We start from the raw sequence: 56,182 nt of genomic DNA on the forward strand, positions 1-56,182 counted from the left end.
TCTCGGGGGGGGTGGTGGGGTGTGTCCTGGGTCTAATAGCCCCACCCCTCGAGCTGCGGCGCCTACCCGGCGCCCCCCCCCCCCCCCGGCGGTCGTGCACAAGCCGGTCAGGTCGCCGGGGCCGACGACACCGGCGGCCCCGTTCCGGGCCTGTCCTAGGTGACGGGAAGCGCCCGTAGCGCGACGGTGCCGGTGTGGCGCGGCGGATGCGTGGGCGCGGGAGGGCGGACCAGGGTCTGGAGTTCGGGTGTGGGGCGGGCGTGCAGTTCGCGGGCGACGAGCACGGCGTAGGCGTCGAAGACCCGCCGTGCCTCCACGAGGTTGCCCTCGGCGAGGTGGGCCTCGATCAGCGAGCGCTGGGCACTCTCGCGCAGCGGCTCGGCACTCACCGCGATCATGGCGGCCTCGATGGCCTCGGCGAACAGCCCGGCCAGCACCAGCTGACGGCTCTGCGCCTCCAGAGCGTGCAACAGGCGCTGGCGCAGCCGTTCCCGTTCGATCAGCGCCCAGTCGTCGTACCAGCCGGGCAGCAGTTCCAGGGCGTCCAGGTTCCGGGGCGCGATGCTCAGGTCCGCGCGGGTGGCCCGGCCGGCGATGAGCCGCGATGCCCAGGCGTTGACCGTGTGCATGTCGATGAGGAGGTCCTCGCGGGCCCTGAGCCCGGTACCGTCGGCGATCAGGAGCGGTTCGCCGAGCCGGTTGAGCCGCCAGAGCGAGGAGCGGAGGTTGCCGGCGGCGCGCCCCTCGTCTCCGATCGGCCAGAGCGTCCCGGCGGCCTGGCGGCGGCACACCCGCCCCGAGCGCAGGGACACGAAGACCAGCAGCCGCTGGCTGCCCTCGGGAACATTGAGCCGTCGCGTGCCGACCGTGACGTACGGGCCGTTGAAGAGGTGCAGGACGGGGACGTCCTCAGGGGCCTCGCCGTCGACGAGTGACTGCGCGAATTCGGCGACCATGGCACTCCTCCTCCCCCGCTTGGTGCGCCACGCCGCGAGCGTAGAGACGCTCGCGTCACCACGCTGTCACGAGGATGCCGGTCCCAGCGGCGGATGCGTTTCGTCCGTTTTCTGCCGGTCAGCCTCGAAATCCTGGAGGAACGCGCGGACGGTCCGCACGGCGGACCCGATGTCCGAGGTGACGAATGTCTCGACCGTCGCGGACCGCTCGATGTCGGGTACGAGGCGCAGGGTGAGCAGTGTGTGGTCGGACTGCAGTTCGACGCGTACGAGACATATGCCTGTACGGCGTTCGGCGGAAGTCATTCGCTCACCGTGCCAGAGGGGCGTCACGGCAGCGTGGTGAGCGGCCGCGCCGCGCGCACCCCGGGGTGGGGCTGGCGTGGCGTGCCGCTGCCGAGGAAGGTATTGACCATGGACACGGTCCACGCATAACTTCATTATACGGATTGTTGATTCCGTATGACGGAAAACAGGAGGGTGTAGGAATGGGTCAGGGCCAGCAGGAGAAGGTGGCGACAAGCCTCGCGGGCGCCGTCAGCGAGGAGATCAGCGCCTCCCTCGCCCCGGTCGACGCCGAGCTGGAGCGCCGCTACCCCGGCGACCCCGGCACCCGTCAGCCCGTCCACACCGTGTACGTCCCCGGTGACGTCTTCGCCGCCGACACCCTCCGCTCCTGGGGCGACCAGGCCCTCGCGCTCCTCGACGAGCACGCCCCGGACGCCGCGTCCTTCGCCGCCGTCCTCGGCCTGTCCGACGAACTCGCCGAGCCCGTCCACGCGCGTGTGCGCGCCAAGCTGGAGCGCGAGCCCATCGAGGACCTGCGCGTCGACTTCGAGGACGGCTACCACGGCCGGGACGAGGACCAGGACGCCGCCCGCGCGGCGCGGCTGATCGCGGAGGCGTACGAGAACGGCACTGCGGCCCCGTACATGGGCATCCGGATGAAGTGCATGGAGGCGCCCGTCCGCGACCGGGGCATCCGCACCCTCGACATCTTCCTCAGCGGCCTGATGGAGGCCGGTGGCCTGCCCGACGGGCTGGTGCTCACGCTGCCCAAGGTGACCTACCCCGAGCAGGTCACCGCCATGGTGCGGCTGCTGGAGGCGTTCGAGAAGACACGTGGGCTTGAGCCCGGCCGGATCGGCTTCGAGATCCAGATCGAGACCAGCCAGTCCATCCTCGCCACCGACGGCACCGCCACCGTCGCCCGCATGATCCAGGCCGCCGAGGGCCGCGCCACGGGCCTGCACTACGGCACCTTCGACTACAGCGCCTGCCTCGGCGTCTCCGCCGCCTACCAGGCCAGCGACCACCCGGCCGCCGACCACGCCAAGGCGATCATGCAGGTCGCGGCGGCCGGCACCGGCGTACGCGTCTCGGACGGCTCGACGAACGTCCTGCCGGTCGGCCCGACCGCGAAGGTCCACGACGCCTGGCGACTGCACTACGGCCTCACCCGCCGGGCCCTCGCTCGCGCCTACTACCAGGGCTGGGACATGCACCCCGGCCACATCCCGACCCGGTACGCCGCCGTCTTCGCCTTCTACCGTGAAGGTTTTGAGCAGGCTGCGGCCCGCCTCGCCCGCTACGCCAACCGGGCCGGCGGCGACGTCATGGACGAGCCCGCCACCGCCAAGGCGCTCAGCGGCTATCTGCTGCGTGGCCTGGACTGCGGCGCCCTCGACATCGCCGAGGTCGCCCGGCTCACCGGCCTGACCCGCGCCGATCTGGAGGGATTCGCGGCGCCCCGGCGTGGCGATCTGACGGTCTCCGCCCAGTAGACGGGGCTCTTCACGGGCCCTCACAGGCGTCACCGCAGGCTGGCGCTGTCACCGCTGCCCCTTACTCTGTACGGACGCATTGGCATGTCACAGGAACGGGGCAGCGGTGTCATCGGGGGAGAACGGACAGACCGACGAGGCCGGACGCCTGCTGGCCGGGCGCTACCGCGTCCTCGCACAGCTCGGGCGTGGCGGCATGGGCGTGGTCTGGCGGGCTGTCGACGAGGTCCTCGGCCGTGAGGTCGCCGTCAAGGAACTGCGCACCTACAGCGACGCCGACGGCCCCGAACTGGCGGATCTGCGGCTGCGGATGCAGCGCGAGGCCCGTGCGGCGGCCCGGGTGCGGCATCCCGGCGTCGTGGCGGTGCACGACGTGGCCGAGGTCGACGGACGCCCGCTGATCGTGATGGAGCTGGTCGACGGCCCCTCCCTGGAAGCCGTACTGCGCGAGCGCGGCACCCTCGACCCGCGTGAGGCGGCCGCGATCGGCGCCAAGGTCATGGACGCGCTGGCCGCCGCCCACCGCGCGGGCGTCCTGCACCGTGACGTCAAGCCCGGCAACATCCTGCTGGAGACCTCCGGCCGCGTCCTGCTCACCGACTTCGGCATCGCGACGATGGAGGACCCGGGCGACGGCTCGGCCACCAATCTGACCCGCACCGGCCATCTCGTCGGCTCCCTGGACTACTTGGCCCCCGAGCGCGCCCAGGGCTCCGATCCGGGCCCCTCCTCGGACGTCTGGGCGCTGGGCGCCACGCTGTACGCGGCGGTGGAGGGCTCCGCGCCCTTCCGTCGTACGTCGACGTTCTCCACGCTCACCGCGATCGTCAGCGAGCCCCTCCCCGAGCCCGCGCACGCCGGCCCCCTCGGCCCCGTCCTCCAGCGACTGATGGACAAGCGGCCCGAGTCCCGCCCCGAGGCCGGCGAGGCACGCGAACTCCTCCAGGCGGTGGCGGACTCGGACGGCACGGACGCCCCGACGGCGGCCCTGCGCGGACCGGAGGGCGCCGGCCCCGGCGAGACGGAGCGCAGCGTCCCGTCGGTACCGCCCGCCGTCGGACCGACAGCGGCCACGAGCCCCGACGGACAGGCGCAGCCCGGCCCGGCGGCACCCGCGGGACAGGCGTACGGCGGCCGGCCGCAGGGCGCGCCGGGAGCGCAGGGCAACGACACTCCCGTACAGGGCGTACCCGCCTCCGACCTCCCCGGGGCGCCTCGCTTCGCGGCCGCGGGACAGGGCGCGCAGGGCCCCGCGACTCCCGGCCAGGGCACACCGCCGGTACAGGGCTTCGGCGCGGCCGGGCAGTCCGGCCCGGGCGTACCGGGACACGGCGTCCCCGGTCAGCCGCCCGCGTCGCCGTTCGGCAGCGCACCGGGGCAGCCCGGCCAACCGCAGCCCGGCCACCCGCAGTTCGGCGGGCCGCAGTCCGCCCAGCCGTACTCCGGTCACCCGCAGTCCGGCTTCGGCGGCCCCACCCCGCAGTCGCCGGCCCAGGCCCCCACCGGCCCGATGGTCACCTCCTCCTCGGCCCCGCCCACCAGGCGCAAGGGTCGCGTGCTGCTCGCCGCCGTGGCTGTCGTCGTCGTCCTCGCGGCGGCCGGGGTCACGGTCGCCCTGGTGAACAACACGGGCGGCACCAAGGACAAGGCGCAGACCAACGTCTCCGCCACCTCCCCGGGCGCGTCCGAGGAGGGGAGCGGCAGCCCCGGCGCCGACGACTCGGGCGAGGCCGGACTGACCGACAAGGACGACAAGAAGTCGCCCGGCGCCACGAAGTCCCCGAGCCGATCGGCGGGAAGCGAGCCGACCGGAGGGCCCACCGCCTCCTCCCCGACCAAGACCTCGGGCTCCGGCTCCGGCGGGGGCGGCACCGACGGCGGCACCACGGGCGGCGACGGCGGAACGACGGGCGGTGGAGGCAGCACCGGCGGTGGCGGCACCACGGGCGGCGGGGGAACCACCGGCGGGGGCGGCAGCACACCGGCCCCGGCCTGCACTGACATCGGCGGCGGCAAGTACAACTGCCAGGTCTGGCGGACCGCCAAGTCCTACACCGCCTCCGGCACCGAGGTCGGCACCCTCAACGCGGGCACCAACTACTTCTACTGCCAGCAGAACCTGGGCCGCCGCGAGACCTACGGCGAGTGGACCAATGTCTGGTGGGCCAAGACGGACGACGACAACGGCAACACCGGCGTCTTCATCAGCGACGTCTACCTCAAGGGCGGCAACAACGACGAGCCGGTGCCCGGACTCCCGGTCTGCTGAGCCCAGCGCCTGCGCACAAGGGCTCTCAGCGCCGCCCGGGCCGGAGGTGGCCCTCCAGTCCGGAGGCCGTCACCAGCTTCTCCTCCGCGAACAGCAGGGTGCCCCGCTCGCACAGCCCGGCGTCGGCCCGCGCCCGCGCCGAGAACTCCTCGGGAGTGACGCCGAAGAGCTCCCTCAACCGGGCGGAGCCCACCAGGAGTTCGGTGAGCAGCGCACGCTGGCCGGGGTGGGTGCGCGGCGCGCCGGTGCCGTCGTGCAGGACGCCATGGCGGTTGACGTAGGCGAAGACGCCCGGGAGCGCGGTGCCGTCCGCCAGGTCGGCCCGCACCTCGGACGCCTCAAGCCAGGCGCGGCCGTAGTTGCCGTGCGGCGCGGGCACGCCCTCGCTCGCGTCGACCACCGCGAGCTGCTCGGCGTCGAGCCAGGTGACGAACAACTCCCGTACCTGGCCCGGCGCGTGGAACGGCGACGCGGACACGTACCCCATGCGGCTCACATGCGCGGAGACACCCACCTCGATGCCGGTCACCCGGACCTTCACCATGGGGAGGGGTGAGACGATGCCGAACTCGTTCATCTTGTGGCGGAGTTGGCCGGGGCAGGCGTTGGAGCCGACCGCGAGGACGGGCACGCGGCTGTCGTGCACCAGGCGGTCCAGGGGGAGTAGCCGGTTCCCGACGAGGAGCGCGGAGTCCGACGGCCAGGCGCCCGGGTAGAGCAGCGGATGATCGCGCGGCGCCTCGGCCAGGCCGAGCGCCTCCAGAGTGCGGCCGCCTTCAGGCAGCCACGACCCGCTCGTGCGGTCGTTCATGGCCGGTTCAGTCCGCCGGCGGCAGCTCGCCGGAGCCGCGGGTGATGAGCCGCGTCGGCAGCTCGATGCGTTCGGGGGTGACGAGGGTGCCGTCCAGCTGGCGGAACAGCCGCTCGGCGGCGGTACGGCCGATCGCCGCCGCGTCCTGCGCGACGACCGTGACGCCGGGCTGCAGCAGGTCGGCGAGTTCGATGTCGTCGAAGCCGACGAGGGCGACCCGGCGGGTCTGTTCGGCGAGGACCCGGATCACGGTGACCGTCACCCGGTTGTTGCCCGCGAAGACCGCGGTGACGGGGGAGGGCCCGGAGAGCATCTCCTCGGCCGCCCGGCGCACCCGCTGCGGGTCGGTGACACCCAGGGACATCCAGGAGTCCTCCACCGGTATGCCCGCGTCCTCCATCGCGGCCCGGTAGCCGCGCAGCCGCTCTGCGGCCGTGTGGATGCGGGGCATGTCACCGATGAAACCGATCCGGCGGTGGCCGTGGGCGATGAGATGGGCGACGCCGCCCCGGGCGCCGCCGTAGTTGTCGGACAGGACGCAGTCGGCGTCGATCTGCCCGGCCGGGCGGTCGACGAAGACGGTGGCGACGCCCGCCTTGAGCTCGGGCTCCATGTACCGGTGGTCGTCACCGGCCGGAATGATCACCAGCCCGTCCACCCGCCGCGCGCACAGCGCGAGCGCAAGCTCCTGCTCGCGGTCCGGGTCCTCGGCGCTGGAGCCGTTGATGAGCAGGGCGCCGTGTGCCCGGGCGACCTCCTCCACCGCCCGGCTCAGCGGGCCGTAGAAAGGGTCCGCCAGATCCTCCAGGACCAGACCGATGCTCGCCGTACGGCCCTTGCGCAGCACCCGCGCGCTGTCGTTGCGGCGAAAGCCCAGCGCGTCGATGGCCTCCTGGACACGGCGCTCCGTCTCCGGGGTGACCCCCGGCTCCCCGTTGACCACGCGCGAGACGGTCTTCAGACCGACTCCGGCACGCGCCGCGACGTCCTTCATGGTCGGACGATTGCCGTAGCGGGCTCCGGAGAGACGGTCGGCGGGGCGGTCGGATCGGCGGATGGCCTCGGGCACGATGCGGTGTCCTGTCCTGTCGTCGTCCACGCGGATGTGTCGGTTCATGGGGGTACGTCGCTCCGCGCGGATGCGTCGGTCCATGGGGGGTGCGTCGGCCCATGGGTTTGTATGAGGATGTGGCGTCGAGCATAGAGCCTGGACAACGTTGTCAGATCCGGGAGACACTGTCCACCGCAATCTCCGGCCTGCGCCCCCACCGCGAGACCGGCTCGTCCAATTCCCGTGGCCCGCGGGGAGTTCCGAATGGTTGACCGGGAGAACTGACACAGATGCACACCGACCTCGTGGCTGCGCTCGACATCGGCGGTACCAAGATCGCCGGAGCGCTGGTGGACGGTCACGGCACGATCGTGGCCCGGGCTCAGCGCGCGACGCCGGCCCGGGAGGACGGCGAGACGGTGATGCGGGCCGTCGAGGAGGTCGTCGGCGAGCTCACCGCGTCGCCGCTGTGGGAGCGGGCCGCGGCCCTCGGCATCGGCAGCGCGGGCCCGGTGGACGCCTCGGCGGGCACGGTGAGCCCGGTGAACGTGCCCGGCTGGCGTGAGTATCCGCTGGTCCGGCGGGTCCGCGAGGCGGCCGGCGGGCTGCCCGTGGAGCTGATCGGCGACGGGGTGGCCATCACCGCGGCCGAGCACTGGCAGGGCGCGGCCCGGGGTCATGACAACGCCCTGTGCATGGTCGTCTCCACGGGCGTCGGCGGCGGCCTGGTGCTCAACGGCCGGCTGCACCCGGGCCCCACCGGCAACGCCGGCCACATCGGCCACATCAGTGTCGACCTGGACGGCGACGAGTGCCCCTGCGGTTCACGTGGCTGCGTGGAGCGCATCGCCAGCGGCCCCAACATCGCCCGGCGGGCCCTGGAGAACGGCTGGCGGCCGGGCCCGGACGGCGACACGTCCGCCGCCGCGGTGGCCGCCGCCGCGCGTACGGGCGACCCGGTCGCCGTGGCCTCCTTCGAGCGGGCGGCGCAGGCCCTGGCGGCCGGGATCGCGGCCACCGCGACCCTCGTGGAGATCGACATCGCCGTGATCGGCGGGGGCGTCGGCAAGGCGGGCGACGTCCTCTTCACGCCGCTGCGCAAAGCGCTGACCGACTACGCCACGCTGTCCTTCGTCCAGCGACTGGTGATCACACCGGCCCAGATGGGCACGGACGCGGGGCTGGTGGGGGCCGCGGCGGCGGCGCTCGCCAAGGGGGCGCATACGGCCACGGTCTGACGGCCCCCGGCAGGAACGTTCCCCCAGCTGCCGAGCCCCCGTCACCGGCTCGGCAGCCGAGGCCCGCTCATCTGCTCCGGAGCGAACCGCCGGACCCGGGCCGGCTCAACAGCTGAGCCGCGCCTGCGCCCAGTCCCCGTGGTCCGACGTGATGCCGTCCCCGCCGTCCGTGACGACGAGCCGCACCACCTGGGCACCGCTCACGTCGGCCGTGACCGGCTGGGCCGGCATCGCGTTGGTGAGGACGCCGGTCGAGGCGGCCTTGCCGCCGTCCGCCCAGATCTCGAAGGCGACGGTGCCGTCCGCGCCCTCCTCGTCGTCGACCCCGACCTGCGCGGTGACCGTCTCGCAGGCGCCGCCGGCGTAGTACTCGACGGCACTCTCGGCATGCACGCCGAGCCCCGTGCCGTACACCACGCCGCCGATGGTGATCGGATGGCCGTCACCCGCGCCGCTCTCCCCATTGCTGGTGTTGCGCTCGACCGGCCCCCAGCCATTGGTGGCCGACAGCCAGGGCAGGTCACCCAGCCCGGACGTCCCCGAGGGCGGCGGTGCCACCACGTTCGCGGTCAGCGGCAGCGTGTTGTCCACACGGACACCGGTCGGAGAGCGGTAGCTCGCCTTGAGGGTGAGGCCGTACGACCCCGTGGGCGTCCCCTCCGGCGCGGTGACCGCCCATGCCGTACGCAGGGAGCGGCCCGTCGGCAGTGCGGGCGAGCTGGTCGGTGACGTCGCCCGGACGGTCCACCCCTCGGGGCCGGTCAGCGCGACGGACACGCGCTGGGCCGGCGTACGCCCGAGGTCGGTGACCGTCGACGTCAGTGTCGCCGTCCGGCCCGCCTCGACGAACGGGCCGCCGTCCAGGCCGAGTTCGACGGCGGGCGGGTACTGGGCCCACTTGGGGTCGGCCCAGGCGCGCAGGAGGACCGTGCCGTGCGCCGGGACGGTCGCGGAGATCGTGCCCGCGGTGTTGTGGCTGCGGTGCTGCCACAGGTCGCGCAGCGTGTACGCGTCCGCGGCGGGCAGGCCGACCGCCGCGGCGCTGGTGGAGATGCGCTGGGCGGTGCCGGACTCGTTGAACAGGGCCACCGCGCGGCTGCCGTCCCGCATCTCCTTGGCGACGACCCAGCGCCCGCCCTGCGAGGAGATCACCGTGCCCTGCTTGCCCAGCGGGTCCTGGTCGACCGCGATGACCTCGCGGTTGCCGAGGATGTCGAAGGTGGCCGGGGAGGCCGACCGCAGGTCGGAGCCGATGAGCAGCGGCGCGGCCATGATCGACCACATCGAGAAGTGCGAGCGGTACTCGGTGTCCGTCATACCGCCGTTGCCGACCTCCAGCATGTCGGGGTCGTTCCAGTGCCCGGGTCCGGCGTGCGGTGCGAGCGGCAGGTTCCGCTTCAGGATCGCCAGCATCGAGCCCCAGTTGTCGCTGATGTCACCGGTGGTGCGCCACAGATGGCCGACGTCGGCGGCCCATTCCCAGGGCTTGTTCTCGCCCCACTCGCAGATGCTGTAGACGATCGGGCGGCCGGTGGCCCTGAGCGCGTCGCGCATGGTCGTGTAGCGCTGCTTGGCGTCCACGCCCTGGTTGTTGCAGTTGTCGTACTTGAGGTAGTCCACGCCCCAGTCCGCGAACTGCCGGGCGTCGCTGTACTCATGGCCGAGGGCGCCGGGGAAACCGGCGGTGTTGCAGGTCTTCGTGCCCGCGCTGGTGTAGATGCCGAGCTTGAGGCCCTTGGCGTGGACGTAGTCCGCGACCGCCTTGATCCCGCCCGGGAAGCGGACCGGGTCGGGCACCAGCTTGCCGTTCGCGTCCCTGGTGGGCAGGGCCCAGCAGTCGTCCAGGTTGACGTACTCGTATCCGGCGTCTTTGAGGCCCTTCTCGACGAAGAGGTCCGCGATCCCCTTGACCATGGACTCGTTGAACTCGGCTCGGCAGTGCGTGGAGTTCCAGTTGTTGAAGCCCATGGGCGGGGTGAGGGCGAGCCCGTCGTCCAGAGCGGGCGCGACGGGGGCCGCGGCGGCCGTGGGGACGGCGAGCCCCGCCGCGCACAGCAGACCTGCGGCCAGTGCTCCGACGAGTCTTGTGCGGGTTGTGCGGGTGGGAAGGTGACGCATCGTTACGTTCCTCCGAACCAGCAAAGGTGGGATGACGGCATGCACGCGTCATGGCGGGGTTCACGTTAGAAGCTGTCGGAGCGTGTTGGAAGTCGCGCGGCGGGGTGTGGATTCCTGAGGTTCTCGGAGTGGCCGACACGCCAATGTTTTGAACGTGTTCAACTTCTGCGTTAGGCTTGTGCCACACGAGATGGGGGAGTCGATGAAGATAGTGATCCCCGGGGGAACCGGGCAGGTGGGCACCGTCCTGAACCGCGCGCTGACCGCCGCGGGCCACGACGTCGTGGTCCTGACCAGACGGCCCACCCATGACCGGCAGGTCCGCTGGGACGGCGAGACATTGGGTCACTGGGCCACGGTGATCGACGGCAGCGACATCGTGATCAACCTGGCCGGCCGCAGTGTCAGCTGCCGCTACACCGCGCCCAATCTGCAGGCCATGATGGATTCGCGGGTCCACTCCACCCAGGTCGTCGGCGAGGCGATCGCGCGGGCCGCCCGGCCGCCCCGGGTCTGGCTGCAGATGAGCACCGCCACCGTCTACGCCCACCGCTTCGACGCGCCCAACGACGAGGCGACGGGTGTCATCGGCGGCGGCGAGCCCGGCGTGCCGGACTACTGGGCGTACAGCGTCGAGATCGCCCGGGCCTGGGAGCGGGCGCAGGAGGAGGCCGACACCCCGCACACCCGGAAGGTCGCCCTGCGCTCCGCCATGGTGATGAGCCCCGACCGGGGCGGCGTGTTCGACGTCCTGCTGGGGCTGGCGCGCCTGGGCCTCGGCGGCCCCGTCGCGGGCGGCGGACAGTACGTCTCCTGGATCCACGACCGCGACTTCGTCCGTGCCGTCGACTTCCTGGTCGACCGGGACGATCTCACCGGACCGGTGAACCTCGCCGCCCCCGAACCACTGCCGCAGCGTGCGTTCATGCGGGCGCTGCGCTCCGCGTGGGGTGTCCCGGTGGGCCTGCCCGCGACCAGGTGGATGGCGGAGCTCGGCGCGTTCGCGCTGCGCTCGGACACCGAGCTCCTGCTCAAGAGCCGGCGCGTCGTCCCCGGCCGGCTGCTCGACGCGGGGTTCGCCTTCGAGCACTCCCGCTGGCCGGAGGCGGCCGACGATCTCGTCCAGCGCGTGCGGCTGCGCCGGGTCGCCCGGCGGCCCGGGTCCGGGGTTCCCGCGCTGTCCTGATTGTCCCGAGGTGGGGCGTGACCCCCGGTCCGGTTTCGCCGTTGAACCGGCCATGAAGAAGCGCAGCATGCTCGCCATCGCCTCCCTGGCCACCGGATGCGTCGTCGCGGCGATCACCCCGTCCCACTCGGCCGAGCTCTCGGGTACCTCCGGCACCGGCGCCCCCGCTGCCGGGATGCCCGATGTCGGTGGTCAGACCAAGGTCGCGGGCCTGGACATGGGTGGCCGGAGCAAGCTCGGCGGCCTCAACACGGGCGGTCAGACCAAGGTCGCCGGGATCAGCGTGGACCGGGCCCTGGACACCGTCGGCTCGGCCATCAACCGTGAAACGGACAAGGCTGTGAACAACGCCCCCCACGGCAAGAAGCGCTGACGAGCACAATCGGCCCGATCACACGGCGCCGGCACCCTCGCACCCGCGAGGGCTCCGGCGCCGTAGTCATGCGCCCTCTACGAGAGCTGGTTTCCGTGGCAGGGTGGAGCGGGCAAGCCACAGGGGGCCAACAGAAGAGGGGGAAACGTGATCGTTTGGATCAACGGCGCGTTCGGTGCGGGGAAGACCACCACCGCACGGGAACTGATCGAGCTGATCCCGAACAGCACGCTCTTCGACCCCGAGGTCATCGGCGGAGCACTCACCCACCTGCTCCCGCCCAAGCGCCTCACCGAGGTCGGCGACTTCCAGGACCTGCCGATCTGGCGGCGTCTCGTGATCGACACGGCGGCCGCGCTGTCCGCCGAGCTCGGCGGGACCCTGGTGGTCCCCATGACGCTGCTGCGCCAGGAGTACCGCGACGAGATCTTCGGCGGCCTCGCCGCCCGCCGCATTTCCGTCCAGCACATCCTCCTCGCCCCGGCGGAAACGATCCTGCGGGAGCGAATAGCCGGACGGGACGTCCCGCCCGACCTGCCCGACGGTGAGGTACGGATCCGGCAGTGGTCGTACGACCACATCGAGCCGTACCGTGCCGCGCTCGCCTCCTGGCTCACCGCCGACGCCCACCCCGTCGACAACGGCGGCCTGACACCGTACGAGACCGCCGTCCGGATCGCCCAGGCGGTCGGTGACGGTACGGTCCCCGTCTGCGACATCGTGCAGACGCCCGAGCCCACCGCCGAGACCGTCGCCTCCGGGGTGCTGCTCTTCGACGAGCAGGGCCGGGTGCTGCTCGTCGACCCCACCTACAAGCCCGGCTGGGAGTTCCCCGGCGGGGTCGTCGAACGCGGCGAGGCGCCCGCGCGCGCGGGCATGCGCGAGGTCGCCGAGGAGACGGGGATCAGGCTGGAAGACGTACCGCGTCTCCTGGTCGTCGACTGGGAGCGGCCCTCGCCTCCCGGCTACGGCGGTCTGCGCCTCCTCTTCGACGGCGGGCGCCTGGACTCCACGGAGGCCGAGCATCTGCTGCTGCCCGGCCCCGAGCTGCGTGACTGGCGTTTCGTCACGGAGGAGGAGGCCGCCGACCTGCTGCCGCCGGTGCGCTACGAGCGGCTGCGCTGGGCGCTGCGGGCACGGGAACGCGGGGCGGCGCTCTACCTGGAGGCAGGCATTCCGACGTCCTGAAGCGCGTCCCGCAGGGCTTCGTGCGGGTAGGGGGCGAGCCTGCTCTCGTGCTCCAGCCGGTGCCGGAACTCGTCCATCACGACGGCTCCTCGTGCACGTCGGGTGATGACCCCGGCGGCGGCCTCCGGGATGCCGCCGCCGGGCCGGGCGAAGAAGTCGTGCTCCTGCCGGGTCAGCGGGAAACGGGAGGAGAGCGCGAGGCCGTAGTCGGCGAGGTAGAGCTGCCGGCCGTCGGTGAGGACGTTGTGGAAGTGGGTGTCGAAGTGCAGGAGCTGGTGGGCGTGCAGGAAGGCGGTGGTGGCTTCGAGGCCCTGCTCCACCAGCGTGCACGCGGGCTCCGCGTCGCCCGTCGCCAGCCGGATGCCGAGCCAGTCGTGCAGCGTGTGCGGGATGTACTCCAGGAACAGCGCCAGGCATGAGGAGGCCGTACGGAGCCCCTCGATGCGCTCGCGCACCTGCGGGCCGCCGCCCCCGTAGGCGACGGCCCGCTCCACGTCGGCCAGTTCGTCGGGTAGGGGCTGCGGGGGCTGGGGCAGGACGCGCCAGGGGTGCAGCAGCGGGCAGTCCGCGAACCGGGCTGCCGATGCCGTAGTGGCAGAAGGCGGGCACACCCAGGACATCGGCCATCGAGCGGACGTTCTCGGAGAGGAGTTCGGTGTCGGTGCGCCGTCCTTGCTTCACGTACACCCGGGCGCCGTTCACCTCGATCACCTTGGTCCGCCCGCCGATGCCGGTTCCGGCCCGTGTCCCGTCCGCCACGAGCCGCGCGAGGGACCTGGCGATGTCCGTGTGGGCGCTGAGGCGCGCGGTGCGGGGCATGCACCTATCCTCGGCGCCCGCGTCCTCAACTCGCCGCGTAGTTGCGCAGGAACAGTGCCTCGGTGACCGAGAGACGCTCCAGCTCCTGCGGGGAGACGCTCTCGTTGACGGCGTGGATCTGGGCCTCCGGCTCGCTCAGGCCGATGAGGAGGATCTCCGCCTGCGGGTAGAGGGCGGCGAGGGTGTTGCACAGCGGGATCGAGCCGCCCTGGCCGGCGTACTGCATCTCCTGGCCCGGGTAGGCCACCGCCATCGCGTCGGCCATCGCCTGGTACGCCGGGCTGCCGGTGTCGGCGCGGAACGCCTGGCCCTGCCCTATCTGCTCGGTGCGCACCCGGGCGCCCCACGGCGTGTGCGCCTCGACGTGCGCCTGGAGCAGCTTGGTGGCCTCGGCCGCGTCCACGCCCGGCGGCACCCGCAGGCTGATCAGGGCACGCGCGCTCGCCTGCACGGACGGGGTGGCGCCGACGACCGGCGGGCAGTCGATGCCGAGGACCGTGACGGCGGGCCGCGCCCAGATACGGTCCGCGACCGTGCCGGAGCCGATCAGCTCGACGCCGTCGAGGACCTTGGCGTCCTGGCGGAACTGCCCGTCCTCGTACTGCAGCCCTTCCCACGACGCCTGGCCGGTCAGCCCGTCCACCGTGGTCGAACCGTCCTCGGCGCGCAGCGAGTCGAGTACGCGGATGAGGGCGCCCAGCGCGTCGGGTGCGGCCCCGCCGAACTGGCCGGAGTGCAGGTTGCCTTCGAGGGTGTCGATCTGCACGCGCACCAGGGTCATACCGCGCAGGGTCGAGGTGACCGTCGGCAGGCCGACGCGGAAGTTGCCCGCGTCGCCGATCACGATGGTGTCGGCCGCCAGCAGCTCCGGGTGCTCCTCGGCGTACCGCTCCAGACCGCCGGTGCCCATCTCCTCGGAGCCCTCGGCGATCACCTTGACGTGCACCGGCACGCCGCCGTTCGCCTTGAGCGCGCGCAGCGCCAGCAGGTGCATGATCACGCCGCCCTTGCAGTCGGCGGCACCGCGCCCGTACCAGCGGCCGTCGCGCTCGGTCAGCTCGAACGGCGGGGTGGTCCAGGCGGTCTCGTCCAGCGGGGGCTGCACGTCGTAGTGGGCGTACAGCAGGACCGTCCTGGCGCCCTCGGGGCCGGGCAGATAGCCGTACACCGACTGCGTGCCGTCGGGGGTGTCGAGCAGCGCGACGTCCTGGAAGCCCTCCGCGCCGAGTGCGTCGGCGACCCAGCGGGCGGCGCCCTCGCTCTCGCTCCTGGGGAACTGGTCGAAGTCCGCCACCGACTTGAAGGCCACCAGCTCGGTGAGCTCCGCCCGCGCCCTGGGCATCAGCGAGGCGACGGTCTCGGCGACCGGATTCGACGACATGGGCACGCTCCTTGTGGGTGCGACGTTGTACGTGTGAGTGCTGTGATCCTCCCACAGCGGCCTGCGACGATGCCCGCCGTAGGATGCGGGGGACAGCAGCAGACGGCGGCTTGATCGGGAGCAGTAGACCATCGTGAGCAGCGAGAACTCTTCGGCGGACGACGTGCGTCAGGTGTGGGACGTCGTCGTGGTGGGCGCGGGGCCCGCGGGGGCCTCGGCCGCGTATGCGGCGTCGGTCGCGGGGCGGCGCGTGCTGGTGCTGGAGAAGGCGGAGCTGCCGCGCTACAAGACCTGCGGCGGCGGCATCATCGGCCCCTCGCGCGACTCGCTCCCGCCCGGCTTCGAGCTGCCCTTCCGGGAGCGGGTGCACGCGGTCACCTTCTCCAACAACGGCCGCTTCAGCCGGACCCGCCGCTCCAAGCAGATGCTCTTCGGGCTGATCAACCGGCCCGAGTTCGACCAGCAGCTCGTCGAGCACGCGCAGAAGGCGGGCGCCGAACTGCGGACGGGCGTCACCGTGCAGCGCGTCGAGCAGCACGGCTCGGCGGTGCCCGACCGGCGCAGCGTCGCGGTCGTCCTGCAGGGCGGCGAGACGCTGCTCGCGCGGGCCGTGATCGGCGCGGACGGCAGCGCCAGCCGGATAGGGGCCCATGTCGGGGTGAAGCTCGCCCAGGTGGACCTCGGCCTGGAGGCGGAGATCCCGGTGCCGGAGACGGTCGCCGAGGACTGGAAGGGGCGGGTCCTCATCGACTGGGGGCCGATTCCCGGCAGTTACGGCTGGGTGTTCCCCAAGGGCGACACGCTGACGGTCGGGGTGATCTCCGCGCGCGGTGAAGGCGCCGCCACCAAGCGGTACTTGGAGGAGTTCATCGGGCGACTCGGGCTCGCCGGGTTCGAACCGAGCATCTCCTCCGGGCACTTGACGCGCTGCCGCGCCGACGACTCCCCGCTGTCACGCGGGCGCGTGCTGGTGTGCGGTGACGCGGCGGGTCTGCTGGAGCCCTGGACACGCGAGGGGATCTCGTTCGCGCTGCGGTCGGGGCGGCTCGCGGGGGAGTGGGCGGTCAGGATCGCCGAGGCGCACGACGCGGTGGACACCCGGCGCCAGGCGCTGAACTACGCCTTCGCGGTCAAGGCGGGCCTCGGCGTCGAGATGAGCGTCGGCAAGCGGCTGCTGACGGTGTTCGAACGCCGTCCGGGTCTCTTCCACGCGGCGCTGACCGGGTTCCGGCCGGCCTGGAAGGCGTTCATGGACATCACCCGCGGTTCGACGTCGCTCGCAGAGATCGTCCGCGTCCACCCCATGGCCCAGCGCGCCCTGACCGCGCTGGACCGCCGTGCGGAGCCCGTGGCGGACGAGGCCACGTCCTGACGATCATCCGGGTCACTGCTTGACGGTGATCCGGAAGACCGGGTGGTCCTGGGCCGCCGCGGCGAGCTCCTCGTCGGTGGACTTCGCGGTGACCCCGTTGAAGTACTGGTTGACCTCCCAGCCCCACTTCTCCAGATAGGTCCGCAGGATCGGGAGCTTCTCCGCGTCGGGAAGCTCCACCGCGGCGAACTCACGGACCCTGCGTCCGACGCGCAGCTCCCCGCCGCCGGCCGCGCGCATGTTGCGCACCCACTGGGAGTGACCGCGGGCCGACACGAGGTACTGCGTGCCCTCGTAGGTGTGCGGGTTGACCGGGATGCGCTGCATCTTGCCGCTCTTGCGGCCACGCACGGACATCTCCGCCGTGCCCGCGAGACTGAGCCCGTGCCGGGCGAGCCAGCCGATGACGCTGTTGAGGCGGACGTTCAGCGCGCTGCCCTTGAGGTAGTACGGCGACGACATGGTGACCCCCGGAGAGTGAGTTCAGAGAGCGGTGCTCTCGCTTGAGAGCAGTGTGCACGACTTTGCCGACCCAAAGCAAGAGCAGTGCTCTCGATTGTGTGCACTGCTCTGAGAATCATGGGAGACTGCCTCGTATGAGCAGCAGCACCCCACAGGGCGCCCGCGCCCGCGCCCGGATGGAAATCACCGCGGCCATCAAGGACGAGGCCCGCAGACAGCTCGCCGCCGAGGGCGCCGCCAAGCTCTCGCTGCGCGCCGTGGCCCGCGAACTCGGCATGGTCTCCTCCGCGCTCTACCGCTACTTCCCCAGCCGGGACGACCTGCTGACCGCTCTCATCATCGACGCCTACGACTCCCTCGGCGAGAGCGCGGAGGCCGCTCACGGCAAGACCGCGGACGCCGGGCCCCTGCGGCGCTGGACGGCGGTGGCGCAGGCCGTACGCGACTGGGCGCTTGGCCATCCGCACGAGTACGCGCTGATCTACGGCTCGCCCGTGCCCGGCTACACCGCCCCCGACACCACCGTCCCGTCCGCCTCCCGCGTCGGCCTCCTCTTCATCGGCATCGTCCGCGACGCCCACCAGGCCTCCGCCCTCACCGAACCGGCGCCCCTGCCCGCCGAACTGCGCGCCGAGGCCGAGCGCATGGCGGCGGACCTGGCGCCCGACCTTCCCCCGGCGACGGTCGCGGCCCTCGTCGCCGCCTGGGCCCAGCTCTTCGGGCTGGTCGGGTTCGAGCTGTTCGGGCAGTTCCACCGGGTCGTGGAGGACCGGGAGCCGTTCTTCCGGCAGGCGGTGACGCGGCTCGCACAGGGAGTGGGCCTGGGGTGAGCCGGTGGGAGGGGGTGTACTTCGCGGGGAGTACGCGTGATCACCACGCGCGGGTGACGCGGCCCGACAGCCATCGCGTCTAGCGTGGCGGCATGGACGAGCAGCAGGCGCGCCCGGGCGGCGGTCCGCCCATGTGGTGGCGGAACGGGCCCCCGATGTGGTGGCGGCACGGGCCGCCGTCGTGGAACCGGTGGGAGGACGGCGCGGAGCGCGCCCCTCGCCGGCCCTGGCGCTCCACCCTGCTGATCACGGTCTTCGTCATGGCCGGCTCGAACTTCGCGGCCCGGGGCCAGTCCGACCGGGAGGACATCGACCTCTTCGCTCGCGTGCTGCTGCTGGTGGCCACGGGGCTGCTGCTGTGGCGCAAGCGGTACCCGGTGGCGGTCGCGTTCGGCACGTCCGCGGCCGCCATGGTCTACCTCGGCGCCGGATACCCCTACGGGCCGGTCTTCCTGGCCGTGGCCGTGGCCTGCTTCAACGCCATCGTCATGGGACACCGCAAGGCGGCCTGGACGGCGGTCGGGACGCTCTGGATCGGCCACGTCCTGGTGGCCCACTGGCTGTACCGATGGCTGCCGCCATCCGGTGACCCGGCCGCCCCCTGGGGGCAGGAGGGCGTGATCGCCGCCTGGGTCGCGGCGATCGTGGCGGTGTCGGAGCTGGCCAGGACCCGGCGCGAACAGTGGGCGAAGGAGCGGGCCGAGCGGGCCCAGGCGGCGCGGCGCCGGGCCGACGAGGAGCGGCTGCGCATCGCCCGCGAACTGCACGACGTCCTCGCGCACAGCATCTCCGTGATCAATGTGCAGGCCGGCGTGGGCCTCGCCCTCCTCGACACCGACCCCGAGCAGGCACGCTCGGCGCTCACCACCATCAAGGCCAAGAGCAAGGAGGCGCTCGGCGAGGTCCGCCAGGTCCTCGACACCCTGCGCACCCCCGGCGACGCGCCCCGCACACCGGCCCCCGGCCTGGACCGTCTGCCCGAACTGGTGGAGCAGGCGGCCAGCGCGGGCCTCACCGTCGAGGTCGAGGGCGAGCCGCCCCGCCTCCCGCCCGGCACGGACCTCGCCGCCTTCCGGATCGTCCAGGAAGCCCTGACGAATGTCGTACGGCACTCGGGATCGCGGCATGCGCGCGTGCGCCTGGAGCACGACGACGTTACGACGCTACGGTTGCGTATCGACGACGACGGTCCGGCGACCGGCGCCGACGCGGGCGGCAGCGGCAACGGACTCGCCGGAATGCGGGAGCGGGCGGCGGCGCTGGGTGGCACGATCGAGGCGGGCCCGCGCGACGACGGAGGGTTCCGGGTGCTCGCCGTACTGCCGTTGAAGACCGCCGCCGACGCCAAGGAGGACCGGTGATCCGCGTACTGCTCGCCGACGATCAGTCACTGGTGCGGGCCGGATTCCGGGCGCTGCTCGACGCGCAGCCGGACATCGAGGTGGCCGGGGAGGCCGCCGACGGCGAGGAGGCGGTGCGGGGGGTGCGTGAACTGCGGCCCGACGTCGTCCTGATGGACATCCGGATGCCGCTCCTCGACGGGCTCGCCGCCACCCGCCGGATCACCGAGGACGACGCCCTCAAGGGCGTGAAGGTGGTCATGCTCACCACCTTCGAACTCGACGAGTACGTCTTCGAGGCCATCCGAGCGGGCGCCTCCGGCTTCCTGGTCAAGGACACCGAGCCGGAGGAACTCCTGCGCGCGGTAAGGGCGGTGGTCGAGGGCGACGCGCTGCTGTCGCCGGGGGTGACCCGGCGGCTGATCGCCGAGTTCGCCGCCCGCTCCAAGGAGCCCGCTGCCGCCGACACCCTCGGCGAACTCACCGAGCGCGAGCGGGAGGTCATGGCGCTGGTCGGCATCGGCCTGTCCAACGAGGAGATCGCCCGCCGCCTGGTGGTCAGCCCCCTCACCGCGAAGACCCACGTCAGCCGCACGATGGTGAAGCTGGGCGCCCGCGACCGGGCCCAACTCGTCGTGTTGGCCTACGAGTCGGGGTTGGTACGCCCGGGCTGGCTGGGCTGAGAGCTCTGCCGGAACCGCATCAGCACGCTGACGACCCGGGCGAAGAACACCACGACCGCGACCGTGGCGCCCACCCGGACGAGCGTGCCGCGCGTACCGTCCGACACGTCGAAGACGAACGCCGGCCCGGCGACCGCCCCGAACAGCACCGCCGCCGCGAACGCGGCGCTGAACAGCGCGTACCCGATCTCCACGGTGATCGCGTCCCGCTCGGCCTGTCCGCGCCGTCCCCCGTAACTCTCCATCCCCCGAGTCAAACAGCCGTGGGGGGGGGGGGGGGGGGGGCCGGAGCCCGGGCGCCGCGCCGCCGCCCCCCCGCCCGCCCCCCTAAACTCCCCCCCCCCCCCGACCACCAGCGGTGCCCCCGGTGCGCCATGAGGCTGCACCGGGCGCACGCGGAAGGCATCCCCCAGGGCCTGTCCCCCGATCAGGCCCTAGTCACGGACCGCGACGCGCTCCGCTTCCGCCTCCCTGGTGGTGGACTTGGCGACCACGACCGTCGGCTGCTTGCGCCGGGTGCGCAGTCCGGTGAGGGCGATCAGCAGGCCGACGACCGCGATCACGGTGATCACGACCAGCGCGGGCAGGTAGCTGTCCAGGACGGCTTGCGGATTGGCGGGGTCCTCGGGCGCGTTCGCCGTCAGGACCGCCGTCACGACCGCCAGGAACAGCGCGCCGCCCACCTGGACCGAGGTGTTGAGCAGCCCGGAGACCATGCCCTGCTCATGCTCGTCGACGCCGTTCGTGGCCTGGACGTTGAGCGAGGGGAACGTCAGCGCGAAGCCCGTGCCGACCAGCAGCATGGTGGGCAGGATCACCGCGGCGTAGACCGGGTCGAGGTCGATCCGCAGGAACAGGAGGTAGCCGGCGACCAGCGCCGCGAACCCGATCGCGATCAGCCGCGCCGTGCCGAACCGGTCGATGATCGCGCCGACCTTCGTCGCCGACAGCGCCACGAGCGCGCCCGCAGGCAGGAACGCCAGCGCGGTGTGCAGCGCCGACCAGCCGAGCAGCTGCTGCATGTAGAGGGTCACCAGGAACTGGAACCCGATATAGCTGCCGACGAACGTCAACGCGCCTAGCTGGGCCCGGACTTGAGGGCCGGAGCGCAGCACTCCCAGCCGGATCAGCGGGCTCGGGCTGCGCCGCTCGACGAGGACGAAGGCCGCCAGCAGGACGGCGACGGCGGCGAAGGATCCGATCGTACGGGCCGCGGCCCAGCCCACCTCGGGCGCTTCGACGACGGTGAAGACGAGCAGCAGCATCGAGGCCGTGCCGAGAACGGCGCCGGGGATGTCGTAGCCGCCGTCCGCCCGTTCGCGCTCGCTGCGCGGCAGCAGCTTCAGGCCGACGGCCAGGGCGATCAGCGCGATCGGCGCGGGCAGCAGCATGGTGAAGCGCCAGCTGGCCTCGGTGAGCAGGCCCGAGAAGACGAGCCCCATCGAGTAGCCGGTGGCGCCGCAGGTGGTGTAGATCGAGAGCGCGCGGTTGCGCACCGGGCCCTCGGCGAAGGTCGTGGTGATGATGGACAGGCCGGCGGGGGCGGTGAAGGCGGCGGCCAGGCCCTTGATGAAGCGGCTGGCGATCAGCAGCGGGCCCGAGTCGACGAGCCCGCCGAGCAGCGAGGCGAGCGCGAAGACGGCCAGGGCCACCAGGAACACCTGGCGTCGGCCCAGCAGGTCGGCGGTCCGTCCGCCGAGCAGGAGCAGACCGCCGTAGCCGAGGATGTAGCCGCTGACGATCCACTGCAGGGTCGAGGTGGACAGGCCCAGGTCGGCGCCGATGGACGGCAGGGCGACACCGACCATGGACACGTCCAGCGCATCCAGGAACATCGCGGCGCAGAGCACCAGCAGGGTGCCCCACAGGCGAGGCGTCCAACGTTCCTCGGAGGCGGGGTGGGTGAGCGGAGAGGTCATGGCGAAGACAGTACATGCGTATGCATCGAATGCAAGCGCATTTAATGCTGATGCAATGAACCCGGATCTCTGCTACGGTGCGCGCATGGCGGCGAAGAAGGCCGAACAGGCGCTCGTGGACCAGTGGCGGGACATCCTGGCCCTGCATGCGCGCACACAGTGCGAACTCGACCGCGCCCTGACCCAACACGGCCTGTGCGCCAGTGACTTCGAGGTTCTGGACGTGCTGGCGGACGGCTGCTCGTACCGCGTCCAGGAGATCTCCGAGCGCGTCCATCTGAGCCAGAGCGCGCTGTCGCGGCTGATCGCCCGACTGGAGAAGGACGGGCTCGTCGAGCGAGGCCTGTGCGCGGAGGACCGGCGGGGCGTGCGCGTGTGCCTCACCGGGAAGGGGCGCACGCTGCACGGCGAGGTGCTGCCGGTGCAGCGTGCGGTGCTGACGAGGATGCTGGCGAACTGACCGGCGTATGCCTGGAGTTGCTCTTCGAGTTGCTCTTTGAATCACTCTTTGAGTGAAGGCTCGGGCGTCAGCTCCAGACGACGGCGGAGTTCTCCCGCCACAGCGCCGCGACGGCGGCGTCGCCGGTCACCCGTGGGAAGGGCTGCCGGTTCCACAGCGACAGGTAGAGCTGCCCGGCCGACCCGCTGATCTCGCAGTCGGCCTCTCCCACGTCGTCCCGCTCGGCCGCCGGCGGCTCCTGCGACAGCCGTACCGTCCACACGGCGCCGTCCGTGTCCGTCGCCCGTACCCGCAGCACCCGCGGTTCGGCGCTGCGGACCCGGCTCTTGGGGCGGGCGTGGAAGGCGCGCAGCAGCTCGTCGATGCCGTCGGCCGCGAAGCCCGGGTCGATCGGGGTCGGCGTCCCGCCCCGTGCCGACTCGGCGTCGAAGCGGTGCACGGTCGTCTCGTGGGCCTGTCTGCGCGCCCAGAACGCGAGAGGTGACGGGGCGGGCAGGAAGTGCCAGCACTGCACGTCCGCGGGGGCGCCCGCGAGGGTCTCGACGAGGTTGCGGTGCCCCTCCCGGAACCAGGCGAGCAACTCGGCGCCGTCGAGGTCGGGCAGACCGGCGTCGGCCTGGTAGGCGGTGTGCTTCTCGGCGACGAACGCCGTCGCCCAGCGGTGCACCATGCCCGTGTGCCGCAGCAGATCCCGCACCTGCCACCCCGGACAGGTCGGCACCTCGGCACCGGACCCGGCCTCGCCGGCGGCCGTGGCCAGCAGCTCGCCCTCGCGGTCCAGGGTGCGGATGAAGTCGGCTGTTTCCATGGGGTGAGTGTGCCGGATGGAGCGCGATCGAGGGGAAGCGGTGTCCTGCGACGGCGCCCTCGACGACGGCGGTGCGAGGGCGGCGGCGATACGGGGGCGGCGGCAATGTGAGGGCGGCGGCGGTGCGAGGGCGGCGGCCGGAACCCTGGTCGTGCCGGACGGCGTCGGCCTGTTCCGCCGTCCGGTCAGTTCGATCCCGTGTGGTGCGTCGCCACCATCCGGTCAGTTCGGTGTCGTGCGGCGCGTCGCCACCCCGATGAGTGTGGCGATCGCCGCCAGGACCGCGACGCTGGTGAGGGCGACCGGCAGGGAGAGCCAGTCGGCCATGAAGCCGATCGCGGGTGGGCCGAGGAGCATGCCGCCGTAGCCGAGAGTGGAGGCGGTGGCGACGCCGTCGGGACCGGCGAGAGTGCCCGCGCGTTCGACGGCCACGGGGAAGAGGTTGGCCAGGCCGAGCCCGGTGACCGCGAAGCCGAGCAACGCCGCCCAGAGGGAGGGCGCGAGGGAGCCGAGGAGCATGCCGGCCGCCGCGGTGGTGCCGCCCGCGATGACGGTACGGCCGTGGCCGAGCCGTTCCAGGAGAGCCGTACCGCTGAGCCGGCCGATCGTCATGGCCAGCGCGAAGCAGGAGTAGCCGACGGCGGCGACGCCGGGCGAGGCGTGGAGGTCCTGTTCGAGGTGCAGGGCGCCCCAGTCGGCCATGGCGCCTTCGCCGTACGCCGTGCACAGGGCGATCAGGCCGAAGACGATCACCAGCCCGCGTGTCCGGGTGTCCGGGCGGCGCCGGGTGCCGCGTTCGGGCCGGGTGGGTCGCGTGGTCGTCGGCGGTTCGTGGCGTAGCAGTACGCGGCCCGCCACGAGCGTCACCAGCAGCCCGATCACGGCGAGGCCCAGCAGGTGCCGGGTGGGGGAGAGGGCCCCCGCGACCAGCCCGCCGAGTCCCGCGCCGACCATGCCGCCGAGGCTGAACGCCGCGTGGAAGCTGGGCATGATCGGCCGGCGCAGTGCGGCGACCAGATCGACGGCGGCGCTGTTGAAGGCGACGTTGATGCTGCCGTACGCCGCGCCGAAGAGGAGGAGTACGGCGCCCAGGGCGAGCACGGAGTGGGTGAGCGGGGGCAGGGCGACGCTCAGGGAGAGGAGTACGGCGCATACGACGGTGACCTGGTGGGTGCCGTAGCGGCGGCAGAGGCGGCCGGTGAGCGTCATGGTGAGGACGGCGCCCGCGGAGACGCCGAGGAGGGCGAGGCCGAGGGCGCTGGCGGAGGCGCCGGTCTGTTCCTTGACGGCGGGGATGCGCACGACCCAGCCGGCGAAGAGGAAGCCGTCGAGGGCGAAGAACGTGGTGAGGGCGATACGGAGGCGGGTGAGGTCGGTCGTGGAGCCCGGCACAGCGCTGTGCGATCGGGCTTTGTTTATTTGCGGCACAAAATCAGGCTAGGTGGGTCCGGTGAGCGGGGCAAGGGGGCGCCGGGCCGCCGGGTCGGAGTCGTCGCGGGACCTGGGAAAGATCGCCGGCGAGCCATTGGGCACCTGCATTCACCGAGCGTCACAGATTCCGTGGAGGTGTCACGTTCCGTGCCCTGACTGTCCGCCGGTCGTCAGAAGTGCCACTCTGGGACGGAAGGCAACCGCCGAGGGAACTCGGGAGGGCCCCGATGGGACGTGACGTGCCGGCCCTGGTGTTCACGCGGGAGGACCGCCGCCGATACCGGGAGAAGATGCACACCTGCCTCGATGTGCTGGCGCAGATGCTCCGCGAGTCGACCTTCGAGAGCGAGCGCCCCCGGGTCGGGCTGGAGATCGAGCTCAACCTCGTGGACGGCGACGGGCGCCCCGCGATGCGCAACACCGAGGTGCTCCAGGAGATCGCCGACGCCGCCTGGTCCAGCGAGCTGGGCCGCTTCAACCTGGAGATCAACATTCCGCCCCGGGAACTGACCACCGGGGGCCCTGGCGCCTGGGAGCAGGCGATCCGTGACGCGCTCAACCACGCCGAGGAACGCGCCTCGGCCGTCGGCGCACACCTGATCATGATCGGCATCCTGCCGACCCTGGGGGAGTCGGACGTCGACGAGCGGGCCCTGTCCGGCGACCCCCGGTACCGGCTGCTCAACGAGCAGATCTTCGCGGCCCGGGGCGAGGACCTGCGGATCACGGTGGACGGCGTGGAGCGCCTCGCGACATACGCCGACACCATCACCCCCGAGGCCGCCTGCACCAGCACCCAGTACCACCTCCAGGTCTCGCCGAAGGACTTCGCGGACTACTGGAACGCCGCCCAGGCCGTCGCGTCCGTACAGGTCGCGCTGGCCGCCAACTCGCCGTTCCTCTTCGGCAAGGAGCTGTGGCGCGAGACCCGTATCCCGCTGTTCGAGCAGGCCACCGACACCCGCCCCCAGGAGATCAAGGCCCAGGGTGTACGCCCCCGGGTGTGGTTCGGCGAGCGGTGGATCACCAGCGTCTTCGACCTGTTCGAGGAGAACGTGCGCTACTACCCGGCGCTGCTGCCGCTGTGCGACGACGAGGACCCGCAGGAAATGCTCGACCGGGGCGACGCCCCCCAACTGGGCGAACTGACGCTGCACAACGGCACGATCTACCGCTGGAACCGTCCCGTCTACGCCGTCACCGACAGCGGCCCGCATCTGCGCATCGAGAACCGTGTCCTGCCCGCCGGCCCCACGGTGGCCGACACCATCGCCAACGGCGCCCTCTACTACGGCCTGACCCGCGCCCTGGTCGACGAGGACCGGCCGATCTGGACGCGGATGTCGTTCTCGGCCGCCGAGGAGAACCTGCACACCGCGGCCCGCGACGGCATCGACGCCCGTCTGTACTGGCCCGGCATGGGCGAAGTGCCGGTCACCGAGCTGGTGTTGCGACGGCTGCTGCCACTGGCCCACCGGGGGCTGGAGCTGGCCGGCATGGACGCGGCGTGGCGTGAACCCATGCTGGGCATCGTCGAACAGCGCTGCGTCACCGCCCGCAACGGCGCGCTGTGGCAGGCGGAAGCGGTCCACCACCTGGAGAAGGGCGGCGCCGACCGGGAAGAGGCGCTACGGCAGATGACCACGACGTACATGGACTACATGCACCTGAACGCGCCCGCGCACACGTGGCCCGTGGACTGACCCGCGCTCACCACGCCGCGGTCCGCCACTCCTCGGCCGCCGTCAGCGGGACGCGGGCGGGCGGCTCGGCCGACGTCGTCAGCTCGATGCGCCGTCCCTCGGCCGAGGAGCGCAGCAGGGCGCTCATCGTCTCCAGTACATGCAGGGCGAGGTCACCGCTCGCGCGGGGCGCGCGGCGGCCGTCGGCGGTGACGAAGTCGAGCAGTCCGACGCCCCGCGCGGCGTCGACGTAGCCCGCGGACGGCGGGAGCGCCCGCCACTGCGTGCCGCCGAGTTCGAAGAGCCGTACCTCACCGTCGAAGCGGTTGGGGTCCGGGACCGCCAGGGTGCCCGCGTCGCCGTGGACCTCGATGGGCGCGGCGGTCGTGGCCACGCCGTCGAAGCTCGTCGTGAGCGTCGTCAACGCCCCGCCCACATGCTCCAGCACCCCGGAGACATGGCTGTCCACCTCGACCGGGATCCGCTCGCCCGCGCGCGGCCCCGACCCGATGACGCGCTCGGTGCGCAGCCGGCCGGCCATCCCGGTCACGGCCCGCACCGGCCCCAGCAGATGGACCAGGGAGGTGAGGTAGTACGGCCCCATGTCCAGCAACGGGCCGCCGCCGGCCGTGTAGTAGAAGTCGGGGTGCGGATGCCAGCGTTCGTGACCCGGCGTGACCATCACGGCCGTGGCGAACTGGGGGCGTCCGATGCTCCCCGCCGCCACCGCCGCCCGAGCCGTCTGCACGCCGGTGCCGAGGACGGTGTCCGGCGCGCATCCCACCCGGACACCGGCCTTCGCGGCGGCCTCCAACACCCCCTGCGCATCGGCGAGTTCGGCGGCCAACGGCTTCTCCCCGTAGACGTGCTTGCCGTGCCCGATCGCGCCGAGGGCGATCTCCGCATGGGCCGCCGGGACGGTGAGGTTCAGCACCGTGTCCACGTCCGGGCTGCTCAGCAACTCCTGAACGGACAGCGCCGCGACGCCGGGGAACTCGGCGGCGACCGCGGCCGAACGGGAGGCGTCGAGATCGGCGACCGCCGTGATGCGTACGGCGCGATGGCCGACGAGCGTGTCCAGGTACGCGCGGGAGATGACGCCCAGCCCTACGACGCCGATGCGGTGCGCGTCGCCCACAGCATGCCCCTCTCGATGACGGTGCGGACGTTCGGGTCCTCAAGGACGTCGAGGCTGTGCCCCGGTGTCGTCACGACGATGCGCCCGGCGCCCCATCTGCGGGTCCAGATCGCCGGCGAGGTGACGGGCCGGTGCCAGGGCTGCCAAGGCCGGGCGGGATGGGTGGTGGTGGCCAGGACGTCGATCAGGTCGTCGTGGAGCACCCAGTACTGCTCGGTGTGCAGCTCGAAGTCCCCGATGCCCGCCGTGACGGGGTGCTCGCGGCCGAGGTCCGTGAGGGTGACGACGTACGGCAGGTAGTTGTCCTCCTGACCGCCCCGGCGCTCGCACGGCTCCTTGCCCGGGTGGGTCGCGAACTGCCCTCCCACCAGGTGCAGATAGTCGGCCGAGGCGCGGAACGAGTCGGCGATGCCGCCGTGCCAGCCGGTGAAACCGGTGCCCGCCTCCACCGCCGCGGTCAGTCCCGCCAGCTGCTCCGCGCTGATCTGCGACATCGTCACGCACTGCACCACCAGATCGGTGGCGGCCATCTCGGCGGCGTCCGCGTAGACGTCGGTCGACTCCTCGACCCGGACGGCGTAACCGTTGTCCCGGAGGAAGGGCAGGAACAACTCGGTGGCCTCGACCGGCCGATGCCCCTCCCAGCCGCCTCGCACCACCAGGGCGTTCTTCCGCGTCATCTCGTTGAATCACCGTTCCGTGGCCGACACGTGGCACCGCTCCCTCACTATGCGCCGGTTCGCTCGCGCTCAGGAAGAGGTGCCGAGATCACGAAAGTTTCGCGTTGGGGAGGCCCGCTCAGGCTCGGGCGTCGACCAGCCAGCAGGCTCCGGTGAAGCGGACCTCGGTGCCGTGCACAAAGGGTTCGAAGGCCGCGCGGACCGTCTCGACGATCCGTGACCGGGTCTGCTCGTCGGCGTCGGGCAGCACCTGGCCCAGCGGGCCGAGCCGGGTGAAGTAGCCGACCAGTTCCCGCTCCGGCAGGGTGCATTCCTCGTCGATCGGCCGGATGTCGACACCGCTCCATCCGCTCTCCTCCAGGATGCGGTGGATGTTTGCCGAGTCCCCGAAGGCGAACTGCCCCGGCCCGTCCGTGCGGCGGGCGGGCAGGCTGGGCAGGAGCGGTGCCGCGGCGCGCTCGGCCGTCGTCATGAACGGGTTCTCCGCGGGGCCGCGCCAGGCGATGAACCGGAGCCCGGCCCCGTCCCTGGCCGCCCGCCGGAGATTCGCGAAGGCCCGGACGGGGTCGTCGAAGAACATGACACCGAAGCGCGAGATCACGGCGTCGAAGGCGGCGGGCTCGAACGGATGCTCCGCCGCGTCGGCGCGGATGAAGGAGGCCGGTGTGCCCTCCCGCTCGGCACGCTCCCGGGCGGCGGTGATCACCGGCTCGGAGATGTCGACGCCGACACAGTGACCCGCCGGCCCGAGCCGTCGGGCGACCGCCAGCGTGGTGCCGCCGGTGCCGCACCCGACGTCCAGCACCCGGCCGCCGTGCTCGGCTGCCGCCGCTTCGACGAGCGGGCCCTCGAACGCCTTGAGGGTCTGGTCCAGCACCGCCTGTGCGTCGACCCAGGCGTGCCCGGCCCGTCCGTTCCAACGCGTCGCCTGCTCGTCGTTCGTGCTGTGCGTGACGTCCATGATCGCCTCCTGGGCTTGCCTTCGTCGGGCCGGGATGACAGCGTGCTACTTCAAGTCGACTTGAGGTCAAGCTGATGACGGACCTGGATATCTCCGAGGTGGCACGCCGCGCCGGAGTCCCTGCCTCCACCCTGCGCTACTACGAGGAGAAAGGGCTCATCGCCGCCGTCGGCAGACGGGGCCTGCGGCGTCAGTACGATCCCGGCGTACTGGAGCGCCTGGCGCTGATCGCGATGGGGCGTACCGCCGGATTCTCGCTCGATGAGATCGCGCGCATGTTCGCCGAGGACGGGCAGCCCCGTATCGACCGGCAGGTGCTCGCGGCCAAGGCGGACGAGCTGGACCGACGGATCCACGAGCTGGCCGCCATGCGTGACTCCCTGCGGCACGCCGCCGCCTGTCCCGCGCCGAGCCACATGGAGTGCCCGACCTTCCGCCGCCTCCTCAAGGCGGCAGCGTCGGGCGCGGTCGCGGCGCCGAGGAAGCGGGCTCCGCAACCCCCGTGACACCCGACGCCGTCACGCTCTCGGCATCGGTTCCCTGTCCGTGTGCCGCCGACGGGGGACCCAGGGCCGGGGCCGGCCGGGTCGCGCGACCCCGGACTCCTGGGACGGCTCCGGAGCCGCCAGATGATGTTGCAGATCGATGTGACGGAACTGGTGGACCGCTCCGGTCCGGCGCAGCACGCCACGGCGTTCGTGGGCGTCGCTGAGGAAGGCCGTCAGGTCGCGGGGGAGATCCCCGCGCATGGCCAGGTGGTGGCGGGTGAGGGTGTGGTACCACCAGGCGTTCTGGCTGAGCGCGGCGGCCAGGCCGACCGTGATGCCGTAGGCCAGACCGCGGTCGAGGATGTGGGCCGGGGTCATCGCGATCGCCCGGCCGTCCGTGGTGCCACGGCCCAGCCCGTAGTAGAGCCCGCCCTGGACGGCGTAGTCGATGCCGTAGCAGAGAAGGAAGGCGGCTCCGGCCACCAGGCCGACCGCGAGCCACAGCCGGGCGAAGATCCGTTGGTCCTGTTCCAGCAGGGTGACCGGGCCGGTCGGGGCGGTGAGGTCGGCGGGCTTGCCGGAGAGGCCGTGGGCGATGCCCACCGTGAGGCCGAACGCGCAGGAGAACGTGAGCATCGTCGAGACGGGATAGGAGGGGGCGCCCGAGAGCAGCGACTGGAGTCCCGTGACCGCCCAGTGCGTCAGGCCGACCGCACAACCGCCGGCCAGCCCCGTCGAGAAGCCCCGCCAGTCCCAGGCCCACCGGGTGCGCACGGTCGGGATGGCACCCGGGCGGTGACCGGACAGCCGGCCCGCGCGGTGGCCGAACACGCCGCCCGCCAGCGCGCACACCGTGGCGGTGGCGAGGGCGCCCACGGCAGCGGCGGTGGCACCGTGGTTGACGCGGTACGAGAAGAAGAGCGTGGCCCCGGTGCCGAACCCCACCGCGCACATACGGTGGTCCCAGGTCCAGCGGTGCCCGCGCTCAGGGCCTCTGCTGGCGAGCGCGCCGATGATGCCGCCGACGAAGCCGTAGGCCAGCCCGTTGGCCGTGGTGGCCGCCGGCCACTGCAACTGCCCGGTCGCGAGGACATGGGTGAGGCCCTCGGCGACACCTCCCGTCAGACCCGCGACGAGGCCGCATCCGATGCCGCCCGCGATCCCGCCGGCCAGCCCCGCGACCATGGCCGCCGGCGGGCCCGTCAGCCACCCCGAGTCGAGGCCCGCGAACACCGCCGTGAGCCGGCCGGCGCCGGTGGCGGCGACCCACGCCACGACGCCGAGCACGACCCCCGTCACCATCTGCGCGAACCGCCTCGGCAACGCCCGGCGCAACTGCCACCACGCCAGCTCGGTCGTCCCGCCCAGCGTGTGCTGCAGATGCCGGGCCAGCCAGCGCAGGGCCTGCTCGGCCTGCGCGGCGGACCAGCGGCACGGATACCCCGGGTGGGGCCGGTACGCGGCGGGCACGTACGCGTCGAAGAGGTGGGCCCGTACGGCCGCGGCGTCGGGGAAGCGGACCTCGTCGCACAGGTTCGCCGGCCTGGGGAGGTCGGTGTCCCCCTCTCCGGGACGCGGGTTGTACACGGTGCGGGCCAGGAACAGCATCAGTGGCGTGGTGAGCGCGCGGGCCACGGGCGCGTCCGTGCCGAGGAGAGCGATCACCGGATCCCACCGGGCGGCGGCAGCGGTCTCCTGGCCGCCCGCGTCCCGTCGCAGATACGCGGCGATGTCCGGGGCCGCCAAGGGGCTCAGTTCCACCGCCGCCGCGCCGCTGAGCTTGACGGGCACCCCGTGGGCGGGGGCGAGCGTGTCGCCGTACTCCTCCAGGCGGCTGCTCAGGACCAGCGGACGGGCGGGCGGCAGCGCCGAGTTGACGGCGTCCAGCGCCCTGGCGCGGAACCTTTCCGGGATCTCGTCGAAGCCGTCCAGGATCGGCAGGATCAGCCGGTTCTCCAGCAGGGCGGCGCCGACCGCGTGGCCCGTCTCCGGGTCGCCGAGGCCGCTGTAGTCGCGCTGGAGCCGCTCCGCCATCCACGACTCCAGCGGCTGCGCCTCGGGATTCCAGGACGCCAGCGAGAACAGCACCGGAACGGGGCCGCCCGGCTCGCGTACGGCCGACAGGGCGAGCAGCAGGCGGATCAGCAGCATCGTCTTCCCGCTGCCCGGTCCGCCCAGGATCACCAGGCGCCGCGTCGGCACCCGCTCCAGGAACACGTCGGTGATCTCCCCGCCCGTGCCGCCCAGTTCGGCCGGTCCGTCGGCCCAGCGGGTGCGTGAACCCGACCGGTCCTCCGCCAACTCCCGCAGCAGCGACCACGATTCGCCGAACCGGGCGTCGGCCGCCCGCCAGGAGACCGCAAGCGGATAGGGGTCGTTCAGACGCCGGACCCGGGCCTCGGACTCCCACTGCTGCCGCACCGCCGGCGCCAGCCGGTCCGCGACCCGGGCCAAGTCCTCGGCCTCGCGCCGGTCGGCACGCAATGTCGCCCACGACAGATACATGCCGCCCACCGACGGCAGCAGCGCGGCCACCGTCTCCGCGATCCGCAGGTCGAAACGGACGGCCAGGCACACCGCCCCGACCATGCCGCCGACCGAGAGCACGAGATAGACCGCACCGACCCGCCGAGCCCGCCAACCAGTCCCCATGGCCGGATTTTCGGCGCCGGGACACACCGGACGCGGGACATCGGCGGACCGGCCCCACGGACGAGTGACAGGGGAGTGGCGGCGGGGCGGGTTTCCTCCCGGGTTCTCAGATCCAGCCCTCCTCCCAGGCGCGATGGGCGGCCGCGTGCCGGGTCGGGACGCCCAGCTTGGACATCGCGGAGGACAGGTAGTTGCGGACGGTGCCGGGGGCCAGATGGACCCGGGCGGCGATGTCCGCGACCGACGCGCCGGTGCGGGCGGCGCGCAGCACCTGAAGTTCGCGGTCGGTGAGGGGGCAGTCGTCCTCGGTCAGTGCGGAGGCGGCGATGTCCGGGTCCACATAGCGGCGTCCCACAGCGATGTCACGGATGATCTCCGCCAGCCGGGCCGCCGGGGTCGTCTTGGGGACGAAGCCGCGCACCCCGGCGGCCAGCGCCCGGCGCAGCACGGCGGGCCGGGCGTGCCGGGTCACCAGCACGATGTGCGTGGGCAGTTCCGCCCGGATCTCCTCGGCGGCGCGCAGTCCGTCGGTGGGCGGCATCTCCAGATCCAGGACGGCGATGTCCGGACGGTACTCCCGGGCCAGCCGCACCGCCTCGGTCGAGCTGGCCGCCTCCGCGACCACGGCGAGGTCCTGCTTCAGCGCGAGCAGGGCGGCCAGCGCGCTTCTGAGCAGGTCCTCGTCGTCGGCGATCAGCAGGCGGATCATCGGGCGGCTCCGTCGGCGGGGTTGGGCGACTCCGGTGATCGCGGCAGTCGCGTGGGCTTCGCCGGCAGCTCGGCCACCACCACGAAGCGGTCACCGTCCCGGCCCCACGTCAGCTCGCCGCCCGCCGCTCGCAACCGCTCGGCGAGGGTGCGCAGTCCCGTGCCGTCGAGGCCGGTGGGGTGGTCGTGGTCCTCGGTGCCGTCGTTGCCGATCCGCAGGCGGGCGTGACCGTCCACGAGGCGGAAGCCGACGTCGGCCCGCCGGGCCTGGCTGTGCCGGAGCACGTTGGTGGTGGCCTCCCGCATCACCAGACCGAGCAGGTGCCGGGCGGAGTCCGTGAGTCCGGCGGCGACGGCGGCCGGGTCGAGGGTCATCCTCGCGTCGATGCCGGCCGCGGCCAGCACCCGCGTCGCGTTGCCGATCTCGTTGTCCAGGGACGTCCGGCGGTACCCCTGCACCACGGCCCGGGTGTCGCTGAGGGCGTCCGCCGCCAGTCGCCGTATCTCCTTCAGTTCCGCGGCGGCGCGCGCCGGGTCCGGTTCGACGAGCCGGGACGCCAACTCGCTCTTCAGCGCGATGACTTGGAGGCGGTGCCCCTGGATGTCGTGCAGGTCACCGGCGAACCGCAGCCGCTCCTCCCGGACCGCCAGCTCCGCCTCCAGCCGCCGTGCCTCGTCCAGCCGCCGCGCCGTGTCCCAGGCCCACAGGGGGCCCAGCGTCACCCAGGCCGTGAAGGCGACGAGCCCGGCCGGGAACAGCGCGGCGTACACGGGCTCACCGTCCCCGGCGAGCAGACTGACCGCGCCCCCGGGCAGCGTGGCGAGGACCACGGCGCTCACGATCAGCAGTCGTCTGCGGGGAGGCGGGAGGTAGGTGGCGACGACGGCCACCACCAGCGCGGGCGCGACCGGCCACAATCCGTAGTTGCGCAGGGCCAGCGGAAAGGCCGCGAGCACAACTCCGGCCCCTACGGCGGCGATCAGCCGGCCCAGGGGTGGTCCGCCGGGGTGTGCATCAGGTGTCGGCATCGGCATCGACATGAGTGCCAGCCGACGGCTCAGCAGTACGACGCACGCCCACACCTCGACCACCAGCGCGGCGGCGACCGGTCCGCGGGCCCACAGCGGGACGTCACCGTCGAGGACCCACGCGCCGACGAAGAGCGCGAGCACGGCCACCGTCATGCCCGGCACGGTCCACCACGTGTAGCGACGGAAGCTGGTCAGCCCCGCCGTCCCGCCCTCGATCGCCCCGTCCCGCACCCGGTCATTGTGGCCCAGTCGGCATGACAAATGTCATGCGAGGACGTGACAACACCACGCGTGCGCAGGGGGATTCGGCACTACTGCCGGGCCGCTCCGGACAGCAGGTTGGAGATGTCGCCGCAGACGCCCACGACCAGGAGACTCCCCATGTCCACCCCTGCCTCCCAGCCCGCCCCTCGGCCCGCCTCGCACCCGACGGCGAACAGTCCGCACCGCCCGGCCGCGATGCTCAGACGCCGCTGGCCCACGGCGCTGGCCGTCGCGGTCGTCGCCCTCAACGTGATCGCGTCCGGCTCGCAGGACGTGGCCGACGCGGTCGGCGGCTTCGGCGAGACCCTGCCGCTGCTGCCCCTGATCTATCTCGTCGTCCACCAGATCGGAGAACCACGGGCCACCTGGCCGGTGCTCGGGGCCGGGCTGGTGCTCGTGTTCGCCCTCCCCTTCCAGGACGCGGTCGCCCCGTCGACGGTCCTCGTCGCCCTGGCGCCGGCGGTCCTCGCCTGGGGCGCCGTCCGCGGAACACCGCGCGGGCGGGCCCCGTTCGGGGTCCAGGCGTCCGGGTTCCAGGCCATGGGCGCGCTGCTCTTCTGCGGGCTGGCGCTGGCCGGGCTGGCGGTGGATCCCGACCTGGGCCGGTATCTGGTGGCAGCCGGCTGGTTCCTCCACGGCGTGTGGGACTTCGTGCACCTGAGGCTCGACAAGGTCGTCTCCCGTACGTTCGCCGAGTGGTGCGGCGTCATCGACGTATGCGTCGCCGTCCAACTGCTCTTTCTGGTCTAGGACCCGTCCTGGCCGGCACGAAGAACGGCCGAGAAGCGTCGGCGCGGGGCCCGTGACCGGGCTCCGCGCCGTACGTTGCCACCAGTGGTCTCGCCTGCCCGAACCGCCAACTCCGTGCACTGGGAGCTCTCTTGGACACCGAAGACACCTCCGGCGCCCTCCGTTCCGGCCCGCTCTCCCGTCGCAGATTCCTCCAGGCGACCGCGACGGCGACAGCCGGAGTCGGCGTCACCGGCACGGTGCTCACCACGGTCGGCGTACCGGCTGCGGCCGCGGCCTCCGGCACGACCACCGTCTCCCTCACCGCCGCCACCGGAGGTTCCGCCACCCTCGCCCCGGCCGGTGACCGGCTGGTCGCCGAGGTACAGAACGTGCTCTGGTCCATCCCGCGCGAAGGCGGCAACGCCGTACCGCTCACCCCGCCCGGCCTCGAACCCACCCGCCCGCAGTTCTCGCCCGACGGCAGCCGACTCGTCGTGTGCGCCTACCGCGGCGGCGGCTTCCACCTCTGGACGCTGCGCCCCGACGGCTCCGGGCTGCGGCAGCTCACCGACGGACCGTGGGACGACCGGGGCCCGGCCTGGTCGCCGGACGGCACCCGGATCGCGTTCGCCTCCGAGCGCGGCGGCGACTCCGTGACCGGCGCCCCGTACCGCATCTGGACCGTGGACATGCGCACCGGCGAGCTGACCCGGCTCACCGGACGCCCCGGACAGCAGGGCCCCGGACAGGACGCCCGCTGGGAGGACTTCGACCCGGCGTGGTCGCCCGACGGGCAGCGCGTGCTGTTCGTGCGCGCCGGCGTCACCGCCACGGGCACCCTGCGCGCGGCCACCGTCGCGTCGGTGGCCCCCGACGGCTCGGGCCCGGTCACCACCGAGCACACCGACGACTCGGGCGCCCAGCTGATGACCCCCGCCGTCGCGCCCTCCGGCCGCCTGGCCTACTTGCGCACCACCCCCTCGCCCACGGCCTCCTGCACCCTCGTCGTGGACGGCAGGCCGGTCGCCGTGACGGGCGACCTCCTCCCCGCGCCGCCCCGCTGGACCGACGGCGAGCGCCTGCTCCTCACCGTCGACGGACACTTCCGCCTGGTCGACCCTGGCGCCCCGGGCAGCGGCGAGGAGATCCCGTTCACGGCCGCACTGCCGGTGGACCGGCCCCGCTACCGGGGCAAGGAGTACGACTTCGAGGGCGCCGGCACCCGCCCGGTGCGCGCGCTGCACCTGCCCGCCCTGTCACCGGACGGCCGCAGCGTCGCTTTCGCCGCGCTCAACGCCCTGTGGATCGGCCGTACCTCCGACGGCCGCACACCCCGCAAGGTCCTTCAAGTCCCCGCCACCCGCTATGTCCTGGCGCCGGCCTGGACACCCGACGGTACGGCCCTGGTGTACGCCGACGACCGCGACGGGCTGTTCGCCGTACGGCGCCGTGACCTCGGCTCCGGCGAGGAGACCGTGCTCGCGCGAGGCGGCCGCATCTTCCCCGCCCTCTCGCCCGACGGCACCCGGCTGGCCTGCCTGGACATGTCCGGCAACCTCGTCGTGCGCGACCTGCCCGACGGCACCGAGCAGGTCCTCGCCGCACCCCTCGGAGCCGGTGGGCTGCCAGGACGCCCCAGCTTCTCGCCCGACGGCCGATACGTGGCCCTGTGCGACCGCAACCGTCTCAACCAGCGGTTCCGCGAGGGCTACAACCTCATCCGGGTCGTCGACACGACCACCAAGTCCGCCGCCCTGCACGCCCTCGCCCCCCACACCTCCCTCTCCGACCGCTACGACTCCGGCCCCGTCTGGTCCCCGGACGGCCGCTGGATGGCCGTCGTCGCCGAGTCAGCGCTGTGGCTGCTGCCGGTACGGGCCGACGGCACCCCGGACGGCGAGCCCCGCCGACTCACCACCGAACCCGCCGACCACCCGTCCTGGTCCGCCGACGCCCGCACCCTGCTCTACCTCTCCGCGGGCACCCTGCGCCTGATCGACATCGGCGACGGCAGGACCCGTACCGTCCGTGTCCCGCTGGACCACCGCAGGCCGCGCCCGGCCGACACGGTCGTGCACGCGGGCCGCCTCTGGGACGGCACCGGCCCGGACGTCCGCGAGGACATCGACGTCGTCATCCGTGACGGCCGTATCGCGGAGGTGGCCCCGCACCGCGCCGGCCGCCCGTCCGCACACCGCGTCGACGCGAGCGACCGCACCGTGATCCCGGGCCTGTGGGACGCCCACACCCACCCCTGGCAGTCCACCTACGGCGGCCGGCAGACCGCGCTCCAACTCGCGTACGGCATCACGACGGCCGTCTCGCTGGGCGGCTTCGCCTACGAGCAGGCCCGCATCCGGGAGGCGGTCGCCGCCGGTGCCCTCGCCGGACCCCGGCTGCTCACCACCGGCGAACTCCTCGACGGGGCCCGGGTCGCGTACAGCATGGGCCGCGCCCACCGCACCCGCGAGGGACTGCGCCGTTCGCTGGCGCGCGGGGAGGCGCTGGACTGGGACTTCGTGAAGACGTACGTCCGGGCCCCGGGCTGGGTGATGAAGGAAGCCGCCGACTTCGGGCGCGAACGGCTCGGCGTGCGCAGCGGCAGCCATCTGTGCACCCCGGGTGTGCAGCTGGGCCAGGACCTCACCACCCATCTGCAGGCGACGCAGCGGCTTGAGTCCGGGCACGCGACCTCCGCGACGGGGCGCTCCTACCAGGACGTCGAGGAGATCTACACCCGCGCGGGCTTCCATCTCGTCGCCACCCCGTTCACCTCGCTGGCCCTGCTCGGCGCCGACCCCGCGCTCGCGGACGACCCACGCGTCACCGCGCTGATGCCGCCGTGGGACACCGCGCTCGTCCGCGAGCAGGCCGGACAGCCGCCCACCGAGGCCCAACTGGCCACACTGGGACGGGAGATGAGCGTCTACCGGCGGATCCTCGCGGGCGGCGGTCTGATCGCCCTCGGCACGGACCAGCCGCTCGTCCCGGTCGGACTGCATCTGCACCTGGCCCTGCGCGCCCTGCACCGGGCCGGCCTGACACCGGCCGAGGCGCTGCGCACCGCCACCCTGCTGCCCGCGCGTGTCTTCGGCGCCGACGCCGACCTGGGCACGGTGGAGGAGGGCAAGCTCGCCGACCTCACGGTGGTGGACGGGGACCCGTTCACCGACTTCTCCGCACTGATCCGTACGGTGGCGGTCCTGCGCGGCGGCGTCCCGTTCGAACAGTCGGACCTGGTCGACGCCTTCGACACCGCCACGGAGCGGCGGGCGGAGCAGGAGTGGCTGGAAGTGAGCCGCCTCATGCGCCGGGAGGGGTGCTGCGATCTGTGACCTGTGCGCCGGTCATGGTCCACACACTTCCTGGCACATCTGCGCAGGAGCATCACTTTGGCTGCACACAGCCTGTCCAAAGCCTCGTTAGCGTTGCGGCCGTTCGACCCTTTATACGAATGTGACCAGGCCGAGGCCCAACGGGGCCGTTGGCGCAGTCAAGCCAGAAAGACCGCAGATGGACTACTGCTCCTCGTGCCGTCGGCACCTCAACGGGGCCCTCGTGTGCCCCGGGTGCGGCGCCTACGCCCCGGACATCGCTCCCTCCGCGGCAGCGGCGACCGGCACGGCGGCCTGGGAAACCCCCGTCGAGGCCCCCGCCGACACCAGCTGGTACGACGGCTACTTCCGGGACGAGACCGCGCCGCCGGCCGGCCCGGAGCGGACCGCGTCCGGCGCCCCGTCCGGCGAGGTGGCGGGCGACGTGGAAGGCGTGGCCGTCGCCCCCGAGGGCCGGGCGGCGCGACGTCGGCAGCGGGCCCGCTGGAAGAAGAACCAGCGCCGGGCCGTGGTCGCCACCGCGGTCGCACTGGTCGGCGGCGGTCTGACCGTCTCGGCGATGAACCGGGGCTCCGCGGACAAGGCCCAGGCGGCCACCGCGCCGGAACGGCCGAACGTGGGGCTCCCGCAACAGGAGTCGGAGCTCACCCGCCCGGCGTCCACCGCGCCGGACACGCACAAGGACTCGGGCGCCGACACGCCGTCTTCACATCCGAGCCCGACGAACGCCGCCCGGGAGCCCGTCAGCACGCCGCGCACCACGCGGCACTTCACCCGACCGGACGTGGCCGGCACGCCGAGCCCCACGGCGACCACGGTCCCGCGGACGCAGACCGTCTCCCCGGGCTCCGGAGGGGCGAACTCCGGTGGCAGCACCGGCGGCGGGGCGGCCGAGCAGCAGCAGCCGCCGGCCGGCACGCCGACCGACGACTCGGACTCCGCGGCGACCCCGGCGCCGGCGAGCCCGGCCCCGGAGGAGACCACTCCCGCGCAGCTCTGCGTGCTCAACGTCGTCTGCCTCGGCTGACCTCGGCAGAATCCGCCCCGACCACCGCAGCGCACCCATCTGAGATCACCGTCACCCTGCCGCCCCGCCGCACGACGCCGCGGATGCGGTCATGCTGGAAGAAGCCGGACGCCGTCCTGACGGGGTCCGGCACCGGCAGAGCAGGACGACGCCCTCAGAAAGGGAACTCTCCATGGTCGAGCAGGACGATCGCTTCGATGTCGTGGTCCTCGGAGCGGGCCCCGGCGGCTATGTCGCCGCCATCCGCGCCGCCCAGCTGGGCAAGCGGGTGGCGGTCGTGGAGGAGAAGTACTGGGGCGGCGTCTGTCTGAACGTGGGCTGCATCCCCAGCAAGGCGCTGCTGCGCAACGCCGAACTGGCGCACATCTTCACCCGTGAGGCGAAGACCTTCGGCATCAAGGTGGACGGGCAGGTCAGCTTCGACTTCGGCGAGGCGTTCCGCCGCAGCCGCAAGGTCGCCGACGGCCGCGTCAAGGGCGTCCACTACCTGATGAAGAAGAACAAGATCACCGAGATCGACGGCCGCGGCACCTTCCTCGACCCGCACACCCTCCAGGTGGCCGGCTACGACGGCGAGACCCGCACCATCGGCTTCGACCAGTGCATCATCGCCACCGGCGCCACCCCGAAGCTGCTGCCCGGCACCCGGCGCAGCGCCCGCGTGGTGACCTTCGAGGAGCAGATCCTGGCCGAGGAGCTGCCGCGCTCGATCGTCATCGCGGGCGCCGGCGCGATCGGCGTCGAGTTCGCCTACGTCCTGCACAACTACGGCGTGAAGGTCACCATCGTCGAGTTCCTGGACCGCATGGCCCCGCTGGAGGACGCCGAGGTCTCCGCCGAACTCGCCAAGCAATACCGCAAGTTGGGCATCGACGTGCTCACCTCCACCCGGGTCGACACCGTCGACGAGTCCGGCGAGCAGGTACGCGTCACGGTCACCGGCAAGGACGGCACCCAGCAGGTCCTGGAGGCCGACAAGGTGCTCCAGGCGATCGGCTTCGCGCCCAACATCACCGGCTACGGCCTGGAGAACACCGGCGTGAGTGTCAACGGCCGCGGTGCGATCGACGTCGACGGCCGCTGCCGTACGTCCGTCCCGCACATCTACGCCATCGGTGACGTCACGGCGAAGCTGATGCTCGCGCACGCCGCCGAGGCCATGGGCATCGTGGCCGCCGAGACCATCGCGGACGCCGAGACGATGGAGCTCGACTATGTGATGATCCCGCGCGCCACCTACTGCCAGCCGCAGATCGCCAGCTTCGGCTGGACCGAGGCACAGGCCCGTGAGCAGGGCTTCGACGTGCGGGTGGCGAAGTTCCCGTTCACCGCGAACGGCAAGTCGCACGGCCTGGGCGACGCGACCGGCTTCGTGAAGCTGATCAGCGACGCCAAGTACGGCGAACTCCTGGGCGGCCACCTGATCGGCCCCGACGTCACCGAACTGCTGCCCGAGCTGACGCTCGCCCAGCAGTGGGACCTCACCGTCCATGAGGTCGCCCGCAACGTCCATGCCCACCCGACCCTCGGCGAGGCCGTCAAGGAAGCGGTGCACGGGCTCGCCGGCCACGTGATCAACTTCTGAGGTTCAGCCGAGCCACCAGCGGGCCGCCGCCCAGGCCAGCGCATAGCCGAAGCCGTTGACCGCCCAGTGCAGGGCCATCGGTGCCGGCAGGCTGCCGGAGCGGCGGCGCAGCTCGCACAGGACCACTCCGGCCAGGGCCGTGGCGAGGACCGCCATGGCCACGGTCGGTGCCACCCCCGCCGGGCCGTCACCGAAGACCGAGCCCACCGCGGCGTTGGAGCGGTTGATGCCCCGCGAGGCCATCACATGCCACAGCCCGAACAGCAGCGACGACAGGCCGGTCGCCCACGCCGTTCCGAGCCGGCGCCGGATCATGGCCCACAGCACCCCGCGGAACGCCGTCTCCTCCAGCAGCACGGTCCCGAACGGCACGCGAACCAGCGCTCCGAACAGCATCTGCCCCAGGGACAGATCCGTGGCCCTCGCGTCCCGGAACGCCTCCCGCCCGGCCGGCACGGCGAGGAGGACCGCCATGACCAGCAGGACGATTCCGGCCAGCACGGGAGCCCACCGCATCCCCCGGCGCAGCCCCTCCGCGTCGAGCCCCAGATCGGCCCGGCCGAGTCCGTCCCAGCGGGCGATGAGCAGCAGGACCGCGGTCGCACTCACGCAGATCACCACATACATGCCGGTGCTCCGCGCGAGCCAGTTGTTCAGCAGGTTCGCGACGGCGAGCACGGCGACAGCACAGACGATCCGCATCCGGGTTCCAGCATCCCCCCGCGCGATCCTGCCGACCGCCCTGCCCGCGTGCGCCCGCCGGCGTGTCGTCCCGGTCTGAGTGTTCAGCCCAGCTTTCGGCAGTACAACGCGTCGGGCGTCCGCGACGACCCCACCCGGCCCGTGTACGCGATACCGGCCGCGTACTCGTCGTCCGCGCACTGCCCCTTGTAGCGGCCGTACGCGAAGTCACCGCCCTTGGGCGCCGCCCCCCGGTTGTCGCCCCGGTCGAACCAGACCGTACGGCCGCCGGTGCCGAGCCGCCCGGCCGGAGCTCTCGCGCACAGGGCGGCGGAGACGGCGGAGCCGCGGACGCTGTACCCGATGAGGAACCGGCCGTCGGCGCACTGGAGTTTGGAGTACCCGGAGGCCCAGTCCCGCCCCGGCGCGACATACCGCTCGTCGACGACGACCTCGTGTCCGCCGGCCCGGTCCCACAGCGCACCGGCGGTCACGTCCGAGCACAGGCCCCGGTTGCCGGTATGGGCGAGGCCGAGCAGCCGTTGTCCGTCGGGGCAGACGGCCTTGCGGGCGCCGGTGTCCCAGTCGGGCAGGGCGCGCATCCGCCGGGACTGGACGAAGTCGCCGTGGTCGGGGCTGAGCATGGACCACTCGGCGACCGGCGCCACCGGCCCCGCACGGCCGTCGGCCCCGATGAGCCGGGTCCAGGCGGCGGCCCGCCAGTCGTCCCCGTCGTAGAGGCCCATGCGCCGGCCCGCGGCGTCCCAGTGCAGCAGGGCCCAGCCGTTGCCCTTGCGGTCCTCGTGCCAGCCGACGAGCGGCCAGTACGCGAAGTCGGCGTCGGTGCGGATCAGTTGGTCCACGAAGTTCTCGAACCAGGCGCGCTGCTTCTGGCCGGTCTCGGCGCGGCCTCCGACGCCGAACTCGCTGATCCAGACGGGGGCGGTGAAGTGCTGGTCCTGTTCGGCGGCGACGAAGAAGGCCTGGCGGTTCAGGACGGCGATCAGTTCGGCCGGGCTCAGGTCCCGGTAGCGGGGGTCGCTGGTCTCGCCCGTCCCGGTGGCGCCGCTGTGGTTGGGGCCGGTGTAGTCGTAGAAGTGGGCCGAGTACACGAGCTTGCCGGAGTCGACGAGGGTGTGCGAGAGGCGGCGTACGGGCTCCAGGGTGGGGCGCTCGTGCGCGAAGCCGTCGACGGGGATGCCGGTCCAGTTGATGCCTTCCACGATGATCAGCAGATCCGGGTTGGTCTCGGTCAGGATGCGGTCGCCGACGCGCTGCGAGGCGGCGAACCAGTCGTGGTCGTCGCCGAGGCCCCAGTTGGGGTCGTCCCAGATGGTGCGGCGGACCTCGTTGTAGAGGTCGGCGCCGACGACACGCTTGTTGTCCTTGTAGCGGCGGGCCATCAGGAGCCAGTCGCTCTCCCACGTCCCCGTGCTCTGACTCGCGTTCCAGCGCTCGTTGCCGTCGACCCCGCAGCACCAACGGGTGGTGTTGGTGTGGTTGTTGAGGATCACGGCGAGTCCGGCGCCGGTGAGCTCGCGGACCACGGCGTCGTAGACCTGGAGCGGGGTCAGACCGCGCAGCGCGGGATTGGCCGCGACGGCGTCGTCCGTGACGGGCCCGGTGTCATGGATCATCTCGTTGGAGAAGGGCAGCCGGACGCTGTTGATCCCGATCTCCCGGAACCCGGCGATGATCTCGGCTATCGGCGCCCGGTCCAGGCCGAGCGGTATCCGGCCGGAGTTCTCGCCGGCGTGGTGGCTGGCGTCGTCGGCGATGTCGCCGGAGCCGTTCCAAGTGCCGCTGGAGCCATGCCAGTTGCCGGAGCGGAGCTTGAAGCGGTCACCGTCGGCGTCGACGATCCAGCGGCCTCGGGTGCTCAGCGGTGCCGTCCACTCCTGCGAGGCGCGTGCGGGGCGCGGCTCGGCCGCGGCCTCGGCCCGCGGGAGCGACGTCAGCGGGACCAGCAGCAGTATGGCGGCAAGGCCTGCTCTCACCAGGGATCCGCGCACGGTCGTCACCCCCAGGGGCATCATTGTCATGGCGCCGTCATCATGGGGCATGCGGCGGCATTGGTCCAGACTGGGCACGAGCGATCTGCCGATCCCCACGCCGCTCACCACGCCGCTCCCCACCTGTGGCGCCCCGCCGTTCCGCTGCGCATCCTCGGTGGTACCCCGTCCCCGCAAAGTCCCCGAGGAAGGCAGGATCCCATGCCGGCCAAGAACCTCACCGCCAACCGCGCGGCCCTCGGCCACCGCCTCGCCTACGCCCTGCGCCACCCCGACCGGGTGCCCCGCCACCTGGCCCGCACCGCCCGGGACATGTGGCTGCGCCGCCGCCACCCCGACCACGTCTCCTACTACCGCGCCGTGATGCGCTCCGACACCCGGGCCGACCCGGACGCGGCGGTCGGCAGCCACAGCAGGGAACGGTGGCTGGCGCTCGGGGAGATGCAGTTCGACTACCTCGTGGGCCATGGCCTGAGCCCCGGGCACCGGATGCTGGAGATCGGGTGCGGCAACCTGCGGGGCGGCTGGCGGTTCATCCGCCACCTCGACCCCGGTCACTACTACGGCATCGACATCTCGCCCGACATCCTCTTCGCCGCGCAGGACACCGTCGTGGAGATGGGCCTGCAGCGACGGCTCCCCACGCTGACCCCGGTGCGCGACCTGACGCTGCGCTTCCTGCCCGACGCCCACTTCGACGTCGTACACGCGCACAGCGTCTTCTCGCACTCGCCGCTCCCGGTGATCGAGGAGTGCCTGGCCCACGTCGGCCGGGTGCTCGCCCCGGGCGGCTGGTTCGACTTCACCTTCGACCGCACCGAGGGCGAGGAACACCAGGTCCTGCGGGAGGACTTCTACTACCGCACCGAGACCCTTCTCGCGCTGGCCGGGAAACACGGGCTGCGGGCCCGCTTCATGACGGACTGGGAGGAACTGCCGCACGGCCAGTCCAAGATCCGGGTCACGCACGCGATGTGAACGGATTCCCCGTCGGCGGTTCATTTGTTTCCCGCGAGTAGGTCATCTGTCCCGGACTCTTGACTCGGCATGCGGGAGTGGCCATCCTCGTCGCACATATTGCGAGGTCATGACAATCCGACCGCGCCATCCGCCGACCGAGGGACGTGGGCCGTGACCACTGCCGGACGCCCGTATCGCAGACGCAAGAACGTCACCGTGGTGTCGCTCCTCCTGCTCGTGCTGTCCATCGCGCTCGGACCCACCCCGAGTTCGGCGGCCGGCAACTGGTGGGACCCGACCGCACGGCCCGCGCCGGACTCGCAGGTCAACGTCACGGGGGAGCCCTTCACCGGCACCAACGCCAAGGGCGAGGTCCGCGGCTTCGTCGACGCGCACGACCACATCCTCGCCAACGAGGCCTTCGGCGGCCGTCTGATCTGCGGAAAGGCGTTCTCCGAACAGGGCGTGGCCGACGCCCTCAAGGACTGCCCCGAGCACTACCCCGACGGCTCACTCGCCATCTTCGACTTCATCACCAACGGCGGCGACGGCAAGCACGACCCGGTCGGCTGGCCCACCTTCAAGGACTGGCCGGCCCATGACTCGCTGACCCACCAGCAGAACTACTACGCCTGGGTGGAGCGGGCCTGGCGCGGCGGCCAGCGCGTCCTGGTCAACGACCTCGTCACCAACGGCGTGATCTGCTCGGTGTACTTCTTCAAGGACCGCAGCTGCGACGAGATGACCTCGATCCGGCTCCAGGCCAAGCTGACGTACGACATGCAGGCCTTCGTCGACAAGATGTACGGCGGCACCGGAAAGGGCTGGTTCCGGGTCGTCACCGACAGCGCGCAGGCCCGTCAGGTCATCCAGCAGGGCAAGCTGGCGGTCATCCTCGGCGTCGAGACCTCCGAGCCGTTCGGCTGCAAGCAGATCCTCGACATCGCGCAGTGCAGCAAGGCCGACATCGACAAGGGCCTGGACGAGCTGTACTCGCTGGGCGTGCGCAGCATGTTCCTGTGCCACAAGTTCGACAACGCCCTGTGCGGCGTCCGCTTCGACTCCGGCGGGCTCGGAACGGCCATCAACGTCGGCCAGTTCCTGTCGACCGGCACCTTCTGGAAGACCGAGACCTGCAAGGGCCCGCAGCACGACAACCCCATCGGCAACGCCTCGGCGGCCGAGGCCGAGAAGAAACTCCCGGCGGGCGTGGAGGTCCCCTCGTACGCGGCCGACGCCCAGTGCAACGTCCGAGGCCTCACCGACCTCGGTGAATACGCCGTACGCGGCATGATGAAACGCAAGATGATGCTGGAGATCGACCACATGGGCGTCAAGGCCGCCGGCCGCGCGCTCGACATCTTCGAGGCCGAGTCCTACCCCGGCGTGCTCTCCTCGCACAGTTGGATGGACATGGACTGGACCGAACGGGTCTACGGCCTCGGCGGCTTCATCGCCCAGTACATGCACGGCTCCGAGGGCTTCATCTCGGAGGCCAAGCGCACCGAGGCCCTGCGCGACAAGTACGGTGTGGGCTACGGCTACGGCACCGACATGAACGGTGTCGGCGGCTGGCCGGGACCGCGCGGAGCGGACGCCCCGAACAAGGTGACGTACCCCTTCAAGAGCGTCGACGGCGGCTCCGTCATCGACCGCCAGACCACCGGCCAACGCACCTGGGACCTGAACACCGACGGCGCGGCCCACTACGGCCTCGTCCCGGACTGGATCGAGGACATCCGCCGTGTCGGCGGCCAGGACGTGGTGGACGACCTGTTCCGGGGCGCCGAGTCCTACCTCGACACCTGGGGGGCCTCCGAGCAGCATCAGGCCGGGGTGAATCTCGCGCGCGGCGCGTCCGCGTCGGCCAGTTCCTCGGAGTGGAGCCTGTTCACCAGCTACCGGCCGGGCAGGGCCGTCGACGGTGACGGCGGCACCCGCTGGGCGAGCGACTGGAGCGACGACCAGTGGTTCCAGGTCGACCTCGGCTCCACCCACCAGGTCAGGCGGGTCACCCTCGACTGGGAGCGCGCGTACGGTAAGGCGTACCGCATCGAGCTCTCCACCGACGGCGTGAACTGGCGGACCGCCTGGTCCACGACGTCCGGCGACGGCGGCCTGGACACGGCCAGGTTCACCGCCACTTCGGCCAGATATGTACGCGTCCACGGGCTGGAGCGCGGCACCGACTGGGGCTACTCCCTCTCCGAGGTCGGCGTCCACAGCAGCTGACACCCACGAGAGGGGCTCCATGGCACGGTTGCCGTCCGCCGAGCGGCGGCGACAGCTCACCGAGGCGGCGATCAGGGCGATGGCCCGGGACGGCGTACCCAACACGACGACCCGGTCCATCGCCGCCGAGGCGGGCGTCTCGCTGAGCGTCTTCCACTACTGCTTCGACTCCAAGCAGGAGCTGATCGAATCCGTCATCACCACCATCACCGGCCACTATGTGACGGTGGTGAAGGACGCCCTACGGCCCCGGGCCACGCTGGAGGAGACCGTCCGGGCCGGCTTCCAGGCGTACTGGGACCATGTGCGCGCCCACCCCGACGAGCACATGCTCACCTACGAGCTGACCCAGTACGCGCTGCGCCGGCCCGGCTTCGAGCATCTGGCCCGACGGCAGTACGAGCTGTACGCCGAGACCTACGCCGACCTCATCGACCAGCTGCGCCGGACCATGGGCCTGCGCCTGCACGTCCCCGCCCCCGTCCTGGCCCGCTACCTGGCCGCCATGACCGACGGGCTGACCCTCAACTACCTGGTGCTCGGCGACGCGGCGGCCTGGAACGACATCCTCGACACCGTCACCGCGCACATGGCCGGACTCGTGAGCGAGCCCTGACGGGGGACGTCATCCGGGGACGGCGACCCGGTCCCGGCCCGCTTCCCCCGCCTCCCGCCGGAACAGCCATCCCAGATCCGGCTCCACCACGAAGCGCAGGGCACGCCGCACGGGCGGTGTGCACAGCAGCGTCACGACCGCGGCGGCCACGAGGGTGACGGCGACCGCGCCGAGCGGCCGGTGGATCCAGGCGGGGTCGTACCAGCCCCAGTACTTGGCGCCCTGCGCGAGGAAGCCGTGCAGCAGATAGCCGTACAGCGTGCCCGTACCCAGCGCCGTGCACCACATCCGCCGCCCGGGCACCCAGGAGAGGAAGCAGACCACCAGCACCAGCGAGCAGACGAACAGGACCGGCGTCATCACCACCCCGTACCAGGCGGGCGCGCCCAGCTGCTCGGCGCTGTCGCGGTGGTAGAACCAGCCGCCCGTCATCCGCGGCACCGCCCAGTACGCCACCACGAACGCACCCGCGAGCACGGGCACGGCCGCGATCCGCACCGCACGACGCCTGACCAGCCGGAAGTGCTCCGGCTTCAGCAGCAGACCCAGCACGAAGTACGGCAGGAACTGCAGGGTGCGCTGCAGATCGAGATCGCTGCCGATGGACGGCGAGAGGGTGGCCAGCATCGCCAGGGCCAGCGCGAGGGGCAGCGGCATCCGTACCCGCTGCCACAGCGGGGTGGTCAGCCGCCACAGGAACAGTGCCGCCAGGAACCACGTGAGATAGAGCGGGTCCAGCAGGCTGACCGGGCGGTCCGGTTCCTGGTCGGTCCACCGGGTGAAAAGGGTGTACGCCGTTTCGAAGACGACATAGGGGACGACGAGCCCGCTCACCAGGCGTTTGAGGCGTTCCGGGCGGCCGTCGAAGCCGCGCGAGAAATAGCCGGAAATGATGATGAATGCGGGCATATGGAATGCGTACACAAGCATGTACATGGCCGTGACGAACCGGCTGCCGTCCCGCAGCGGCTCCCACGCATGACCCATCGCCACCAGCACGATCGCCGCGTACTTGGCGTTGTCGAAGAACGCGTCCCGCCCCTTGGGGGGCCTGGGCGGCGCGGCCTCCGTGGGGGTGACATCTGCCTGGAGGTGCTGAGACATCCCACGCGCCTCACCACTTCCGGACCGCGTAAACCTCTCGGCGCGGTCATCCACACGGGCGGTGCAGGCCACAGGGCCGTAGGGGTGTGGCCGTAACCCGTGTGATCGCTCCGAATGGTGCGCCCGGGAGGAATGGCTGACGGTGGATCACGTCGAGGCCTGGCACCAGTGGTGATGACGTGTCAGCCACCCAGGCCATGACGGAAGGACTCACCTATGCGCTCTGTCCGTTTGCTGCTCGCCACCGCGACGGCCACGGCCGCCCTGGCGATCGCCCCCGCCGCCTATGCCGTCACGGCGGGTGACTGGGACCAGGAAGACAGCTCCTCCCACAGCGAGGAGCACGGCAAGGACTCCGGCAACGAACACGACAAGGACTACAGCAAGGAGCACGGCAAGGAAAGCAAGCACGACGAGCCGCGTGGCGGGATGCACACGGGTGGCGGAGCGCTGGCCCTCGTGAACGGCGAGGACGACTGGGGCGGCGACCACGACAAGGGCTCCTGGGGCGGTGACCACGAGCAGGGCAAGGACGACTCGTGGAAGGGCGACCACGAGAAGGACGACTGGGGCGGCGACCACGACGAGGAGTCCTGGGGCGGCGGACACGGCAAGCCGCACGGCGGCATGCACACCGGTGGCGGCGGCCTCGCCGGCAACCCGGGTGTCACCGCCGGTGGTCTGGCCGCGCTGGCCGTCGCGGGCACCGGTGTGTACGCCATGCGCCGCAAGAAGGCCTCCGGCTCCGTCGCCTGACCCGATGCCGGACGACATAACCGCTGTGGCCGTCGCACGTGCGCCCCACGTCGCGACGGCCCCGCTTGCTTTCCCCCGCCGTATCCGCTGCCATGCCTGAATGAGGTGGTGTTCCCATGGCCGTCGGCCGTCCCTCGCCCCCCGATGCCGACCCGGCCTTCCCCGATCACTGCTCCGTGACCTCACGGCGGATAAGACGTACGGCCGTGACGATGTTCTGGGGCGCGGTCGCCGCCGTCGTCCTGGTCGTGACCCTCTCCGGTGGCGACGGCGAGACACCCCAAGCCGGCCGTGGCCCCCACGCCGCACCGGCGGCCGAGTCGTCCGCCCCGTCGACGGCCCGGTCGGCCCCGGCCGCCCCGCGGGGCGAGGGCGAGCATCTGCCGAGGGCACGGCCGCTCCGTCTGCTCATCCCCAAGATCGCCGTCAGCGCGCCCTTCACCGACCTCGCCATCGGCGCCACCGGCCAGCTCGAACCCCCACCGGGCCACAACACCAACCTCGTGGGCTGGTACGCCAAGGGCGTGTCCCCCGGCGAGGCGGGCACGTCGATCATCGCCGGGCACGTGGACACGGCGACGTCCCCCGCGGTGTTCGCCAGACTGAGCGAACTGGAGCAGGGCGACACCTTCCAGGTGCTCAGGGCGGACGGGCGCAGCGCGGCCTTCGTGATCGACAGCGTGGAGACGTTCGACAAGAACACCTTCCCCAGCAGACGCGTGTACGGCGACACCTCCCGGAGCCTGGTCCGGCTCATCACCTGCGCCGGGGACTACGACCGCCAGGCCAGGGACTACACCGCGAACCTGGTCGTCTTCGCCCACCTCGCCTGAATCGCCCGCCGCCCGGGCCGGGTTCCTTCCCGAACCGCCGCACTCCGCGCTGACCTCGTGTCTTACAGTGACTGCGACCCATTTCCGGTGACTGAGCCTGTGAGGTAGTCGCGAACCATGTCGACCGAGACGTTTGAGTTCCAGGTAGAGGCCCGTCAGCTGCTCCAGTTGATGATCCATTCGGTCTACTCGAACAAGGATGTCTTCCTGCGGGAGCTCGTCTCCAACGCCTCCGACGCGCTGGACAAGCTGCGCCTGGAGAAGCTGCGGGACGACACCCTGGACGCCGATGTGACCGATCTGCACATCCGGATCGACGTCGACAAGGAGGCCCGCACCCTCACGGTCCGGGACAACGGCATCGGGATGTCGTACGACGAGGTCGGCAAGCTCATCGGCACCATCGCCAACTCGGGGACGGCCACGTTCCTGCAGGAGCTGCGCGAAGCCCAGGACGCGGCCGGGGCCGAAGGGCTCATCGGCCAGTTCGGCGTCGGCTTCTACTCCGGCTTCATGGTGGCCGACGAGGTGACGCTGGTGAGCCGGCGCGCCGGTGAGGGCCACGGCACCCGCTGGACGTCGCGCGGTGAGGCCACCTACACGCTGGAGACGGTGGACGACGCGCCGCAGGGCACGTCCGTCACCCTCCACCTCAAGCCCGCCGACCCCGAGAACCAGCTTCACGACTACACCTCCCCCTGGACCGTCAGGGAGATCATCAAGCGCTACTCGGACTTCATCACCTGGCCGATCCGCATGGTCCCGGAGACCGGCGACGGCGACACCACGCCCGAGCCCGAGACGCTGAACTCGATGAAGGCCCTGTGGGCGCGTTCGCGTGACGAGGTGTCCGACGACGAGTACCACGAGCTGTACAAGCACATCAGCCACGACTGGCGCGAACCCCTGGAGACGATCCGCCTCCAGGCGGAGGGCACCTTCGAGTACCAGGCCCTGCTCTTCGTCCCCTCGCACGCCCCGCACGACCTGTTCACCCGGGACTTCAAGCGCGGCGTCCAGCTCTATGTGAAGCGCGTCTTCATCATGGACGACTGCGAGGCGCTGCTGCCGCCCTACCTGCGTTTCGTCAAGGGCGTCGTCGACGCGGCCGACCTCTCGCTCAACGTCTCCCGCGAGATCCTCCAGCAGGACCGGCACATCCGGATGATGCAGCGCCGGCTGACCAAGAAGGTCCTGTCCACGGTCAAGGACTTCATGACCAAGGACAAAGACCGCTACGGCACGTTCTGGCGGGAGTTCGGCACCGTCCTCAAGGAGGGCCTGGTCACCGACTCCGAGAACCGCGAGGCCATCCTCGCCGTCGCCTCGTTCGCGACCACGCACTCCGAGGACGAGCCGACCACGCTCGCGCAGTACGCGGAGCGGATGAAGGACGGCCAGGACGACATCTACTTCATCACCGGCGAGTCCCGGCAGAGCATCGAGAACTCCCCGCACATGGAGGCGTTCCGGGACAAGGGCATCGAGGTCCTGCTGCTCACCGACGCCGTCGACGAGGTGTGGGTCGACACCGTCGGCGAGTACGAGGGCAAGAAGCTGCGGTCCGTCGCCAAGGGCGAGATCGACCTCGGCACCGAGGGCGACGAGAAGGCCGACGGTGAGCGGGAGAAGCAGGCCGAGGAGTACGCCGGGCTGCTGGGCTGGATGCGGGAGCAGCTGGACGAGGACATCAAGGAGGTACGGCTGTCGGCGCGGCTCACCGTGTCCCCGGCCTGCGTCGTCTCCGACGCGCACGATCTGACGCCGGCCCTGGAGAACATGTACCGGGCGATGGGCCAGGAGGTGCCGCCCACCAAGCGGATCCTGGAGCTCAACCCCGGCCATCTGCTGGTGAAGGGCCTCAACCAGGCGTACCGGGAGAGCGAGGACCGCTCGGGGCTCGCCGAGTCCGCCGAACTGCTGCACACGCTGGCGGTGCTCGCCGAGGGCGGTCAGCCCAAGGACCCCGCCCGGTTCGTGAAGCTGGTCGCGGACCGGCTGGAGCGCACCCTGTAGCCGTCGGCGCGTGGGCCATGTGGACGCGTGCGCGGGCCGTTGTCAGTGGCCCGCGCTACCTTCCTTGGAGTCGGCTTCGGGCCCTATTCCTGGAGGATTCATGGCCACGCGTCTCAACCCCTACATCACCTTCGCCGGCGATGCCCGCCAGGCGATGGAGTTCTATCAGGAGGTCCTGGGCGGCACCCTGGCGCTCAACACCTATGGTGAGTACGGCCAGAAGGACACCCCCATGGCCGACAAGGTGATGCACGGCATGCTGGAGACCCCCAGCGGCTTCACCCTGATGGGCGCCGACACCCCGACGGGCGACCACAACCCCGGCAACAACTTCTCCGTGAGCCTGAGCGGCGACGACGAGGCCGAACTGCGCGGCTACTGGGAGAAGCTGTCCGAGGGCGCCTCGGTCACCGTGCCGCTGGACAAGCAGATGTGGGGCGACGTCTTCGGCATGTGTACGGACCGCTTCGGCATCACCTGGATGGTCAACATCGCCGGAGAGGGCCGCTGAGCGGAGCTGCCCCGGGCGTCACTTCGGCAGCCATACGCTCAGGGCGTCGATGAGCCGGTCGAGGGCGGGCTCCTCGGCGGAGCGGTCGGTCATCACCGTACGGCCGTCGAACCGGAGCGTGTACTGGAACAGGTCCGCCGCCTCCCTGTTCCTCGTGAGGTCGGCGACATCGTCCAGGGCCGGATCGCCGAGCAGCGTGCGCAGCTCGGTGAACTGGCCAGCGTCGGTGCGGCGCACGGCACGCTCGCCCTTGTCGGCGGTGTGCACGGTGCCGTCGCCCCGCAGGGTCACCTCCTGGTGGACCCCGGCGAAACCACCGGTGACCATCATGGTCACCAGCTTCTGGTCCGGTCCGGTGACGGGGACCGGCGAGGGCGTCGGGGAGGCCGGAGGCGGTGCCGAAGAAGGCGCCGAGCCGGATGCGGCGGGCGGGCTGCCGGCCGCCGCATCCGTCGCCTCCACCGCGCTGCCGCCCCCGTCGGAGGAGCAGCCGACCGGCCCCAGCACCGCGGCCACCACCAGGACGACCGCCCCCGCCTTCCGCCTGCCGAACACCGCGCCCCCAGCCGTCGATCGCGTCAACTGGAGTGTCCCTACCACGGAATGGGCTGTTCCGGACCCCGTGTGCGGCCGGTCGCCGGACAGCGGTGATTTTCGGCCCACCTGTTCACGTACCGCCCAGCAGGGCAGGTACGGGGCGTAAACATCGCGGGGAGAGGGAAGCAGCTACCGGCAGCTCGCGGCACTGCTGCGGCCCGGCGGTGTCCTCGTCAACGGCGACCACTTCCCGCACGACGACACCGCGCTCGCCGAACTCGCCGGGTGCGTGGGGCGCCGGCACGCCGAGCGCCTGCACGCCCTGGCGCACGAGGACTGGGACTCCTGGTGGACGGCGGTCGCCGAGGATCCCGAGCTGGCCGACCTGCTCGCCGAACGGCGGCGCCGGGAGCCGGCCACCGGGACCGACTGCGCGGCGCGGCTGTCCGTGTCCGCACACGAACGGCTGCTGCGGCAGGCGGGGTTCGGGCATGCCGGGGCCGTCCGGCAGTACGGCGACAGCCATGTCGTCGTCGCCGTCCGCTGACGGGGGCCGCCGCTCGCACCGGCGCGCAACAGCGGCCTCACCAAGTGCCATCTGTTGTCTGTCGGCCGGGGCCACACCAAGCACAGCTAAAGGTTCACACCGGCACCTTGACAGCGTGCGTACGGTTTCGCGACGTTTGAGCCTCGCCACAAAGTTCGACATGGGGGAAAATGTGGTGAGGCGCCGATAAGTGCGTCTTGGGGGGATTCTGGGGGGAGCGGTATCGCCATGCGATCCACTAGCGCCATCACGATTCACAGACCCGAGGAGCTGAGCGAGTCGCTGCGCCGGGCGTGGCACCGGGCGATGGACGAGTCGCCCGACTACGCCAACCCCTTTCTGTCGCCGGAGTTCACCATGGGCGTGGGCAGGTACCGCGGTGGGGCCCGGGTGGCGGTGCTGCACGAGAACGGGGAGGCCGTCGGCTTCTTTCCGTACGAGCGCAACGCCTACGGTGTCGGCCGCGCCATCGGCTTAGGCCTCTCCGACTGCCAGGCGCTGGTGCACCGGCCGGGCGTCACCTGGGACACCCGGCAGCTGCTGCGGGCCTGCGGGCTGTCCGTCTTCGAGTTCGACCACCTTGTCGAGGAACAGCAGCCGTTCGGACCGTACGTCACGGGCACGTTCGCCTCGCCCGTGCTCGACCTGAAGCCCGGCGAGGGCGGCTACCCGGAGTGGCTGCGCGCCACCTACCCGGGGCTGGCCAAGACGACGCTGAAGAAGGAGCGCCGACTGGGCCGGGACGCCGGCGAGGTGCGGTTCGTGTACGACGAGCGCGACCCGCGCGTGCTGCGCACCCTCATGCGCTGGAAGTCCGCCCAGTACCGCAGGACGGGGCGCATGGACCGGTTCTCCAGACCCTGGATCGTCGATCTGGTGGACCACCTCTTCCAGGTCCGCGAGGAGTACTTCACCGGCATCCTGTCCGTCGTCTACGCAGGTGAGCGGCCGGTCGCCGCGCACTTCGGGCCGCGGTCGCGCTCGGTGTTCGCGGCCTGGTTCACGGCGTACGACCCCGAGTTCGGCTACTACTCGCCCGGCCTGATGATGCACCTGCGGATGGCGGAGGCCGCGGGCCGGGACGGCGTGACGCTGATGGACATGGGGCGCGGAGAGAAGGAGTACAAGGACTGGCTCAAGACCCGTGAACTGCGTGTGGCCGAAGGGTTCGCGGCCCGTCCGCACCCGGTGGCCGCGGCCCACCGCATGTGGCGCAGACCGGTGCGCGGCCTGCGCAACACGGTCCTGGCCCACCCAAGGCTGCGTGCGCCCGCCGACCGGCTGCTGAGGACCGTCGGCACCCTGCGCACCTCGGGCCCGGCCCACCCGCCGGGTGTGGGAGCGCGCGCCCGCTGAGCGGGGGCCCTCCCGTCACCCGTCATGCGAGGGCGCCGTATCGACGGCTCGTCGCGGTCCCCCCGTCTCCCCGCGATGGCCTCGAACGACGTTCGAGAACCCGCACCGCCCGCCTCGGGCGGCCTGCTACGGACGCTTCCACGGAAGAGGTGACCATGCCGTACGGATCGCGGCTCGCCGCGATGATGACACGGCGCATCGGACGCGAATGCGTCTACACGCCCTCGGCCCGACTCGCCCTGTACCTGGCACTGCGGCGCTGGTGCCGGCCGGGCGGACGGGTGCTGATGTCCCCGGTGAACGACGACGTGATCCTCTTCGTCGTCCTCGCGGCCGGCCTGCGCCCCGTCCAAGCCCCCGTGTCCCGGTGGGACGGCAACATCGACCCGGCCGCCGTACCGGAGTCCACCTGGCGGAACGTGGACGCCGTCCTGACCACGAACCTGTACGGCCTGCCCGACCGCGTCGTCGAACTGCGCCGCCGCTGCGAGGCGTTGGGGATCCCGCTGATCGAGGACGCGGCGCACGCCATCGGCACGCACGTGGAGGGGCAGCCGATCGGCACCTTCGGACGAGCGGCGGCGTTCAGCCTGTCCAAGCACGTCGCGGCGATGGCCGGTGGCTTCCTCGCGGTGGACGACGCGCGCACCAGGCGGGAGCTGGAGCTGCTGCGCGACGACCTGCTGACGCCGCGCCGACTGCACGCCGACCTGTCCACCACCCTGCGCCCCCTGGCCCGGTCCACCGTACGCACCCTCCATCTGGTGCGTCCGGTGTGGCGCACCATGCAGCGCCTGGGCCTGCTGGAACGCGACGACTTCCGCATGGCCCTGCACGCGCCCCGCCTCGCCGGCACCGCACGCAAGGCGCCGAGCCTGACCGCCTACGAGCCCTGGGTACGGGTCGACCTGCACGGCTTCCGCTCCCGCCACGGGGCCCTGGTCCGGGGGCAGTTGGGGCTGCGGATGTCCCTGATCGACGGCGACCTGGCCCGGCGCAGGACCGGTGTCGCCCTGCTGTCCGGCACCACCTGGGCCTCCCCGGCCCTGCGCGACCAACTCGGCGACGGCCCGCCGTCCCTGTTCCGGGTGCCGCTCCTGGTGCACGACCGCGACGCCCTCCTCCAACGACTGGTGAACCACGGCGTGGTCGCCGGATACGTCTACGACCCGCCGCTCGACGACTACGCGGGCGCCGAGTTCGTCGAACCGTCCCCCGATCCCTCGGCCGCCCGCTGGTTCGCCGCCCACAGCCTGCC

At 72.0% G+C, this 56,182-nt stretch carries 49 protein-coding genes (1 of these 49 running past the window's edge); 27 read left to right on the forward strand and 22 right to left on the reverse strand.

The window, feature by feature from the left end:
• Positions 1–155: 155 nt before the first annotated feature.
• Both ACFWYS_RS06740 and ACFWYS_RS06745 read right to left on the reverse strand, forming a co-directional pair.
• Positions 156–956, reverse strand: a complete 801-nt coding sequence (locus ACFWYS_RS06740) for a BTAD domain-containing putative transcriptional regulator (RefSeq protein ID WP_384764343.1) — start codon at positions 954–956, stop codon at positions 156–158.
• Between the two features lie 66 nt (positions 957–1,022).
• The gene (locus ACFWYS_RS06745) at positions 1,023–1,262 is read right to left on the reverse strand and encodes a hypothetical protein (protein ID WP_384764346.1); all 240 of its coding nucleotides are present in this window, start codon (positions 1,260–1,262) and stop codon (positions 1,023–1,025) included.
• 182 nt (positions 1,263–1,444) lie between these two features.
• Between ACFWYS_RS06745 and ACFWYS_RS06750 the strand changes: the two genes are divergently transcribed.
• A complete protein-coding gene (locus ACFWYS_RS06750) occupies positions 1,445–2,740 on the forward strand; it encodes a DUF6986 family protein (RefSeq protein WP_384764348.1) in 1,296 nt (431 codons plus the stop codon).
• 106 nt (positions 2,741–2,846) lie between these two features.
• Positions 2,847–5,009 (forward strand): protein kinase, encoded by a 2,163-nt coding sequence (locus ACFWYS_RS06755; RefSeq protein ID WP_384764350.1) that lies wholly within the window; start codon positions 2,847–2,849, stop codon positions 5,007–5,009.
• 25 nt (positions 5,010–5,034) lie between these two features.
• Here the strand turns inward: ACFWYS_RS06755 and ACFWYS_RS06760 are convergent, their stop codons facing one another.
• Positions 5,035–5,820 carry a hypothetical protein gene (locus ACFWYS_RS06760; protein ID WP_384764353.1) on the reverse strand — a complete coding sequence of 262 codons (786 nt, stop codon included), beginning with the start codon at positions 5,818–5,820 and terminating at the stop codon, positions 5,035–5,037.
• Positions 5,821–5,827: 7 nt separating this feature from the next.
• Positions 5,828–6,937 (reverse strand): LacI family DNA-binding transcriptional regulator, encoded by a 1,110-nt coding sequence (locus ACFWYS_RS06765; RefSeq protein WP_384764355.1) that lies wholly within the window; start codon positions 6,935–6,937, stop codon positions 5,828–5,830.
• A 224-nt stretch (positions 6,938–7,161) separates the two neighbouring features.
• On the opposite strand from ACFWYS_RS06765, the gene ACFWYS_RS06770 reads away from it, so the two are divergent.
• Complete coding sequence (locus ACFWYS_RS06770) at positions 7,162–8,109, forward strand: ROK family protein (RefSeq protein ID WP_384764357.1); 948 nt, start codon at positions 7,162–7,164, stop codon at positions 8,107–8,109.
• Positions 8,110–8,214: 105 nt separating this feature from the next.
• On the opposite strand, the gene ACFWYS_RS06775 is transcribed toward ACFWYS_RS06770, so the two are convergent.
• Positions 8,215–10,227 carry an NPCBM/NEW2 domain-containing protein gene (locus tag ACFWYS_RS06775; RefSeq protein ID WP_384764360.1) on the reverse strand — a complete coding sequence of 671 codons (2,013 nt, stop codon included), beginning with the start codon at positions 10,225–10,227 and terminating at the stop codon, positions 8,215–8,217.
• A gap of 202 nt (positions 10,228–10,429) precedes the next feature.
• On the opposite strand from ACFWYS_RS06775, the gene ACFWYS_RS06780 reads away from it, so the two are divergent.
• The 3 genes from ACFWYS_RS06780 to ACFWYS_RS06790 all read left to right on the forward strand — a co-directional run bounded on the left by ACFWYS_RS06780 (position 10,430) and on the right by ACFWYS_RS06790 (position 12,974).
• The gene (locus ACFWYS_RS06780; protein ID WP_384764363.1) at positions 10,430–11,413 is read left to right on the forward strand and encodes a TIGR01777 family oxidoreductase; all 984 of its coding nucleotides are present in this window, start codon (positions 10,430–10,432) and stop codon (positions 11,411–11,413) included.
• 52 nt (positions 11,414–11,465) lie between these two features.
• Positions 11,466–11,786 (forward strand): hypothetical protein, encoded by a 321-nt coding sequence (locus ACFWYS_RS06785; RefSeq protein ID WP_384764366.1) that lies wholly within the window; start codon positions 11,466–11,468, stop codon positions 11,784–11,786.
• Between the two features lie 147 nt (positions 11,787–11,933).
• Entirely contained in the window at positions 11,934–12,974 is a 1,041-nt protein-coding gene (locus tag ACFWYS_RS06790; RefSeq protein WP_384764368.1) for an NUDIX domain-containing protein, read from the forward strand.
• Here ACFWYS_RS06790 and ACFWYS_RS06795 read toward each other — a convergent pair.
• Together ACFWYS_RS06795 and ACFWYS_RS06800 are read right to left on the reverse strand one after the other, a co-directional pair.
• Complete coding sequence (locus tag ACFWYS_RS06795; RefSeq protein ID WP_384764371.1) at positions 12,944–13,585, reverse strand: hypothetical protein; 642 nt, start codon at positions 13,583–13,585, stop codon at positions 12,944–12,946. The genes ACFWYS_RS06790 and ACFWYS_RS06795 overlap by 31 nt on opposite strands.
• Positions 13,586–13,818: 233 nt before the next feature.
• Positions 13,819–15,174, reverse strand: a complete 1,356-nt coding sequence (locus ACFWYS_RS06800) for a dipeptidase (RefSeq protein WP_384764374.1) — start codon at positions 15,172–15,174, stop codon at positions 13,819–13,821.
• A 133-nt stretch (positions 15,175–15,307) separates the two neighbouring features.
• On the opposite strand from ACFWYS_RS06800, the gene ACFWYS_RS06805 reads away from it, so the two are divergent.
• Positions 15,308–16,546 carry a geranylgeranyl reductase family protein gene (locus ACFWYS_RS06805; RefSeq protein WP_384764376.1) on the forward strand — a complete coding sequence of 413 codons (1,239 nt, stop codon included), beginning with the start codon at positions 15,308–15,310 and terminating at the stop codon, positions 16,544–16,546.
• A gap of 12 nt (positions 16,547–16,558) precedes the next feature.
• On the opposite strand, the gene ACFWYS_RS06810 is transcribed toward ACFWYS_RS06805, so the two are convergent.
• Positions 16,559–17,008: a nitroreductase family deazaflavin-dependent oxidoreductase gene (locus tag ACFWYS_RS06810; protein WP_384764379.1), complete on the reverse strand. Its 450-nt coding sequence runs from the start codon at positions 17,006–17,008 to the stop codon at positions 16,559–16,561.
• 134 nt (positions 17,009–17,142) lie between these two features.
• On the opposite strand from ACFWYS_RS06810, the gene ACFWYS_RS06815 reads away from it, so the two are divergent.
• The 3 genes from ACFWYS_RS06815 to ACFWYS_RS06825 all read left to right on the forward strand — a co-directional run bounded on the left by ACFWYS_RS06815 (position 17,143) and on the right by ACFWYS_RS06825 (position 19,861).
• Positions 17,143–17,838, forward strand: a complete 696-nt coding sequence (locus ACFWYS_RS06815) for a TetR/AcrR family transcriptional regulator (protein WP_384764382.1) — start codon at positions 17,143–17,145, stop codon at positions 17,836–17,838.
• A gap of 92 nt (positions 17,839–17,930) precedes the next feature.
• Positions 17,931–19,199, forward strand: coding sequence for a sensor histidine kinase (locus ACFWYS_RS06820; protein ID WP_384764385.1), 1,269 nt, complete (start codon positions 17,931–17,933; stop codon positions 19,197–19,199).
• Positions 19,196–19,861, forward strand: a complete 666-nt coding sequence (locus tag ACFWYS_RS06825; protein ID WP_272113871.1) for a response regulator transcription factor — start codon at positions 19,196–19,198, stop codon at positions 19,859–19,861. The genes ACFWYS_RS06820 and ACFWYS_RS06825 overlap by 4 nt, the downstream gene beginning before the upstream one ends.
• Here the strand turns inward: ACFWYS_RS06825 and ACFWYS_RS06830 are convergent.
• On the reverse strand, positions 19,822–20,106 hold the full coding sequence (locus tag ACFWYS_RS06830) for a DUF6332 family protein (protein WP_384764389.1): 285 nt from the start codon (positions 20,104–20,106) through the stop codon (positions 19,822–19,824). The two genes, ACFWYS_RS06825 and ACFWYS_RS06830, sit on opposite strands and share 40 nt — an antisense overlap.
• Before the next feature lie 189 nt (positions 20,107–20,295).
• The gene (locus ACFWYS_RS06835; protein WP_384764392.1) at positions 20,296–21,780 is read right to left on the reverse strand and encodes an MFS transporter; all 1,485 of its coding nucleotides are present in this window, start codon (positions 21,778–21,780) and stop codon (positions 20,296–20,298) included.
• Between the two features lie 85 nt (positions 21,781–21,865).
• On the opposite strand from ACFWYS_RS06835, the gene ACFWYS_RS06840 reads away from it, so the two are divergent.
• A complete protein-coding gene (locus ACFWYS_RS06840) occupies positions 21,866–22,240 on the forward strand; it encodes a MarR family winged helix-turn-helix transcriptional regulator (protein WP_384764395.1) in 375 nt (124 codons plus the stop codon).
• Between the two features lie 67 nt (positions 22,241–22,307).
• Here the strand turns inward: ACFWYS_RS06840 and ACFWYS_RS06845 are convergent, their stop codons facing one another.
• Both ACFWYS_RS06845 and ACFWYS_RS06850 read right to left on the reverse strand, forming a co-directional pair.
• The gene (locus tag ACFWYS_RS06845; RefSeq protein WP_384764398.1) at positions 22,308–23,048 is read right to left on the reverse strand and encodes a maleylpyruvate isomerase family mycothiol-dependent enzyme; all 741 of its coding nucleotides are present in this window, start codon (positions 23,046–23,048) and stop codon (positions 22,308–22,310) included.
• Between the two features lie 222 nt (positions 23,049–23,270).
• Positions 23,271–24,440 carry an MFS transporter gene (locus ACFWYS_RS06850; protein ID WP_384764401.1) on the reverse strand — a complete coding sequence of 390 codons (1,170 nt, stop codon included), beginning with the start codon at positions 24,438–24,440 and terminating at the stop codon, positions 23,271–23,273.
• A gap of 266 nt (positions 24,441–24,706) precedes the next feature.
• Between ACFWYS_RS06850 and ACFWYS_RS06855 the strand changes: the two genes are divergently transcribed.
• The gene (locus ACFWYS_RS06855) at positions 24,707–26,182 is read left to right on the forward strand and encodes a glutamate--cysteine ligase (RefSeq protein WP_384764404.1); all 1,476 of its coding nucleotides are present in this window, start codon (positions 24,707–24,709) and stop codon (positions 26,180–26,182) included.
• Positions 26,183–26,189: 7 nt separating this feature from the next.
• Here the strand turns inward: ACFWYS_RS06855 and ACFWYS_RS06860 are convergent, their stop codons facing one another.
• The 3 genes from ACFWYS_RS06860 to ACFWYS_RS06870 form a co-directional block, all read right to left on the reverse strand.
• Positions 26,190–27,299 carry a Gfo/Idh/MocA family protein gene (locus ACFWYS_RS06860; RefSeq protein ID WP_384764407.1) on the reverse strand — a complete coding sequence of 370 codons (1,110 nt, stop codon included), beginning with the start codon at positions 27,297–27,299 and terminating at the stop codon, positions 26,190–26,192.
• Complete coding sequence (locus ACFWYS_RS06865; RefSeq protein WP_384764410.1) at positions 27,269–27,979, reverse strand: ThuA domain-containing protein; 711 nt, start codon at positions 27,977–27,979, stop codon at positions 27,269–27,271. Before ACFWYS_RS06865 ends, ACFWYS_RS06860 begins: the two co-directional genes overlap by 31 nt.
• A gap of 118 nt (positions 27,980–28,097) precedes the next feature.
• Positions 28,098–28,940, reverse strand: coding sequence for a class I SAM-dependent methyltransferase (locus ACFWYS_RS06870; RefSeq protein WP_384764413.1), 843 nt, complete (start codon positions 28,938–28,940; stop codon positions 28,098–28,100).
• A gap of 74 nt (positions 28,941–29,014) precedes the next feature.
• Between ACFWYS_RS06870 and ACFWYS_RS06875 the strand changes: the two genes are divergently transcribed.
• A complete protein-coding gene (locus tag ACFWYS_RS06875; RefSeq protein WP_384764415.1) occupies positions 29,015–29,446 on the forward strand; it encodes a helix-turn-helix domain-containing protein in 432 nt (143 codons plus the stop codon).
• A 12-nt stretch (positions 29,447–29,458) separates the two neighbouring features.
• Here the strand turns inward: ACFWYS_RS06875 and ACFWYS_RS06880 are convergent, their stop codons facing one another.
• From ACFWYS_RS06880 to ACFWYS_RS06890, 3 genes are all read right to left on the reverse strand, one after another.
• On the reverse strand, positions 29,459–32,080 hold the full coding sequence (locus tag ACFWYS_RS06880; protein ID WP_384764418.1) for an NACHT domain-containing protein: 2,622 nt from the start codon (positions 32,078–32,080) through the stop codon (positions 29,459–29,461).
• Positions 32,081–32,186: 106 nt separating this feature from the next.
• Positions 32,187–32,789, reverse strand: a complete 603-nt coding sequence (locus tag ACFWYS_RS06885; RefSeq protein WP_384764420.1) for a DNA-binding response regulator — start codon at positions 32,787–32,789, stop codon at positions 32,187–32,189.
• Positions 32,786–34,051 (reverse strand): sensor histidine kinase, encoded by a 1,266-nt coding sequence (locus ACFWYS_RS06890; RefSeq protein WP_384764422.1) that lies wholly within the window; start codon positions 34,049–34,051, stop codon positions 32,786–32,788. Before ACFWYS_RS06890 ends, ACFWYS_RS06885 begins: the two co-directional genes overlap by 4 nt.
• A 150-nt stretch (positions 34,052–34,201) precedes the next feature.
• Here ACFWYS_RS06890 and ACFWYS_RS06895 point away from each other — a divergent pair, with 150 nt between their 5' ends.
• The 4 genes from ACFWYS_RS06895 to lpdA all read left to right on the forward strand — a co-directional run bounded on the left by ACFWYS_RS06895 (position 34,202) and on the right by lpdA (position 40,763).
• A complete protein-coding gene (locus tag ACFWYS_RS06895) occupies positions 34,202–34,834 on the forward strand; it encodes a hypothetical protein (RefSeq protein ID WP_384764425.1) in 633 nt (210 codons plus the stop codon).
• A gap of 131 nt (positions 34,835–34,965) precedes the next feature.
• Positions 34,966–38,151 carry an amidohydrolase family protein gene (locus ACFWYS_RS06900; RefSeq protein WP_384764428.1) on the forward strand — a complete coding sequence of 1,062 codons (3,186 nt, stop codon included), beginning with the start codon at positions 34,966–34,968 and terminating at the stop codon, positions 38,149–38,151.
• Positions 38,152–38,329: 178 nt separating this feature from the next.
• On the forward strand, positions 38,330–39,178 hold the full coding sequence (locus ACFWYS_RS06905) for a hypothetical protein (protein WP_384764431.1): 849 nt from the start codon (positions 38,330–38,332) through the stop codon (positions 39,176–39,178).
• A 172-nt stretch (positions 39,179–39,350) separates the two neighbouring features.
• Positions 39,351–40,763, forward strand: coding sequence for a dihydrolipoyl dehydrogenase (gene lpdA, locus ACFWYS_RS06910; protein WP_384764434.1), 1,413 nt, complete (start codon positions 39,351–39,353; stop codon positions 40,761–40,763).
• 3 nt (positions 40,764–40,766) lie between these two features.
• On the opposite strand, the gene ACFWYS_RS06915 is transcribed toward lpdA, so the two are convergent.
• Positions 40,767–41,465, reverse strand: a complete 699-nt coding sequence (locus tag ACFWYS_RS06915; protein WP_384764436.1) for a CPBP family intramembrane glutamic endopeptidase — start codon at positions 41,463–41,465, stop codon at positions 40,767–40,769.
• An 83-nt stretch (positions 41,466–41,548) separates the two neighbouring features.
• Positions 41,549–43,477 carry a glycoside hydrolase family 5 protein gene (locus tag ACFWYS_RS06920; protein ID WP_384764683.1) on the reverse strand — a complete coding sequence of 643 codons (1,929 nt, stop codon included), beginning with the start codon at positions 43,475–43,477 and terminating at the stop codon, positions 41,549–41,551.
• Between the two features lie 180 nt (positions 43,478–43,657).
• Between ACFWYS_RS06920 and ACFWYS_RS06925 the strand changes: the two genes are divergently transcribed.
• The 3 genes from ACFWYS_RS06925 (at position 43,658) to ACFWYS_RS06935 (ending at position 47,264) form a co-directional block, all read left to right on the forward strand.
• Complete coding sequence (locus ACFWYS_RS06925; RefSeq protein ID WP_384764439.1) at positions 43,658–44,434, forward strand: class I SAM-dependent methyltransferase; 777 nt, start codon at positions 43,658–43,660, stop codon at positions 44,432–44,434.
• Between the two features lie 153 nt (positions 44,435–44,587).
• Positions 44,588–46,648, forward strand: a complete 2,061-nt coding sequence (locus tag ACFWYS_RS06930) for a discoidin domain-containing protein (RefSeq protein WP_384764441.1) — start codon at positions 44,588–44,590, stop codon at positions 46,646–46,648.
• 19 nt (positions 46,649–46,667) lie between these two features.
• Positions 46,668–47,264: a TetR/AcrR family transcriptional regulator gene (locus ACFWYS_RS06935; protein ID WP_384764444.1), complete on the forward strand. Its 597-nt coding sequence runs from the start codon at positions 46,668–46,670 to the stop codon at positions 47,262–47,264.
• 9 nt (positions 47,265–47,273) lie between these two features.
• On the opposite strand, the gene ACFWYS_RS06940 is transcribed toward ACFWYS_RS06935, so the two are convergent.
• Positions 47,274–48,368: an acyltransferase family protein gene (locus ACFWYS_RS06940; protein WP_384764446.1), complete on the reverse strand. Its 1,095-nt coding sequence runs from the start codon at positions 48,366–48,368 to the stop codon at positions 47,274–47,276.
• Between the two features lie 216 nt (positions 48,369–48,584).
• On the opposite strand from ACFWYS_RS06940, the gene ACFWYS_RS06945 reads away from it, so the two are divergent.
• From ACFWYS_RS06945 to ACFWYS_RS06960, 4 genes are all read left to right on the forward strand, one after another.
• A complete protein-coding gene (locus tag ACFWYS_RS06945; protein WP_384764448.1) occupies positions 48,585–49,124 on the forward strand; it encodes a hypothetical protein in 540 nt (179 codons plus the stop codon).
• A gap of 116 nt (positions 49,125–49,240) precedes the next feature.
• A complete protein-coding gene (locus tag ACFWYS_RS06950) occupies positions 49,241–49,957 on the forward strand; it encodes a class F sortase (protein ID WP_384764451.1) in 717 nt (238 codons plus the stop codon).
• A gap of 117 nt (positions 49,958–50,074) precedes the next feature.
• Positions 50,075–51,973, forward strand: a complete 1,899-nt coding sequence (htpG, locus tag ACFWYS_RS06955; protein ID WP_384764453.1) for a molecular chaperone HtpG — start codon at positions 50,075–50,077, stop codon at positions 51,971–51,973.
• A gap of 100 nt (positions 51,974–52,073) precedes the next feature.
• Positions 52,074–52,484, forward strand: a complete 411-nt coding sequence (locus ACFWYS_RS06960; RefSeq protein ID WP_384764456.1) for a VOC family protein — start codon at positions 52,074–52,076, stop codon at positions 52,482–52,484.
• An 18-nt stretch (positions 52,485–52,502) separates the two neighbouring features.
• Here the strand turns inward: ACFWYS_RS06960 and ACFWYS_RS06965 are convergent, their stop codons facing one another.
• Positions 52,503–53,066, reverse strand: a complete 564-nt coding sequence (locus ACFWYS_RS06965) for a hypothetical protein (RefSeq protein WP_384764458.1) — start codon at positions 53,064–53,066, stop codon at positions 52,503–52,505.
• Positions 53,067–53,310: 244 nt separating this feature from the next.
• On the opposite strand from ACFWYS_RS06965, the gene ACFWYS_RS06970 reads away from it, so the two are divergent.
• The 3 genes from ACFWYS_RS06970 to ACFWYS_RS06980 all read left to right on the forward strand — a co-directional run.
• On the forward strand, positions 53,311–53,568 hold the full coding sequence (locus ACFWYS_RS06970) for a hypothetical protein (RefSeq protein WP_384764460.1): 258 nt from the start codon (positions 53,311–53,313) through the stop codon (positions 53,566–53,568).
• Between the two features lie 228 nt (positions 53,569–53,796).
• Complete coding sequence (locus tag ACFWYS_RS06975; RefSeq protein ID WP_384764463.1) at positions 53,797–54,924, forward strand: GNAT family N-acetyltransferase; 1,128 nt, start codon at positions 53,797–53,799, stop codon at positions 54,922–54,924.
• Positions 54,925–55,079: 155 nt separating this feature from the next.
• Positions 55,080–56,182, forward strand: the 5' portion of a protein-coding gene (locus ACFWYS_RS06980; protein ID WP_384764466.1) for a DegT/DnrJ/EryC1/StrS family aminotransferase. Its footprint extends 133 nt past the window's final position; only the first 1,103 of its 1,236 coding nucleotides appear in the window; the start codon lies at positions 55,080–55,082; its stop codon lies beyond the right edge, outside the window.

It is taken from the genome of Streptomyces sp. NPDC059010 (genome assembly GCF_042740355.1).
In the GTDB taxonomy this organism is placed as follows: Bacteria; Actinomycetota; Actinomycetes; order Streptomycetales; family Streptomycetaceae; genus Streptomyces.

Excerpts from the sequence above, each read along its gene's own strand:
- ACFWYS_RS06740 (WP_384764343.1), bottom strand. The coding sequence starts at position 956 with ATGGTCGCCGAATTCGCGCAGTCACTCGTCGACGGCGAGGCCCCTGAG.
- ACFWYS_RS06745 (WP_384764346.1), bottom strand. The coding sequence starts at position 1,262 with ATGACTTCCGCCGAACGCCGTACAGGCATATGTCTCGTACGCGTCGAA.
- ACFWYS_RS06750 (WP_384764348.1), top strand. The coding sequence starts at position 1,445 with ATGGGTCAGGGCCAGCAGGAGAAGGTGGCGACAAGCCTCGCGGGCGCC.
- ACFWYS_RS06760 (WP_384764353.1), bottom strand. The coding sequence starts at position 5,820 with ATGAACGACCGCACGAGCGGGTCGTGGCTGCCTGAAGGCGGCCGCACT.
- ACFWYS_RS06765 (WP_384764355.1), bottom strand. The coding sequence starts at position 6,937 with ATGAACCGACACATCCGCGTGGACGACGACAGGACAGGACACCGCATC.
- ACFWYS_RS06770 (WP_384764357.1), top strand. The coding sequence starts at position 7,162 with ATGCACACCGACCTCGTGGCTGCGCTCGACATCGGCGGTACCAAGATC.
- ACFWYS_RS06775 (WP_384764360.1), bottom strand. The coding sequence starts at position 10,227 with ATGCGTCACCTTCCCACCCGCACAACCCGCACAAGACTCGTCGGAGCA.
- ACFWYS_RS06780 (WP_384764363.1), top strand. The coding sequence starts at position 10,430 with ATGAAGATAGTGATCCCCGGGGGAACCGGGCAGGTGGGCACCGTCCTG.
- ACFWYS_RS06785 (WP_384764366.1), top strand. The coding sequence starts at position 11,466 with ATGAAGAAGCGCAGCATGCTCGCCATCGCCTCCCTGGCCACCGGATGC.
- ACFWYS_RS06800 (WP_384764374.1), bottom strand. The coding sequence starts at position 15,174 with ATGTCGTCGAATCCGGTCGCCGAGACCGTCGCCTCGCTGATGCCCAGG.
- ACFWYS_RS06810 (WP_384764379.1), bottom strand. The coding sequence starts at position 17,008 with ATGTCGTCGCCGTACTACCTCAAGGGCAGCGCGCTGAACGTCCGCCTC.
- ACFWYS_RS06815 (WP_384764382.1), top strand. The coding sequence starts at position 17,143 with ATGAGCAGCAGCACCCCACAGGGCGCCCGCGCCCGCGCCCGGATGGAA.
- ACFWYS_RS06820 (WP_384764385.1), top strand. The coding sequence starts at position 17,931 with ATGGACGAGCAGCAGGCGCGCCCGGGCGGCGGTCCGCCCATGTGGTGG.
- ACFWYS_RS06830 (WP_384764389.1), bottom strand. The coding sequence starts at position 20,106 with ATGGAGAGTTACGGGGGACGGCGCGGACAGGCCGAGCGGGACGCGATC.
- ACFWYS_RS06835 (WP_384764392.1), bottom strand. The coding sequence starts at position 21,780 with ATGACCTCTCCGCTCACCCACCCCGCCTCCGAGGAACGTTGGACGCCT.
- ACFWYS_RS06840 (WP_384764395.1), top strand. The coding sequence starts at position 21,866 with ATGGCGGCGAAGAAGGCCGAACAGGCGCTCGTGGACCAGTGGCGGGAC.
- ACFWYS_RS06845 (WP_384764398.1), bottom strand. The coding sequence starts at position 23,048 with ATGGAAACAGCCGACTTCATCCGCACCCTGGACCGCGAGGGCGAGCTG.
- ACFWYS_RS06855 (WP_384764404.1), top strand. The coding sequence starts at position 24,707 with ATGGGACGTGACGTGCCGGCCCTGGTGTTCACGCGGGAGGACCGCCGC.
- ACFWYS_RS06865 (WP_384764410.1), bottom strand. The coding sequence starts at position 27,979 with ATGACGCGGAAGAACGCCCTGGTGGTGCGAGGCGGCTGGGAGGGGCAT.
- ACFWYS_RS06870 (WP_384764413.1), bottom strand. The coding sequence starts at position 28,940 with ATGGACGTCACGCACAGCACGAACGACGAGCAGGCGACGCGTTGGAAC.
- ACFWYS_RS06875 (WP_384764415.1), top strand. The coding sequence starts at position 29,015 with ATGACGGACCTGGATATCTCCGAGGTGGCACGCCGCGCCGGAGTCCCT.
- ACFWYS_RS06880 (WP_384764418.1), bottom strand. The coding sequence starts at position 32,080 with ATGGGGACTGGTTGGCGGGCTCGGCGGGTCGGTGCGGTCTATCTCGTG.
- ACFWYS_RS06885 (WP_384764420.1), bottom strand. The coding sequence starts at position 32,789 with ATGATCCGCCTGCTGATCGCCGACGACGAGGACCTGCTCAGAAGCGCG.
- ACFWYS_RS06895 (WP_384764425.1), top strand. The coding sequence starts at position 34,202 with ATGTCCACCCCTGCCTCCCAGCCCGCCCCTCGGCCCGCCTCGCACCCG.
- ACFWYS_RS06905 (WP_384764431.1), top strand. The coding sequence starts at position 38,330 with ATGGACTACTGCTCCTCGTGCCGTCGGCACCTCAACGGGGCCCTCGTG.
- lpdA (WP_384764434.1), top strand. The coding sequence starts at position 39,351 with ATGGTCGAGCAGGACGATCGCTTCGATGTCGTGGTCCTCGGAGCGGGC.
- ACFWYS_RS06915 (WP_384764436.1), bottom strand. The coding sequence starts at position 41,465 with ATGCGGATCGTCTGTGCTGTCGCCGTGCTCGCCGTCGCGAACCTGCTG.
- ACFWYS_RS06920 (WP_384764683.1), bottom strand. The coding sequence starts at position 43,477 with ATGCCCCTGGGGGTGACGACCGTGCGCGGATCCCTGGTGAGAGCAGGC.
- ACFWYS_RS06925 (WP_384764439.1), top strand. The coding sequence starts at position 43,658 with ATGCCGGCCAAGAACCTCACCGCCAACCGCGCGGCCCTCGGCCACCGC.
- ACFWYS_RS06935 (WP_384764444.1), top strand. The coding sequence starts at position 46,668 with ATGGCACGGTTGCCGTCCGCCGAGCGGCGGCGACAGCTCACCGAGGCG.
- ACFWYS_RS06940 (WP_384764446.1), bottom strand. The coding sequence starts at position 48,368 with ATGTCTCAGCACCTCCAGGCAGATGTCACCCCCACGGAGGCCGCGCCG.
- ACFWYS_RS06945 (WP_384764448.1), top strand. The coding sequence starts at position 48,585 with ATGCGCTCTGTCCGTTTGCTGCTCGCCACCGCGACGGCCACGGCCGCC.
- ACFWYS_RS06950 (WP_384764451.1), top strand. The coding sequence starts at position 49,241 with ATGGCCGTCGGCCGTCCCTCGCCCCCCGATGCCGACCCGGCCTTCCCC.
- htpG (WP_384764453.1), top strand. The coding sequence starts at position 50,075 with ATGTCGACCGAGACGTTTGAGTTCCAGGTAGAGGCCCGTCAGCTGCTC.
- ACFWYS_RS06960 (WP_384764456.1), top strand. The coding sequence starts at position 52,074 with ATGGCCACGCGTCTCAACCCCTACATCACCTTCGCCGGCGATGCCCGC.
- ACFWYS_RS06975 (WP_384764463.1), top strand. The coding sequence starts at position 53,797 with ATGCGATCCACTAGCGCCATCACGATTCACAGACCCGAGGAGCTGAGC.